This window comes from Sinorhizobium sp. 6-70 (assembly GCF_030124375.1).
In the GTDB taxonomy this organism is placed as follows: domain Bacteria; phylum Pseudomonadota; class Alphaproteobacteria; order Rhizobiales; family Rhizobiaceae; genus Sinorhizobium.
The window spans coordinates 57,100-113,694 of sequence record NZ_JASKLS010000013.1 but is presented as its reverse complement, the minus strand read 5'-3'; the positions used below and the strand labels follow the sequence as shown (position 1 = coordinate 113,694).

Genomic DNA, 56,595 nt, shown 5'->3' with positions numbered 1-56,595 from the left:
CGAAGAGCACCGCGACATTTTCCGAGCGCAGCCGTTCCACCACGCGGATCAAATTGTCGACCTCGCGTCGGGTGAGCGACGTGGTGGGCTCGTCCATGATCACAAGCTTGGCGCGGGTAGCGATGGCGCGCGCGATCGCCACGAGCTGGCGCGCCGCAAGCGGAAGGTCGGAAACGGTCGTGTTGAGGAATGTGCGATCCGTCGGCAAACCGACGGTGACGAGCGCCCTCTCGGCAGTCTGCCTGAGACGTGACCGGTCAAAGAGTCGTGCCAGGCGGCCATTGGCACCGACGAGTTGTTCGTTCAGAGCGACATTTTCGGCGACGGTCAGGTTCGGAAGAAGTGAGAGATCCTGGTATACGGTCTCGATCCCTGCGGCGAGCGACTGGATCGGGGTGAGGGCAGTGAAGGTCCGGCCGTCCAGCACGATCTCCCCGGCGCTCGGCTCAAGCGCCCCGGACATGATCTTGATGACCGTGCTCTTGCCGCAGCCGTTTTCGCCCAAAAGGTGATAGGCCTCGCCAAGCTGCAGGGTGAGGTCGATGCCGCGCAGGGCGTGCACTCCGCCAAACCATTTCTGGATGTTCCGGAGTTCTAGAAACCGGCCTAAGCCTTGCTCGCTCGTTGCTCTTGCCAACACGTCGCGATCCTTCGTGAATTGCCGACGCCGCAGTCAGTGCGGCGGTTAACGGCCGGGGACCTTTGCAGGTCCCCGGACGGCTTGGGAGCGATCAGAAAAGATGCTCTTTGTAGGTGGCCTTGTCGGCGAGAACCATGCCGTTGCCGACGATCAGCAGGCCCTCGCCCGCGCCCTTCTTCACCGTGACCTTGTTGTAGCCCTCGACGCCGAGATCCAGGCCGTTGGTGACCTCTTTCTTCGCGAGCAGGAGCTTGGCAACCGCGTTCATTGCCATGCCGGCCTTTTGCGGATCCCAGAAGCCGATGGCGGTGATCGCGCCGGACTCGAGCAGATCGGCGGAGGGGTTCGGCAGACCGGTACCGACGAGGCAAACCTTGCCCGTCAGGCCGGCTTCGTCGATTGCGCGGCCGACGCCGAGGACGTCGTTGCCGGCGGAGGTCTGGAAGCCCTTGATATCCGGGTGCTTGCGCAGGATCTCCTTGGCCTTCTCATAGGTGCCGTTGGCGTCGTCGAAGGATTCGTTGTTGGGGTCCACGAGTTCCATGCCAGCGTACTTCTTGGCGTTCTCTTCGCCGGCGCCAACCCACTGCATGTGGGTCCGGCTGCCGAGCGAGCCGACGAAGGTCGTCCACTTGCCTTCCTTGCCCATGCACTCGGCCAAACGCTCGTTGAGCGCAGCGCCGTAATCGGCGTTGTCGAACGCCTCGACATCCGCATTGGTGTTCGTCTGGTTGTCCGCTTCATGCGTCACGACGACGATGCCGCGCTCCATCGCCCGCTTGAAGGTGCCTTCGAGGACAGCCGGATCCATCGGAACGACGGCAAGCGCATTGACGCCCTTGGCGACGAGGTCCTGGATGATCTGGAGCTGCTGGGCGGAATCGGCGGTTGCCGGGCCGCTCTGGCTCGCGTCCACGTCCGGATTGGCCTCGGCGAAGGCGTCCACACCGGTGTTCATGCGGTCGAACCACGGAATGCCGCTGATCTTGACGACGGTTGCAATGACCGGCTTTTCCTGCGCGACGAGGGCGCCTGCGGAACCGGCGAGCATAGCTGCCGCTACGGCAGTGCCGGCCAGCATCTTCTTCGATAATGCTTTCATGTTTTCCTCCACAACAAAGCTTCCCTCAGTTGTCTCGCTTCGGCGCGTGAGGGCGCGGCGCCAAAGAAACGGGCTGGCGATTGCCAGGAAACAGAAAGCCGGTCAGGTCGTAGCGGCCGACGGCCAGGAAGGTCAGCAGCAACAGCCCCCAGGCGAAATCACGCACGAAGTTGGACAAGCCGCCGAAGTTGAGCAGGCTGGACATCAGCTGAAGCGCCACGGCGCTGAGGACGACGCAGATCACGCGCCCGTAGCCGCCTTCGGGCTTCACGCCGGCCATGACTGCGATCAGGATCGCGATCAGCAGATACGAGCTGCCGTAGTCGAACTTCACGTTGACGTTGCGCGCAGCGATGATGGCGCCCGCCAATCCCGAAAGCGTGCCGCTGATTGCATAGGTGGCCATCAGCACGCCATTCTTCGGAAAGCCTGCGTAGAGCGCTGCCTTCGGGTTGGTACCCATCAACATCAGCCAGAGCCCATAGGGCGTGAACTTCAAGGCGGCGGCGATCAATCCCGCCACGACGACGAAGATCAGGAAACTGATCGGCACTTCCAGGAACATGTCGTTGCCGATGCTGGAAAGCAGCGCGGGACTGCCTACCATCACGGCCTTGCCGCCGGAGACGACGACGGCGAGCCCCATGAAGGCCATCTGCGTGCCGAGCGTGCAAAGAATCGGCGTAATGTTGAGCTTTGAGATCAGCAGACCGTTGGTCAGGCCACCGAGGAAGCCGATCGCCAAGGCGCCCGCAATGAAGGCCAGGCTGAAAGCCGTCTCGCTGTCGGTGCTCGACAGGAACGAGGAGACGATCACCGCGGAGAGCACGCCGGAGAGGTTCGCAAGCGCAATGCCCGAGAGGTCGATGCCGCCATTGCCGGCGCACATGGCGAGCATGACGCCAATGGCCAGGAGGCCGATTTCCGGCAGCTGGCTCGCCATCGACTGGAGATTGAACAGCGAAAGGAAGGAGCCGCCCGATATGGCAGCGCCAAGGACCAGCAGCAGGCAATTGATGGCAACGAGCATGACCAGCTGCCCGCCAGTCTTTTGCATGGTCTCCTCCCATGTTTAGTAAACGATAGCAAGCTTTACTAAACTGGTTATCAAAGCCGATTACCTTCTGCAAGCTGATTTTCAATGGATTTCGGTTGCGGAAGTGCGTTTTTTGCCTTACCCCTCCAAATCAGGCCGGAGATCTGTTTACTAAACGCCTTCGCCTCCGCAGCATAAAAATAGGGATCCGGACAGGCGCGCATGAAGGAAAAGAAGACTCTGACGATCCGGGATATCGCGGACGCGGCAGGCGTTTCGCCTGCTACGGTTTCCCTCGTCCTGAACGGAAAAGGAGACATTTCGGGCGTCACGCGAGCGCGCGTGCTCGAGGCGGTGGCCAACCTGAACTACGTGCCGCGCGCCACCAAGAGCACTTCCGAGCCGGGCGAAACTTTACGGTTCCTGAAGATTGCGAAACACGGCCATACGGTTAACCGCGATCACAGCGTCTTCATTTCCGACTACATCGACGGCATGTCGGCGGAGGCGACGCGCCGGAACTACACACTGGAGGTCGTCAGTTTCGAAGGCCAGCCCATCAGCTCCGTCGCGGAGTCGCTGGCCGGTGCCCCGATCAGCGGCGTCATCGCATTGGGCACGGAGCTTACCGAGGCCGATATACGCCTGATACAGGGCCTGGGCCTGCCGACGGTTTTCATCGATACGTTCTACGACGTCATCGACGCCAACTTCGTCGACATGAACAATGAGGACGCCGTCTACAAGGTGCTGTCGCGATTCCAGCGACAAGGTTTCAGACGCATCGGCTTCGTGGCGAGCCATGTCGACACCACGAACTTCAGGCTGCGGCGGGACGCCTTCTTCAAGAACATGGCGCGTCTCGGCCTGAAGCCGCGTGAGGAAGACGTCATCTCGGTGGAGTCGACCTATGACGGCGCTTACGCCGATACACGCGCGCTCCTGCAATCCGGCATAGAACTCGCCGAATGCTATTTCTGCACCAACGACATCATCGCCTACGGCTTCATACGAGCGCTCAAGGAGTTCGGCATCCGCATCCCGGATGACGTCTCCGTCATCGGCTTCGACAACCTGCCGCAAAGCGCGACGATGGAACCGTCGTTGACGACGATCGAGGTTTCAAAACGCAAGATCGGCTACCTTGCCGTGACCGTTCTGGACGACCTGATCAATGCTTCCGAGCTGCAGCCCTCGGTGAAGATTCTGGTGGGTGCAGACCTTGTCGTCCGCGCCAGCGACTCGCGCGGAGAAAAGCAGCCGACGGGACGACGGTCGGGCAAGACCACGGCCGCGAAGCTGCCGGCAGATTGAAGCGCCTACTGCATGTTTCCTTGAATCGCAGCCGATCCAAGGACAGAAACATGCAGCAATTCAAAGTGTTACAGCGTCCTTTGCGCGTCCGATTAGACGCGGCGCTGTAGCTTTTTCAGCCTGCCATGGGAGGAACTTGCGATGCCATCGCTGGCCCTGATACACACGGTGCCTGATCTCGTGGCCAGGTTTCGGCCGCTTGTCACGCGGTCCCTGCCTGCCTGGACGAGCTTCAACATCGTCGATGAAAGCCTGCTCGCCAACACCGTGCGTGACGGCGTGCTCTCGCAGCAGACGATCCAGCGGCTTGGCACTTATGTGTTCTCCGCCGCCGAGGCCGGTGCGGATGCGGTCGTCGTCACCTGTTCGACGCTTGGCGGTGCCGTCGACCTCATTCGACCGCTCTCGTCCGTCCCGCTTTTCCGCATCGATCAGGGCATGGCCGTCGAGGCTGTGGAACGCGCCCGGCGCATCGGCGTGCTGGCGACGCTACCCACGACGCTGGTCCCGACAAGCGCGCTGCTGCAGGACTGCGCAAGGGCCGCGGGAAAGGACTGCACGATCGTGCCCGTGTTGTGCGAGGGCGCGTTCGAGCGGCTCAGCGCCGGGGATCGCGAGGGGCATGACGCGCGGGTGATGGAAGGCTACCGGTCGGTGGCGGAAACCGTCGATCTCGTCGTGCTTGCCCAGGCTTCGATGGCCGCGGCGCTTGCCGACCGGGCTGATGAACCACCGGTGCCCTTCCTGACCAGTCCGGAACTTGGGATGGCCCATGTCGCCAGGCAGCTGGCATCCATCTGAGACCGCCCGCGCCTTCAGCTTGAATTCATTGATGGGAGTGAACAATGGAATACAGGACACTCGGCCGCTCCGGCCTCAGAGTCTCGGCCATCACGATGGGGACCTTCTCCTTCGGCGGCGTGGGCGCGTTCGCGAAAGTGGCGAACCAGGACGTAAAAGACGCCCGACGACTCATCGACGTCTGCCTTGACGGAGGTGTAAACCTCTTCGACACCGCCAACATGTATTCGCTCGGCCGCTCGGAGGAAATCCTCGGCGAGGCGCTCGCGGGCAAGCGTGACGGCGTGCTGATTTCCTCGAAGGCGCGCATGCGGATCGGCGACGGTCCGAACGATGAAGGCGTCTCGCGCTACCACCTCATCCGTGAATGCGAGAGGAGCCTCAAGCGCCTCAACACCGATCATATCGACATCTACTTCATGCACGAGTGGGACGGCCTTACCCCCGCGGAGGAGATGCTCTCCGCCCTCGACACTCTGATGCGGCAGGGCAAGATCCGCTACATCGGCTGCTCCAACTATTCGGGCTGGCACATCATGAAGGCGCTCGGTGTCGCCGAAACGAAAAACCTGCCCCGCTTTGTCACGCAGCAGATCCACTACACGCTCGAGGCGCGCGAAGCGGAATACGAGCTGTTGCCCATCTCCGTCGATCAAGGCCTCGGGGTCATGGTCTGGAGCCCGCTCGCCGCCGGATTGCTTTCGGGCGCCTTCGGCCGTGACAAGGCTCCGGCCGACTCCCGCCAGGCCGCAGGCTGGACGGAGCCGCCGATCCGCGATCAGGAGCGGCTTTGGAACATCATCGATGTCCTTAAGGAAATCGCCGCGGAGCGAGGCGTCAGCGTCGCACAGGTCAATCTCGCCTGGACACTGACCCGGTCGGGCATCGCAACGCTGGTTGTCGGCGGACTGAGCGAACAGCAATTCAGGGACAATATCGCCGCGGTCGATCTCAAGCTTTCGGGAGAGGAACTGGAGCGCCTGAACCAGGTGAGCCGCCCGCCCTACGTCTACCCCTATTGGCACCAGCACAATTTCGCGAAGGACCGCTTCTGCCCCGCCGACTGGGCTCTGCATGCGAGCTACGAGGATCTCGGGCTGGTCTGATACCTTGCCCGAGAGCTTTTGGATTTCGATTTACGATTGCGAGCGAACCTGCCGTCCGGGCAGGCTCGCTTGATGGCCGGCTCCTTGTCGACCATCAGGCTTGCGGCGCCCCTGGCGCGTCAGCGACCGTCAAGCTCGAACACGTGATGGTGGATGTGCCCGTCGAACATCTCGAGCAGGCCCTTCGTCAGTTCGCGGCTCTCGTAGCGCACGGGTGATTCAAGGGCCTGCGCCAGGGCCTCGCGATCGTCATAGGCAGTCGAAAGAATCATCGCGAAAGGCGTCGCTCCTTCGTCGCGCTCCACGGCATGGAGAACCCAGACTTCCCGGACGCCCGGAAAGGCCCGCCAAAGCGGCATCAGCTTCTCCGCGACATAGGCGCGGAATGCTTCTTCCCGACCAAGATGGATCGCGCCCTCGAACAGGGCCTGTCGAATGATCATGCTCTATTCTCCGGCTTCAGTTGGCGACGTTCGGCGATTTTTGGCCGGCGAAATGGGCGGCGAGATTGGCGAGCACGAGTCTGCCCATGGCCAGCCGCGTTTCGACCGTCGCACTGCCCTGATGCGGCATGAGCACGGTATTCGGCGTCGAATGGAATTCGCTGCGGATCTTGGGCTCGTTGACGAAGACGTCGAGCCCCGCACCGGCGATCGTTCCGGATCTGAGCGCTTCGATCAAGGCGTCCTCGTCCACGACGCTGCCGCGCGCGACATTGACCACGATGCCCTTCGGACCGAGTGCTTCAAGCACGGCGGTGTCGACAATGTTCTGCGTTGCGGCACTCGCCGCCACGCAGACGGCGAGGACGTCGCTGTCTCGGGCGAGATCGGCCGGGCTTTCATGGGCCACCCACGTGACGTCCGTCAGCCTGGACCGGTTCCAGTAGCGCACCGACATGCCGAATGCCTCTGCGCGGAGCGCCAATGCACGCCCGATCTGACCGAGGCCGAGCACGCCGATGCGCTTGCCCTTCGGGCTATGGCCGAGCGGCAACTGTTCGCCCGCCGCCCAACGGCCCTCGCGCACCAGCCTGTCGCCCTCGCCCAGCCGGCGCAGGACCGCAAGCATGAGCGCGATACCGAGATCCGCGACATCGTCCGTGAGCACGCCCGGCGTCGTCGTCACATCGATATTGCGGCCGCGCGCATGGGCAAGATCCACCTTGTCGGTGCCGACCCCGTTGATCGCGATAATCCCCAGTGAAGGAAGCTTCTCGATCCAGTCGTTGGACAGGCCCGTACCGCCGCCGGTCGCAACCGCACGGATCGACGGGAGTGCCGCCTCGAGCGCCGGCCGATCAGCGGCTTCGTAGAGCCTGTGAACCGTATAGTCCCGGTGAAGCTCCTCCATGACGAGCGGCATCATTGGCTCTACGAGCAATAGATCTGGTTTCACGGTCTAAACTCCAATTGCTGAGATGTCGCCCAAAAGCGTGCAGCGGTTCTGGGACGGACGACAGGCATGAAAACAAGGATTTGAAGCGCGCCGAATTCGCGTGACGGCGGCGCGCTTCAGTTGGGCCATCAGGAAATCTGGCCGAGGAAGAATCGCGTGCGCTCGTGCTGGGGAGCGTCGAAGAAAGTATCGGGGGTCGCGACTTCGAGGATCTCGCCGCGGTCCATGAAGACGACACGGTCGGCGACGCTTCGCGCGAAGCCCATCTCGTGCGTTACGCACAGCATGGTCATGCCTTCGTTCGCGAGATCGACCATGGTGTCCAGCACTTCCTTGACCATTTCCGGATCGAGCGCGGAGGTCGGCTCGTCGAAAAGCATGATCTTCGGATTCATGCACAGCGCACGCGCGATCGCGACGCGCTGCTGCTGCCCGCCCGAAAGCTGCGCCGGATATTTCGCCGCCTGCTCGGGAATCCGTACACGCCGAAGAAACTTCATGGCGGTCTCCTCGGCTTCGACCTTCGTGATGCCGCGCACTTTCATCGGAGCGAGCGTGCAGTTCTCGAGCACCGTCATATGGGGGAACAGGTTGAACTGCTGGAAGACCATGCCGGTCTCCTGGCGGATCAGATCGACATTCTTTCCGCCGGCGGTCAGGTCATGACCATCTACGACGATCGTGCCGGAATGAATGGTCTCGAGCTGATTGATGCAGCGGATCATCGTCGACTTGCCGGATCCAGAAGGTCCGCAAATGACGATCCGTTCGCCGCGGCCAACGGTCAGGTTGACGTTTTTCAGGGCATGGAAGGACCCATACCACTTGTTGACGTCCTCCATGCGCACGGCCGGATCAGAAGCCCCGCGCAGACCGGGGGCGGAGGCGATTTCGCTTGCCATGTTCATCGCGAGGGGCTCCCGTTTTCTCATTTCGCTTTCGTCACGAAGTCCGGCAGCGGAGAACCAAGCCATTTCTCATGAATGGCATTGAGCTGTCCGTCGGCCTTGACCTTGTCGAGGAAGGTGTTGACGAAGCCCAGCATCTCGCTCGATCCCTTGCGGACGGCGATACCCTGGACCTGCTGGTTCAAGACGAGCTTCTGATTGAACCGCCCGGGAGCGGCCGCCTCGATCTGCTGGGCGACGACGTTGGAGACGCCGATCAGTTCGACCTGGCCGGAAAGCAACGCCTGCACCGCACTGGCGTCGTCATCGAAACGTTGGATGTTGGCGTCCGGCGGCGCGATCTTGGTGACCGCCGTGTCCTGCGTGCTGGCGCGAGCGACCCCGATCGTCTTGCCGGCCAGATCCTCCGGTTTTGCGATCGCCAGATCCTGGGCGCCGAACACGCCGATCGAGATGCCGGCGTAAGGCTGCGAGAAATCGACGTTCTTGGCGCGCTCTTCGGTGATGCCCAGCGAAGCGACGAGCAGGTCCACCTGGTTGCTCTGCAGGTACGGGATGCGGTTCGGGCCCGTCACGGGCACGATCGTCACCTCGACGCCGAGCTCCTTGGCAAGCAATTTAGCGACATCCGCGTCATAGCCGTCCGGGTTGTTGCTCGCGTCCATGATTCCGAACGGCGGAAAATCGACCAGCATTCCAACCTTGACGGTCCCGGCCGATTTGATCGCATCCACGGTCTGCGCTGCGGCGGGCGACACGAAACCGGCAAGAAGTGCAGCGCCAACAACTGACATTGCCATGCGTCTCGATATATTCATTCTTCCTTCCCTTTCACTTGCCGGCCCTCCCGCCGGTGGGGCCCGTCAACGTGCCGTTGCGCGGGAAAAACGGGTTTCCATTCGGCGTGCGACCAGCGACAGCGGCCAGCACAGGAGGAAATAGATAGCGGCCACCGTGCCGAATACGAGGAACGGGCTGAACGTCGCATTGTTGATGATCTGCCCTTGTCGGGTCAGCTCGGTGAAACCGATGATCGACGCGAGCGACGTGCCCTTGATCAATTGGACCAGGAAGCCGACCGTCGGCGCGACAGCGATGCGGATCGCCTGGGGCAGGATCACGTGGCGCATGGAATGATAATAGCGCAGGCCAAGCGCCGTCGCAGCCTCGCGCTGCCCCTTGGGCACGGCCTCGATGCAGCCGCGCCAGATTTCGCCGAGAAAGGCGCTGGCGTGGAGCGCAAGCGCAACAGCTGCAGCAATCCACGGGTTGATCGCAAAGCCGACGATATTCATGCCAAAGTAGACCAGGAAAAGCTGCATCAGCAGCGGCGTTCCCTGGAAGAGGCGGATGAAGCCGGTGGCGAAGCGACGGAAAGCCCGCACTTCCGACACGCGCATCAACGCCATCAACAGTCCGCCGACGCTGCCGCCGGCAAAGGCGATTGCCGAAAGCGCGATCGTCCATTGCGCCGCCACGACGATGATGAGGAACTCGTTCCAGCCGAAGACTCTGATCATGGTCGTGCTCCTAGCGGCTGAGCGGATATTTGAAGGCCATTTTCTCGATCGCGTAAAACAGCGCGGAGAAGCCGACCGACAAGGCGAGATAGATCAGGGTGACCGTGATATAGACCTCGAAGCTCGCAAAGGTCGCGGATTGGAGGTCGTTTCCGGCGGCGGTCAGGTCATCGGCGGAGATCACGGACACGACGCTGGTATTCAGCATCAGGTAGATGAACTGGCTGGTGAGCGCAGGATAAACGGTGCGCAGCGCCGGCTTCATGATGATGTAGCGAAAGATCTGCGCCCTCTTCAGGCCGAGGGCCCAACCCGCCTCCACCTGGCCCTTGTGGATCGACTCGATGCCGGCGCGAATGATCTCGGTGCCATAGGCACCGAAGTTGACAACAAGCGCCAGGAGCGCCGCGCTGTTCGGCGACAGCCTCAGGCCAAGCGATGGCATGCCGAAGTAGATGAAGAAGATCTGCACGAGGAAGGGCGTGTTGCGGATGATCTCGATGTAGCCATCGATCACCGCACGGAGGATCTTCGGCCCGGACGTCTTTCCCCAAGCGCAAAAGATGGAGACGACGAGACCAATCAGCATGGCGGCACAGGACAGGCGAACGGTCAGCCAGGCGCCAATCGCCAACTGGTCGAACGCCGCCAGCACGGGCGCAAAATTGAAATCGTACATGCAGGGACTCCTCCCAAAATGCCGAGACCGGACGTCGCGCCCCTCCCGCGATCCTGGTTACTTAGATCGATCTAAAATGTTTCCCGGCAAGCGTCAACCGCAAATGAGCGTCAATTTTCACATGGGTCGGCCGCAGGACTGGCGAATGTGCAAGGTGGTGTCGTTCACCACGCGGCGCGGCGGCAAGTCCGGATTGGCGATACGTTCGAGGAGAAGCCGCGCCGCCATTTCGCCGATCGTCACCGGCCCGGTCGAGACCGACGTGAGTTTTGGCCGGATGGCTTCTTCATCCGCCACATCGTCGAAGCCGATCAGGGAGAGATCGCGACCGATCGTCAGCCCGCAGTCGTGAAGCCCTGCGGAGAGCCCGAGAGCCACAAGATGATTGAAGCAGATCACCGCAGTTGGCCGCGTCGCCCGATCGAACAGAAGATGCGTTGCACTGGCGATCTCTCCGAGCTGCGTTGGAAAGTGGATCAGGATGCCGGGGTCGAGCGCCTTCGACAGCATGGCGTCGCGGAATCCATCGACGCGCTCCTGATAGGCCGATTGGACCGAGCCATGGGCGGCAAAGGCGATCTTCGCATGGCCGAGCGAAGCGAGATAGTCCACCGCTTGGCGCATTCCGGCGGCATAGTCGGCACCGACATAGTCAATGTCGAAGGAGATATGGCGCAAAACCTGCACGACCGGCATGCCCCAATCCGCGATCTCTTCAGACAAAGCGGGCTCCGTGCGTGCGGCAGGGCAGAGGATGACCCCATCCACACCGTGTTCGCGCATCCGCTGCAGCAGCGTAGCCTGCCGTTCGACCCGATCCCCGCTATTGGCGAGGATGACTACCTTGCCGGTCTCTCCGATCACCTCTTCGATGCCTGAGAGGAGCTCGGCAAAGAAAGGGTTGGTGAGATTTGGGACGATGGCGCCGATGATCTGGCTGCGTTCGACGCGCAGGCGAGCCGCGCCGATATTGTAGACATAGCCGAGATCTCGCATCGCCTGCTCGACGCGGCTGCGCGTCTCGCTGCCGACCAGCGGGCTCTTGCGAAGAACAAGCGATGCCGTCGCGCGGGAGACGTTCGCATGTCGCGCGACATCCAGAAGCGTAACGCGAGTCTTTTTTCGTTCGTCAAAGGACATTGAATACCAATGGGATAAGAATGGCGGTAGGGAGAACTATAGTCAACAACGAGAGTCGGGCAAACGCTCCCGCATCTCTGGCGCCGCTCCCAAAGGCTCCGCTCCGCTAATGCAGGCTACCAACACCCAGCAGCCGTTCGACGGTCGCGTGGTCCTGCGAAAGCTGCACCGGCGTTCCAGTCCAGGCGATCCGTCCCCGCTCGAGCACGATGACATGGTCGGCGAAATCCAGCGCACTCTGTATCCGTTGTTCGACGAGCAATATCGTCATGTCGCCGGTTTTCGCCAGTTCGGCAAAGACCTTCATGAGCTCTTCGCAAATAACCGGTGCCAAGCCCTCGAGCGGCTCATCCAGCAGCAGCACCGAGGGCCGTCCGAGGATCGAGCGGGCGGTCGACAGCATCTGCTGCTCTCCGCCGGAAAGTTGCGAGCCGAGGTTCCGGCGCCGCTCATGGAGACGCGGGAACATGTCATAGGCTTCCTTGAGTGCGCTCTTCGGCCGGCCCTTGAGCCCGACGAAGAGGTTTTCCTCGACGGTGAGGGTCGGAAAGACGCAGCGCGCCTGCGGCACGAAGCCGAGACCGCTCAAGGCCCGCGATGCGCTCGGCAGTGCGGTGACATCGGTCTCGCCGATGCGGATGCGCCCCTCGTAGCGGCGCGTCTGGCCGGCGAGCGTCGCAAGCAGCGTCGACTTCCCCATGCCGTTGCGCCCGAGCACCGCGAGACGCGCGCCGGCCGGCACCGAAAAGGAAATGCCTTCAAGCACCCGCGTCGGCCCGTAGCCTGCGGACAGGTTTTCGACCTCAAGCGACGTGGCTGGCATTGGCATAGCTCCCGAGATAGGCCTCGCGTACTCGCGGATCCTTTGTCACATCCGACGGCGAACCGTCGAAGATGATCGTGCCGGCAGCCAGGACGATCACCCGCTTTGCGAAGCGGAAGACAAGGTCCATGTCATGCTCGATCATCAGCACGGCAAGGTCGGGCGGAAGATCGGCCAGCGCCTGTTCGATACGGCCCGTGTCGCTTTGCGGCACGCCAGCGGCCGGTTCGTCGAGGAGCAGCACCCGGGGCTTCAGCGCCAATGCCACGGCGATCTCCAGAAGCCGCTGCTGGCCATAGGCGATTTCCCGGACACGCCGGTGCATCAGGTCGCGCAGCCCGAGCTTGCCAATGAGATCGCCGACCTCCGCCATCACCTGGGGCATTGCGAGGTAGTTCCCGAACAAGCGCCCTGCCCGACCGTCGCGCTGCAGCACAGCAAGAGCCACATGTTCGGCCGGCGTCATGTCCTGGAAGAGACGCGTCACCTGGAACGATCGCACGAGGCCGCGCCGAACGCGTCCGATGGCATCGAGGCGGGTGATATCTTCGCCGTCGATCCGCACCTCGCCGGAATCGGGCGTGAGATTGCCGGTGACGAGATTGACGAAGGTCGTCTTTCCGGCGCCGTTCGGGCCGATCAATGCCACGCGGTCGCCCGGCGCCATGGCAAGGCTGACATCGTTGGTTACGGCGAGGCCACCGAAGGATCGCTTCAGATTTCGAACCTCGAAGATCGCACTCATCGGCGCGCCTCCCGCCATCTGGTCACGGCGCCGGCGATGGTGCCGTAGAGGCCTTTGGGCGCAAACAATACCACTGCGATCAGCAGGCCACCAACCATCGTCAGCCAATGGAAGGGATTGGCGGCCGAAACGATATCCTCGAAGAACATGAACACGATCGTCCCGGTAAGCGCGCCGAAGAGCGAGCCCGTGCCGCCGAGCACCAGCATGACCAGGCTTTCCGCGGAGAGCGTGAAGGAGAGGCTGTCGAGACCGACGACTTGGGTCGAGATGGCGTTGAGCGCACCACCGGCCCCGGCCACCGCTCCGGAAATCATGTACATCTTGACCAAGGTGGCCTTCGGCGAGGCACCCATCGCACGAATGCGGATCGGATCCTCCTTGATGCCGCGGCAGAGCATGCCGAAGGGCGAGCGCACGACTAGGCGCAAGAGCGCGAACACGACCGCAAGAAGGATGACGCCGAACACGTAAGCCGTGCGGCCCCAAAGGTCGAACGCGAAGAGCCCGAGCAACGGATCGGGCGCGATGCCCGCAAGTCCGTCGCTGCCGCCCGTCCAGGACGAGGCCTTGTTGGCGAACTCGTGAAAGAGATGGATGAGTGCGATCGACAGAACGAGCTGGGGAAGGCCGTGGGCTCTCAGGATGACCACGCCGCAGAGAAGCCCCGCAACGACACCGCCGAAAATGCCGCAGACGAGCATGAGCAGCGGATCCGTGATGCCGAAGTGCACCGCGGCAATTCCGGACGCATAGGCACCGGTTCCGAACAGAGCCGCATGACCGAGCGTCGCCACCCCGCAATAGCCGGTCACGAGGTCGAGAGACAGCACCAGGAGCGCGATCGCCGTCATGCGCGTGAGCAGCGCCAGGTTATTTGGAAACAAAAGGTAGCCGACGACGGCCAGTCCGAGGATCACGAAAAGGCCGGCGAGATCGCGGCCGAACTTTCGCCGATTGCCATGCGCGTTCGCCAGTGCGTCGTTCATCGTCGCCATGGTCACTATCTCGTTCTCCCGGCAAGTCCGCGCGGGAAAACACAGACGATTGCGATGACGGCGAGATAGAAGAAAAACTCGCCGAATTCCGGCACCAGATAACGGCCGGCCGTATCGATCCCGCCGAGCAACAGGCAGGCAACCAGGGTGCCCGGTATCGAGCCCGCCCCACCGACAGAGACGACGACCAGGAAGGTCACCATGTAGCGCAGGGCGTAATAGGGTTCGACCGGGAGCAGTTCGGCGCCCACCACGCCACCCAAGGCAGCGAGACCGACGGCAACGGCAAAGCTCACCGCATAGACGATTTCGGTGCGCACCCCGAGGGCTGCCGCCATCGCGGCGTTGTCGACAGCCGCCCTGAGCTTCACCCCGAAGGCGGTCTTCTCGATCGCGTACCAGAGAGCGGCGGCAACGGCGAGACCGCAAAGGATAGCAAACAGGCGGTGGGTGGCGATCGAACGGAAGCCAAGATCGACGGACCCCTGGAGCCCCGTCGGCAGGGGGATCGTCTTCAGCGTCGGGCCGAAGACATAGTTGGCGATGCCGATGACGCAGAAGGTGATACCGATCGTCATCAGGACCTGCGTCAGTTCCGGCGCCCCGTAGATGCGGCGATAAAGCAGCCGCTCGATCGGGATGGCGATGACGATCGTTCCGAAGACCGCGATCATCAGCGCGATCCCATAGCCGAGCCCCATGTCGCGCGCCGCATAGGAGGCGATGTAGCCGCCGATCATGGCGAAGGCGCCATGGGCGAGATTGACCACCCGCATGAGCCCCATGGTGACGGAAAGACCGATCGAAATCACGAACAGCACCATGCCGTAAGCGAGCGCGTCGACCGCTATGCTGAAGACGGTTTGCATATGCCCATCCTGCTTGCCGATGATGCGGGGCAGCATGGCGACCCCGCATCGAAATAGCCGGCCGTTGCTATTTCAAAGCCGCAAGGCCAGGGTCGCCCTGCTTTTCGAAAGTCTGGATCTCCTTGTTGTAATAGGAGCCGTCCGCGGTTTTGGCGACCTCGCGCAGATAGATGTTCTGGATGATGTGGCGGGATTCCGGGTCGATCGAGACCGGCCCGCGTGGGCTCGTCCAGGAAAGTCCCTTGACCGCGTCGACTGCCTTTTGCGCGTCCTGCTCGCCGCCGGTCGCCTCGATCATCTTGTAGATGACATGCATGCCGTCGTAAGCGCCGACGGCTGGGAAGGAAAGCTCGGCGGGATTGCCGATCGCCTTGCCGGCCGCCTCGACGAAGGTCTTGTTTTCGGGAGAGTCGTGCGAGACGGCGTAGTGGAACGTCGTCTGAAGGCCGAGCGCGGCTTCACCCAGCGCCGGGAGGTCGGACTCCTGCGTCAGGTCGCCAGGCGCAAAGAGCTTGATGCCCGCATCCTTGAGCCCGTTTTCGTTATAGGCCTTGACGAAACCGAGCGTCGTCGGGCCGGACGGCAGGAAGGCGAAGACACCCTGGGCGCCCGAATCTTTGACGCGCTGCATGATCGGCGAGAAATCATTGGTGGCGAGCGGTATGCGGACCGCCTCGACGATCTCGCCGCCCGCCGCTTCGTACGCTTTCTTGAAGGCGTTCTCGGCGTCGACGCCCGGGCCGTAGTCGCTCACGACCGAAATGATCTTCGAGACGCCGGCATCCTTCGCGACCTTGGCGATCGGCGTGGAGGTCTGCCAGAGCGTGAACGAGGTGCGCACGACCAGCGGGCTCTTGGTGACGATCGCCGAGGTTGCGGCATTCATGACCACCAGCGGCACATTGCCCTGCTCGAGCAGCGGCGTCACCGCCATCGCGTCGGGGGTGAAATAGAAGCCGGCGAGATACTGCACGCCCTCCTTGACGACGAGTTCCTGCGCCAATGCCTTCGACTGGGCCGGATCCGCCTGCGGCACGTCCCGGTAGATGACCTCGACGTCGTCGTCGCCGACCTTGCTGCCGTTCAGCGCCATATAGGCGTCGATGCCCGCCTTGAAATTCTTGCCCTGCAGCGCGAACGGGCCTGAAAATGGCCCGATTACGCCGATCTTGATCGTGTCGGCCTCGGCTGCCCCGCTCATTGCCAATGCCGCCAGCGCGGCGAGAATGGTCCGTTTCATTTTTCCTCCCTGCGATACCCGGCTCACTCCCGTCCGGCATCGCCTATTTATTAGCGTTCAACCTCATCGTCGTCAGTCTGTCATGTCCGACCGCGATAAATAATGAAATGTCAGCGCTCGTTCCATAACTGATGGGTTATGTTATCACGACGAAGCTTGCGTCTAGGTTCTCCTGCCAAAGTAACGCGGCGGCACGCAAAACGCCGGCTCCAGCACGATCTCGTCGCCGCAGCTCCGCTGGGGGCGGCCGAGGTGGCCATGTCGAAGTCGCGGTCAAAACGGCAGGCCCACATAGTTTTCCGCAAGCGCCGTGGCGGCCGCTTGTGAATGGGTGAGATAGTCGAGCTCGGCCTCCTGGATCTTCTGGTCGAAGTCGCTGGTGTCCGGGAACCGATGCATCATCGTCGTCATCCACCAGGAAAAACGTACCGCTTTCCAGACGCGCGAAAGTGCTCGGACCGAATAGGCGTCGAGGCCGGCGTTCGAGCGATCCTCGTAATGCTCGATGAGCCCCTCGTAGAGATAGTGCACATCGCTTGCGGCAAGGTTCAGCCCCTTGGCCCCGGTCGGCGGCACGATATGGGCCGCATCGCCGACGAGAAACAACCGGTGAAAGCGCATCGGCTCAGTGACGAAGGATCGAAGTGGCGCGATCGATTTTTCGAAGGACGGCCCGGTCACCACCCGTTCGGCATGGTGAGCCGGCAGGCGGCGGCGCAGCTCGTCCCAGAAGCGCTGGTCGTCCCATTCGTCGAGCTTTTCGTCGCGCGAGCACTGGATGTAGTAGCGGCTGCGGCTCATTGATCGCATCGAACAGAGCGCAAAACCGCGTGGGTGGTTGGCGTAGACCAGTTCGGGGCTCACCGGCGGCACGTCGGCGAGGATGCCCAACCATCCGAAGGGATAAACCTTTTCGAAGGTGCGGATGGCCTTTTCCGGCACCGACTTGCGACTGACACCGTGCGACCCGTCGCAGCCCGCGATGAAATCGCAGGCGATGCGGTGCGTGGTGCCGCCCTTCTCGTAGGTGACATAGGGCGCATCGCTGTCGAAATCATGCGGCGTAACGTTCACCGCCCCATAGACCGTCGATCCGCCGGTTGCCTCCCGACGATCCATGAGATCGCGGGTGAGTTCCGTCTGGCCGTAGATCATTACGCGCTTGCCGTCGGTCAAACCGAAGAGATCGATGCGATGATCGCGACCGTCGAAGGCGAGCGAGAAGCCGTCATGCGGCAATCCTTCGGTATGCATGCGGCTGCCGGACTGCGCCTCGTCCATCAGCCGCACGGTGCCCTCCTCCAGCACACCGGCCCGCACCCGGCCAAGGATATGATCCTTGCTGGCACGATCGAGGATGACATTGTCGATCCCCGCATGGCCCAGCAATTGCCCGAGCAGGAGACCTGATGGTCCCGAACCGATAATGACGACCTGGGTTCGCATGGACCTCCTCCCATCGAGCACGCCGTGCGCGAGATCGAACTTTTTGACCGCCGGCGGACCGGCTGCCCCACGTTGCGCCCGCAAAAAAATTGTCTTTTGTCAGGAAGTTTGCGCGCCGCCAGGGCTTGTCTCAATGGACATTTCAGCCAAGAAATTGCACTTATCGAACATCGACGTTGGGTGAAAGAGATGAAGCGCGCGGTCCCGACATATGAGCTTTACGGCGAGGAGTCCGGAGAACGGCCCGATTTCTGGCTGCATTGCGAGACGATCCCCTCGCGCAGCAGCCTGCACCATTGGGAAATCGGCCTTCATCGCCATGAGAGCTTTTTTCAGATCCTGTACATCGCCGGGGGTTCGGGCGACGCCGTATTCGGCGAAACGTCTCAGGCGATCTCTCCCCCGGCCGTAATCACCATCCCGCCCACCGTCAGCCATGGCTTCCGCTTTTCCCGCGACATCGACGGTTTCGTTTTCACGATCCTCGCGTCGCACCTGCCGGCTGCTCCGGGCGGCCGCAGCAGACTGGGGAGATGGATGTCAAAACCTTGCCTGACGCCGCTCGGCGAAAGCGAGGACGGCCGCTACGTCGCCGAGACCTTGCAGCGGCTGGCGGAGGAATGGGCAGCACAGCGCAATCACCGCACCGGCCTGCTCGACGCTTATCTCTCGACGGTGCTGGCGCTGACGGCGCGACTCGCGGAGGCGCCGCGTGTCGACGCGGCTGCCGCGGAAAGCGAAAACGAGCGTCGGATGGAGCGGTTCGACGCTCTGCTCCGACAGCACGTTCTTGTGCACCGACCGGCGGCGTTCTACGCCCGCGAACTCGGTCTGTCGCAGACGCATTTGAACCGCGTGGTCCGGGCGATGACGGGACAGAGCGTGCACGAGGTCATCGCCGAAAGGCTCTTGAACGCGGCGCGGCGCGAACTCGTCTTCACGCGTGCAAGCGTCCAGGAGATCAGCTTCCGCCTCGGCTTTTCAGACGCGGCGTATTTCTCACGCTTCTTCGTCCGTCACCTCGGGACTACGCCGCGCGCCTGGCGGATGGCGGAGCGGCAAAAGCTCGGCGTGTGACGCTCAATGTGTTCTCTCACCAGCACGGTTGGAGCTGGCGACTGAGAGCAATTCCAGGAAAAGTGTGCAACGGTTTTCCGCGAGGAATTGCGTAGCTTCTAAGACGCCGGCAATTCCTCGATCGAGTCCACCCGATCCGGATAGAACGCCATATGGTCCTTGATTTCACGCACCGCCGCATGCGGGTTTTCATAGGTCCAGATGGCGTTCTTCGAGCGCTCGCCACCTGGTGTGACGCTGTAGTAGGAAGCGTCGCCCTTGTAGGGGCAATGCGTCGAATGATCGGTGCGCGCAACGAGCGACATGTCGACGTCCTTGCGGGGAATATACTGCACCGGCGGATAGGACGCCTCGCGCAAGATCAGCGCATCGCGCGTATCGGCAACGACGCGGCCGTCGAGCTTGACGACGACGCGCGCTGGGTTGTGGTCGATGGTGATCGGATGATCGGGCCCGGGAATTTTGATCGGCTTGTCTGACATGAGCGATCGCCTTTTGAAATTGACCCTTCTTACATAGGGTCATGCCCACCGCTTCCCAAGGGCGGCAACTGTCTACGCGGGTTGCAGCCGGCCAACCGCCGAAAAAACAGGGTTGACGAAGCGGCGATATCGGTGACTATTTGCACTCATTCACCAGGGGGGTCCCGGCAAGGGGCTGAGATACTGCTAAAGCGCGCAGTGACCCGTTGAACCTGATCCAGTTCATACTGGCGTAGGGACGGTGCAGACGAAGGCCAGGATTCCGTGTTCCCGTGATCCATCGGCATAGCGTCTTTTCATCCTTCCGGCTTCAGAACTGGGTCTCCAACGCGAAGACTTTGGAGCCTCAAGATGAATGTTATCAAGCCTCTCGCAGCGCCATCGGTCACGCAGGGTCCTCTTCCGGCCTCGCAGAAAATCTATCACCCCGGCGAGATCCATCCCGATATCCGCGTGCCAATGCGCGAGATCGCGCTGCATCCGACCTCCGGCGAGCGGCCGGTGACGGTCTACGACTCCTCCGGCCCCTACACGCTCGACAACGTGGATATCCGCATCGACCGGGGTCTGCCGCAGCTTCGCCGCGATTGGATTCTTGGGCGCGGCGACGTCGAGAGTTACGAGGGCCGCAGCGTCAGGGCAGAGGATAACGGCTTTGCCACCGGCGAGAGGCTGACGCCGGAATTCCCCGTTCGCCGTGAGCCGCTGCGCGCCAAACCGGGCCAGGCCGTCACCCAGCTTGCCTATGCCCGTGCCGGCATCATCACGCCCGAGATGGAGTTCATCGCCATCCGCGAGAACCTCGGCCGCAAGGCGGCGAAGGAGGCGCTCACGCGCGACGGCGAAAGCTTCGGCGCATCGGTTCCCGATTTCGTCACCCCGGAATTCGTCCGCCAGGAGGTGGCGGCGGGCCGCGCCATCATCCCAGCCAACATCAACCATCCGGAATCCGAGCCGATGATCATCGGCCGCAACTTCCTGGTGAAGATCAACGCCAATATCGGCAATTCCGCCGTCACCTCCTCGATGGCCGAGGAAGTCGAGAAGATGGTCTGGGCGACGCGTTGGGGTGCGGACACGGTCATGGACCTTTCGACCGGCCGCAACATCCACAACATCCGCGAATGGATCATCCGCAATTCGCCGGTGCCGATCGGCACGGTTCCGCTCTATCAGGCGCTCGAGAAGGTGAACGGCATTGCCGAGGATCTCACCTGGGAGGTCTATCGCGACACGCTGATCGAGCAGGCCGAGCAGGGGGTCGACTATTTCACCATCCATGCCGGCGTGCGGCTGCACTACATTCCGCTGACCGTCAATCGCGTCACCGGCATCGTCTCGCGCGGCGGCTCGATCATGGCCAAGTGGTGCCTGCATCACCACAAGGAGAGCTTCCTCTACGAGCATTTCGAGGAGATCTGCGACATCTGCCGCGCCTATGACGTCTCGTTTTCGCTGGGCGACGGCCTGCGCCCCGGCTCGATCGCCGACGCCAACGACGCCGCGCAGTTCGCCGAACTCGAAACGCTCGGGGAACTCACGAAGATCGCCTGGGCGAAGGACTGCCAGGTGATGATCGAAGGCCCCGGCCACGTGCCGATGCACAAGATCAAGGAGAATATGGACAAGCAGCTTGAAGTCTGCGGCGAGGCGCCCTTCTACACGCTCGGCCCGCTGACGACCGACATCGCGCCCGGCTACGACCACATCACCTCGGGTATCGGCGCGGCGATGATCGGCTGGTTCGGCACCGCCATGCTCTGCTACGTGACGCCGAAGGAGCATCTGGGACTGCCCGACCGCGACGACGTCAAGACGGGCGTCATCACCTACAAGATCGCCGCCCACGCCGCCGACCTCGCCAAGGGCCACCCGGCCGCCCGCATCCGCGACGACGCGCTGTCGCGCGCCCGCTTTGAATTCCGGTGGGAGGACCAGTTCAACCTGTCGCTCGATCCGGAGACGGCGCGCAGCTTCCACGACGAGACGCTGCCGAAGGAGGCGCACAAGGTTGCGCATTTCTGCTCCATGTGCGGCCCGAAATTCTGTTCGATGCGGATCTCCCACGACATCCGTGCCGAGGCACAGAAGGAGGGGCTGGCGGCCATGGCAGCCAAGTACCGCGATGGCGGCGATCTTTATATGCCGGTCGGCGAAGAAACCCAGCCAGGAGAGTAGGAATGACGGTATTGATCAAGGGCGCCGGCGTCGCCGGCCTTGCCGCCGCCTTCGAGCTCAGCCGCCGCGGGATCGCGGTGGAGGTGCTGGACGCGGCGGAAACCGTGGGAACCGGCGCGTCCAGCTATGCCGGTGGCATGATCGCGCCCCATTGCGAACGCGAAGCGGCCGACGAAGCAGTGCTGACGCTCGGGCTTTCCGCCGCAGACTGGTGGGAGGAGGCTGCCCCCGGCGAAGTGTTTCGCAGGGGCACATTGGTGATCGCCGCGGGACGGGACAGCGGTGAGCTCGACCGCTTCGCCGCCCGCACCCGCGGATACGAATGGGTCGGCGGCAATGCGATCGCTGAACTCGAACCGGACCTCGCGGGCCGGTTCGACCGCGCGCTGTTCTTTCCCGAAGAGGCCCATCTCGATCCGCGAAAGGCAATGGACGGCCTTTACGCGACGCTCGTGGAGCGAGGCGTGCGCTTCCATCTCGGGAGCACCGACCTGCCGTCCGATACGTCCTTCTCGGCAGTGGTCGAATGCACAGGCGCGGCGGCGATTGCCACCACGACCGGCCTACGTGGTGTCCGGGGTGAGATGCTCTTTCTGGAAACTTCTGAGATCAGCCTCTCAAGGCCTGTCCGCCTGCTTCATCCACGCCACCCGCTCTATATCGTGCCGCGAGACAACCATCGTTTCATGGTCGGCGCGACCATGATCGAAACCGATGATGATGGACCGATCACCGCCCGCTCGGTGATGGAGTTCCTGAACACCGCTTACGCAGTTCACCCCGCGTTCGGCGAGGCTCGCGTCGTGGAGATGGGCGTTGGTGTCCGGCCCGCCTTTGCAGACAACCTGCCGCGTGTCCTCGACCGCGACGATGGCTTCGCGATCGCCGGCATGTACCGCCACGGCTTCCTGCTTGCGCCCGCCATGGCGCGGCAACTCGCAGAAAAGCTCTGCGGAGCGGAGCATCCGCCGTTCTCCCCCAATCCTCCTTTCCGACAGGGAGCAACCCAATGACCTACATCGTCAACGGCGAGACCTTGGAGAGCAGCGCAAGGACGCTGTCGGAGCTGCTGCTGGCGCTCGAATACGAAGGAGAGTGGCTCGCAACCGCTGTCAACGGCGAACTCGTGCACCGGACCGACAGGGCAAACCATCGGCTCAATGATCGCGACCGGATCGAAATTCTTTCGCCGATGAAGGGAGGCTGAAGATGCTGACACTATACGGACGGGAACTCGGTTCGCGCATGCTGCTCGGCACGGCGCGCTACCCCTCCCCCGCAATCCTCGCCGATGCCGTCCGGCAGGCGGGCACCGAGGTTGTCACGGTGTCGCTCCGTCGTGAAACGGCAGGCGGCCGCTCGGGCGGCGCCTTCTTCGAGCTCATCCGCGAGCTTGGCGTACGCGTGCTGCCGAATACGGCCGGCTGTCATTCCGCATCGGAAGCCGTGCTGACGGCGAAGATGGCGCGCGAGGTCTTCGGCACGAACTGGATCAAGCTCGAGGTCATCGGCAATCACGATACGCTTCAGCCGGACGTCTTCGGGCTTGTCGAGGCGGCACGCATCCTGGCCGGCGAGGGTTTCGAGGTCTTTCCCTATACGACCGACGATCTCGTCGTTGCCGAACGGCTGGTCGAGGCGGGCTGCAAGGTGTTGATGCCCTGGTGCGCGCCGATCGGCAGCGCCATGGGGCCGCAGAACATCGCGGCGCTTCGAACCATGCGCGCGCATTTTCCCGAGGTGCCGCTGATCGTCGACGCCGGCATCGGCCGTCCGTCGCACGCGACGATCGTCATGGAGCTCGGCTACGACGCGGTGCTGCTCAATACCGCCGTTGCCGGCGCCGGCAACCCGGCGCTGATGGCTGCAGCCTTCGCCAAGGCAATTGACGCCGGCCGCGCCGCGTTCGAGGCCGGAATGCTCGAACCGCGCGACATGGCCGTGCCCTCGACCCCCGTCATCGGAAAGGCGGTCTTCTCGTGAAGCTCGACCCGTTCTACCTCATCGTCGACAGTGCCGCCTGGATCGAGCGATTGGTGCCGCTCGGCGTGAAACTGGTGCAACTTCGGATCAAGGACCGAAACGACGAAGACATCCGCGGCCAAATCCGCGTCGCCAAGGCGGTCTGCGCCGCCCATCGCTGCCAATTGATCGTCAACGACTACTGGCAGATCGCGATCGAGGAAGGATGCGACTTCGTTCATCTCGGTCAGGAGGACCTTGCCGAGGCCGACGTCGCGACGATCCGCGCCGCCGGGCTGAAGCTCGGCCTAAGCACCCATGACGAGACCGAGCTCGAAACCGCGCTCGCCGCCGAGCCCGACTACGTGGCGCTCGGTCCGATCTATCCGACGATCCTCAAGAAGATGAAATGGGAGCCGCAAGGGCTTGCCCGCATCTCCGCCTGGCGCGAGCGCGTGCGGCCGCTTCCGCTGGTCGCGATCGGGGGATTGAACACCGACCGGCTCGAAGGCGTCTTCGCCCACGGCGCCGATAGTGCCGCCGTCGTCACCGACATCACGCTCAATGCCGATCCGGAAGGGCGGACGCAGGAATGGATCGAAAGGACCGCACGCTGGCGCTGAGCCCGACTACTGCATGATTCCTTAAATCGGAATCAATTGAAAATCATGCAGTGTCTCAAAGCGTTACAGCGACCTTTGCGCGTCCGATTGGACGCGCGGCGCTGTACGGCGTTCACGCCGCGCGATCGGCGCGCCGGTTGAAGGCGAGCGTCGGATCCTGGGCATATACGAGCCCGGGCTGGACGATCCATTCCCCGGTCCTGAGCGACTGGACATCGAACCGGCCTCTCTCGTCGCGCGACGCGACACCGACGAACCGATACTGAAGCCCGTTATCGTCGATGACGATCTCGCGGATCGGGCGACCGGCGAGATGTCCGATGACCCGTCCTTCGAATTGCACATTCGCCAGGATGAAATACTCAATTGGCAGGTTCCGGCTGGTCTTCCAGGTAATCCTGAAGCCGTTCTTGATCTTCATCGTCTCTTACTCATTGCAAGCAGCGGCGGCCACGCCGCCGACACTCATCTTCAGGTCGGGCCCGCTTGACGCGATAACTATGGAATTCTGAAGGCAACGGCCCGCCAAAAGCGGGTATCCCGTTCCGCGCCACCGTGGCCCGAAGTCGCATACACCTCACTCATCTCAAAGACATGAGGAACGCATAAGTTCCGGCAGGCCGGCACGTTGCTTTCGCTTCGGTAACGCGACCGTTAGTCTGGAACTTCGGTCTGCACCCTCGTCGGTCGCGGCCACGGCAAAGCTTCTCCTCGCAACGTCATTCCTGTGCTTGTCACAGGAAGCCAGCCAGCCCAAGTCCTTGGGCTGAGGAAACTCTTCCGCGTCGCTGCCGAATTTAAGATCTTGCAGCCGGCTCCGCCGACGCGGAATTGCCGGAGAAAGCAAAGACGTCGATCGGTGCGTCGAGCCCCCTTACCGGATGGGAGCCGAGATTTTCCAACTCGCCTTGGCATCTGGCCATTTCGACGAAGGCCCTGGAGAGCAGAATGGGCCGTTTGATCACCTTTGTCAGGCTTTCGAGGCGGGATGCGATGTTCACCGCCGGCCCGATCACCGTGAAATCGAGGCGTTTGCTTGAGCCGATATTGCCGTACATCACGTCGCCCACATGGACGCCGATGCCGTAGCCCAGCGGTTCATGGCCCTTTTGCACGTTCTCCTCGTTCAGCCTGGCAAGCGCCGCCTGCGCTTCGCCGATGGCGCTGAGAAGATTGCTGCAGGCCATCGGATCGCTCAGCGGGAAAATCGCCAGCAGGCCATCGCCCATGAACTTGAGTATCTCGCCGCCATGCCGCTCGATCGGCTCGCACATCGCGTCGAAATAACCGTTCAAGAGTTCGATCACGTCGTCGCGCGGCCAAAGGTCGGACAGTTTCGTGAAGTCGCGAAGATCGCAGATCAGGATCGCGGCGCCGACCGTCACCCCGCTGCCGCGCGTCGTCGCGCCGGCGAGGATCTGTTCGCTCGCATGCGGTCCGACATAGGTCTCCAGCAGCGTGCGGGCGAAGCGGTTCTTCAGCCTGATCTCGCTGACAAGCGCCAGCGCCGGCAGAAGATCGGCGAAGACCGCCATGTGCTCCTCGCTGAAGCCGCCCGGCCTGTCGCTCGCGAAAGTAACGGCATGCCGCTTGCCGAGCGTGTGCTCGAGCGGCCAGATGAAATAGTCGGTGAGGCCGCTGGCGCGCAGTTCATCGTAAAGCGGATACTGCGGGCTGTCCGCCGCGGGATCATCAAGGTGCGCCCGCACCTCCGGCGCGCCGTTGTTGAACTCGTGCAGCGGGCTGTTCAGATACTGCTCCGTATCCTCGATGCCGTATTCATAAGTCTGCAGTTCCGCCTCCGACAGGCCTTTCCGCCAGAGGATGCGCGCGCCGATCCATTGCGGATGGTGAATCCTGAAGTGAAGCGAGGCCCGAGCGACCGGCACGCCAGCCGCCACCAGCCGCTCGCACATCTCCACCAGAATATTGTCGATGAAACGCTCGCCGCGGGTCTCGTTGATCAACCAGTCGAGGACTTTCCGGCTTCGCGCCGGCCGGGTTCCGTCGTCCTGGCGCGCGTCGGCGAGGCTCGGATTCAATAGCGACTGCATTGCGACACTCCGTCATCACCGCCAGCGCCGTTGCATCTTCTCGGATCCACGCAGGTGCTGCGGCGCTTCGAATCGCTGCATGTTCCCACTGCAATCGACACCGATTTGAGCAGACATGCAGGATATACATTGGGTTAATGTGGCGCACCGCGGCACGATTTTTAAGGGGCCGGTTGTGGAAAAGCCCCGGAACGATCGTTCCGGGGCTTTCTTACCGCCTGACCGGGAGAAATGTCAGGCGGCCTGAACCTTTTTCGAAACACGCGACCATTCCGGGATCCAGTCGCGGTGTGCGGCGAGCAGGTCGTCGACGAGCGACCAGATCTGGTCGAGGTCGAGTTCGGCGGCCGTATGCGGATCCATCATCGCTGCGTGATAGAGGTGCTCGCGATTCTCGGTCACGAGCGCCTGGACCGTCAGCTCCTGGACGTTGATGTTGGTACGGATCAGCGCGGTCAACTGCGGCGGCAGCGCGCCGATATAGGTCGGCTGGATGCCGGAAGCATCGACCAGGCACGGCACTTCCGCGGCGCAGTTTTCCGGCAACGAGGTGATGCAGCCGTTGTTCCTGACGTTGCCGTAAATGACCGAGGGTTCGCCGGTCCAGACCGAGTTCATGATCGACGAGGCATATTCGGGGCTCTCCTTGAGCTCGATCGTCTCGGCCTCCTTGTAGGCTGCCGCCTGGCCCTTCCAGCGTTCGATCTGCTCGATGCAGCGCTTCGGATATTCGTCGAGCGGAATGCCGAACTTTTCGATGAGATCCGGACGCCCCTCCTTGATGAAATAGGGCGTGTACTCGGCGAAATGCTCGGAGCTCTCGGTGACGAAATAGCCGAGCCGCGTCAGCATCTCGTAGCGCACCTTGTTCGGGCAGCGCGCGTTCCAGTGGCTGGGCTTCGGGAAGCGTCCTTCGCGGTAGCCGCGGAGCAGGTCCGGATAGAGGTCGCGATAGCTACCGTCCGCCTGCCGGTGCTCGAACTTCAGGTAGAAGGCCATGTGGTTGATACCGGCGGCGCGGTAGCGGATTTCCTCGACCGGGATGTCGAGATCACGGGCAAGCTCGAAGGCGGTGCCCTGCACCGAATGGCAGAGGCCGACCTGCCGGATCGTCGGGTATTTCTCCGCGATCGCCCAGGTGTTGATCGCCATCGGGTTGACATATTGCAGGAGGATCGCCTCGGGGCAGACCGCGAGCATGTCCTCGCAGATCTTCCAGAGATGCGGCACGGTGCGTAAGCCCCGCATGATGCCGCCGACGCCGAGCGTGTCGGCGATCGTCTGGCGCAGACCGTATTTCTTCGGCACCTCGAAGTCGGTGACGGTGCAGGGCTCGTAGCCGCCGATCTGGAAGGCGACGACGACGAAGTCGGCCCCTTCGAGCGCCTTCAACTGGTTCGAATGGGTCTCGACCTTCGCCTTGACGCCGAGCGTGCGCACGAGCTTGCCGGCGACGATCTCGCTTTCTGCGAGACGCTCCGGGTTCACGTCCATCAGCGCGATGGTGGCGGCCGAGAGCGCCGGACGCTGCAGCACATCGCCGATGATGTTCTTCATGAAGACGGTGGAGCCGGCGCCGATGAAGGTGATCTTGGGTTGCCTAGTCATGGGATACCTCTGTTTGAAGGTCATGCGGCTACATCGAAGGCGGCCCTGACGAGCCGTTCGGTGTAGGCGGTCTTGGGATTGGAAAGGATTTCGCTCACCGGCCCCTCTTCGACGATCTTGCCGTTTTGCATCACGACCACACGATGGCAGAGCGCGCGCACGACTTTGAGGTCGTGGGAGATGAAAAGATAGCTCAGGCCCCGCTCGTCCTGGAGCTTGCGCAACAGGTCGATGATCTGGGCCTGTACCGAGAGATCGAGCGCCGAGGTCGGCTCGTCGAGCAGGATGAACTCTGGCTCCAGCGCGATAGCGCGGGCAATCGCGATGCGCTGGCGCTGGCCGCCGGAAAACTCGTGCGGGAAGCGCGACAGGATGTTGGCCGGCATGCCGGCGCTGACAAGCGCGTCCTCAACACGCGCCAACCGGTCCTGGCGATTGTGACCGATCCCATTGACGATCAGGCCTTCCTCGATGATCTGGCCGACGGACATTCGCGGATTGAGCGAGGCGAACGGGTCCTGGAAGACGATCTGGATCCGCGAGCGCAACGGCCGCATCGCCTTGCGGTCCTTGCCGTGGATCGGCTGACCATCGAAGTAGATCTCCCCGCTATCGGTGTTGATAAGCCGGATCAGAGCCTGGCCGAAGGTGGTCTTGCCCGAGCCGGATTCGCCGACGAGACCGAGCGTTTCGTGCCGCCGCAGGTGAAGGTTCAGGCTGTCGACGGCGACGAGCTCCTTCAGCTCCGGCTTGAAGAAGCCGCCCTTCTTCAGCATGAAGGAAACCCTGACGTCCCGGCCATCGAGCACGATCGGTGCATTGTCCGGCAGCGGATTGGCCGCGCCCGAAGGCTCGGAGGCGAGCAACCGGCGCGTATACGCGTGAAGCGGATTGGCGAAGAGTGCGGCGGTGGTGTTGTGTTCCTTCACCTCGCCGTATTGCATGACGTAGACGTAATCCGAGAACTGCCGGACGACCGTCAGGTCGTGGGTGATCAGGATCACGGCCATGCCGAGTTCCTTTTGCAGCTTGCGGATCAGGTTCAAAATCTGCGCCTGCACGGTGACGTCGAGCGCCGTCGTCGGCTCATCCGCAATCAAGACGTCCGGGTCGTTGGCGAGCGCCATGGCGATCATCACCCGCTGGCGCTGGCCGCCGGAAAGCTGATGCGGATATTGGTTGAGCCGCGCTTCCGGGTCGGGGATCTGCACGTGACGCAGCAGCTCCAGCGCCCGTTCGCTCGCCGCGCGGCGGCTGACGCGACGGTGGGCGCGGATCGCCTCGATGATCTGGCTGCCGATCGTATAGACCGGGTTCAGCGAGCTCATCGGCTCCTGGAAGATCATCGAGATCCGGTCGCCCCTGAGCGCCCGGCGCTGCCGCGCGGAAAATTTCAGCACGTCCTTGCCGTCATAGTCGATGCGCGAATGCGAGGCGATCGTGGCGCGCTTGGACAAGAGCCCCATGATGCTGCGCGCCGTCACCGACTTGCCGGAGCCGGACTCGCCGACGATCGCGACGGTCTCGCCGCGATAGAGCTGGAAAGAAACGTCCTTCACCGCTTCGACCGTTCCGTGCTCGACCTTGAAGGTGACCGCGACTTTGCGCACGTCGATGATCGGTCTCGCGCCCTTCGTCGCAAGGTCGCGCCTTTCTTCCGGGGCCGGGGCAATGGTTTCCGTCGTCGCCATCGGCGTGCTCCTCAGTAGGGGTCAATTGCGTCGCGCAGGCCGTCACCCAGCGCATTGAAAGCGAAGACGGTGACGAGCACGAAGGCGACGGGCGAGAGAATCCAGGGATAAGACCCGATCGCCGAGTAATTTGCCGTATCCTGCAACATCAGCCCCCAGGAAATGAGCGGCGGTTTCACCGCAAAGCCGAGGAAGCCGAGGAAGGATTCGAGCAGCACCACCTGCGGGATCGACAGCGTCACGGCGACGATGACGTGGCTCATCACGTTCGGGAAGATGTGCTGGAAGATGATGCGCCGGTCCGTCGCCCCGATCGCGATCGCCGCCCGCACATAGTCGATCCGGGCGAGCGCCAGCGTCTTGCCGCGGACCTCGCGCGACATCTGCGCCCAGCCGAGCGCCGACATCACGATGATGACGAAGGCGAGGAACACGCTGGTCGGCGCCGTCACCGGGATCAGCGAGGCGAGCGCCAGATAGAGCGGCAATTGCGGAAAGGCGAGCACGAGCTCGACGAAACGCTGTACCCAGGCATCGAAGCGGCCGCCGAAATAGCCGGACACCATGCCGACGGTCGTGCCGACCACGGTGACGATGAAGACGACGATGAGCGCGATCATCAGCGAGATGCGCGAGCCGTGAAGAATGCGCGAGAGCACGTCGCGGCCGAACTTGTCGGTGCCGAGGAAATGGACTGCCGTCCCGTCAACCGCGCCGAAGAGATGGCGCTCCGCCGGGATAAGACCCAGCAGCCGGTACGGCGCGCCCTTGACGAAAAAGCCGAGGACCTGCGGATTGTCGTAATCCGGGCCGATCACCGGCTGGAAGGTGATCGGGTCGAGCTCTTCCGTCTCGCGCACCGGATAGCTGCGCGGCGGGAAGACGAAGTTGCCGTCCTTGTCGTGGATGCTGATCGCCTGCGGCGGCGCGAAGCCGACGCCGGTCGCCTTCGGATCCACCGGCGACAGGAAATCGGCGAAGAGCGCCATCAGGATCAGCAGGCTGACGAGGATCAGGCCGAGCAGACCGGTCCAGGATCGCTTGAGGCGGCGCCAGACGAGCGCGGAATAGCTTTCGTTGTGGTGCTTTTCCTGCGGCTGCACGGAGAGCGGGATGGTGCTGTGTGTTTCGACACTCATGCGTGGGCCCCTCCTCCCATCCGCACCCGGGGATCGAGGGCGGCAAGCAGCAGGTCGGCGATGATGTTGCCGACGATCAGCGTTGCGGAGAGAACCAGCATGAAGGTGGCGGTGACATAGACGTCGCCGACCCACATCGAGCCGACGATGGCCGGGCCGACCGTCGGCAGCGCGAAGATAATCGCCGTCTCGATCTCGCCGGTCAGCATGTAGGGAAGCACGACACCCTGATACATGATCAGCGGGTGAAGGGCATTGGGAACAGCATGCCGCATGACGACGGCACCTTCGCTCAAACCCTTGGCGCGCGCCGTCTCGACATATTGCGCGTTCAGCGTGTCGAGCAGATTGCCGCGCATGACGCGCATATTGTAGGCGAGGCCGCCGAAGGTGGCGATCGCGACGACCGGCCAGACATGCTTCACCAGATCGACGAACTTGTCCCAAGACCACGGCGCCCCGCCAAAGCGGGCAGAATGGAAGCTGTTGATCTCGCTGACATTCAAATGGAAGACGAGGACGTAGACGATGATCAGCGCCATCAGGAAGCGCGGCACCGTCATGCCGAGGAACGAGATGGTCGAAAGCAGGCTGTCGACCCAGGAATATTGCCGCGTCGCGGCAAGGATGCCGAAGGATATGCCGAAAAGCGACGCCAGAAGGTGGCACACGAGCGCCAGCGCCAGGGTGCGCGGCAGGCGTTCGCCGACGACGTCGGCAACCGGCTTGTTGTAATAGAGGCTGTGGCCGAAATCGCCGCGCGTGAGGATCCCTGTGATCCAGTTGACGTACTGGATCGGCAGCGGCTGATCGAGGCCGTGTTCCTTGCGATAGGCCTGCGCCTGCGCGTCGGCTTCCTCGAAGGAGGCTCCGCCCTGATTGATGAGCTGCGAGCGGATGTAGTCGCTGTAGTCACCGGGCGGCGCCTGGATGATGGCAAAGGTCGCCACGCTCAGGACAAGCAATACCGGAATGGCAGAGGCGATGCGGACAAGCAGAAATCTGAACATGCCGTTTCCTTCTGTCGTTCTTTGAAATCACGCAGTTCCCTCCGACTCCCGTGGGGCGGGAGCCGGAGGCATGGTTCGGCGGCTTCAGTTACTGGGTCCACTTTCGCCGGGCTTGCCGGGAAGCTGTTCCGGATAAAGCTCGTAGTCGCCCTGCTTGTCGGCTGCGACGAAGACCCGCTCGCGGATGATCGTATCTTCGGCCCAGTTGAACATGAAGATCGGCGCGCCGGTCGGAATGTTCGAGAAGCGCTTGTTGATGATCAGCGCGCCCGGATATTCCGTCAGGCCGACGGTATCGACATTGGTCGTCGCGGTCTTCTGGTACTGCTTCATCAACGCCGCCCGCTCGTCATTGTCGTTGCTGGCTATGAACTTGTTGACGAGATCGACGAGCTCCTGCTCATAGGGCATCAGGTCGACGGTGCCGCTTTCAGGGGCACGGTGGTGCCAGCTCGTGCGCGGACCGGTCGGGGCAAGCTGCGTCGTATTCTGCACCACCGACGTCAGCTCCTGGTCGTTGCGGCGGATCAGCCAGTCGAATTTGCCCGCATATTGTGTCGCGTCGCGCTTGGTGCCGTCGACGGCGTTGATAACGACCTTGAGGCCGAGCTGCTCCATCTGGCCGATCAGGCCTTCGGCGAGATTGCGGTCGGTGCCGTAGTCGGAATTGACGAGCAGCACGATCTGCACATCCGCGCCGCCCGCGGTTCCTTCCGGGAAGTTGACGAAGCCGTTGCCGTCCGTGTCCTTGAGCCCGACCTTCTCGAGCAGCGCCTTGGCGCCATCGAGGTCAAACGCATAGTACATGGTCGACTGCCGGTCGTAGAAGCTCGTACCAGAGGAGAGCCCGCCCGGATAGATCGCCGTGAACGGACCCTTGACCAGCGCTTCGCCGAGCTTCTTGCGGTCGATCGCCATGGTCACGGCCTTGCGGAAGTCGAGGTTGCGATTGAGCTCGCGCACCGCCTGGGCCCGCGTATCCGGCTCGCCCCAGCCATTGGCCGAGAAGTTCAGGCGCAGATTGTAGCCTATGACGCGGGGACCGAAGGCAAGCCGTGCCGGCGCTGCCTTATCGGCCGCGCGTTTCAGCGACTCGACGAAATTCTCCGGTTGCTCGAGGTTCGAGAAATCGCCCGAACCGGCGATCGCCTGCACGTCGCGATCGGCCCAGGTCGAAAGCTTGTAGTGCAGTTCGTTGAGGTAAGGCAGCTGGTTGCCGGCCTCGTCGACTTTCCAGTAGTAGGGGTTGCGGCGCAGCACGATGATGTCGTCCGCCCGGTAGGCGACCGGCACCCAGGCGCCCATCACCGGAATGTTCAGGTATTCCGCCGGAAAGCCGTTCTTGTACTGGTCATAGGTCGTGCCGGCATATTTCGGGTGCTTGGTCTTGAGGATATGCGAAGGGCCGGGGCAGAAGGTGCCGTAGGCCATCGCGTAGAGATGCTGGCGCGGAAAGGCTTCCTTGAAGGTCCATTCGACCGTGTATTTGTCGATCTGCTTCAGCGTCGTTCCAACCCCGAACGTCTCGGGGGTCGCGCCGTTCAGCGGGGAAACGTTCGGATCGACGACGTTGTCCTCCCAGTAGAACATCACATCCTCGGCATCGAAGGGATCGCCATCCGACCATTTCGCGCCCTCGACGAGATGCATGGTCAGCTTGTGGCCGTCCTCGGACCATTCCCAGCTTTTCGCAAGGTTCGGCAGCGGCTCCACATCGGCAGCTTCCACCTGGAACAGCGGCGCGGTGCGCGTCAGGCATTCCGACATGCCGATGTCGATGCCGCCCCAGCCTTGAGTCTGGCCGGCGCTGTAGTTCCAGCCTTCGGGCCGCCCGCCGATGACGTGGCGGAGTACGTCGCCATAAACGCCCACGCCATCCGGCATGTTGCCGGTCTTGAAGACCATCGGCTCCTTCGGCAGCCGCTCCGCCACCGGCGGCAGCTTGCCGGTCTTGACGAATTTCTCCGTCACCCAGTCCGGCTCCTTGTATTCGGGCAGGGCCTTGAACTCCAGAAGCGCGTCGCGCGGGACATAGGTGATCTTGCCCTGCGCCGGAAACGGCGGTTGCTCGGGCACGACGGTCGGCTCCGACGCAAAGGCCTCGACGGCGAAGGCGGAAATACCGACCAGCAGGGCGGCCGTTGTCTTCAATCGGTGCGTTCTCATTGGCTTAAGGTTCTCCCTCCTCAATTCGCCACGCCGGGGCGGGTGGCGCTCCTTCTTGGCCACGAGCACCCGCGTCTCCTCACGCAGATGTCCTCGGGTCTCCATTCAATGCGGATGCGGCGAACCACCCGTTTTGGGATTGCCCCTCATCCGGCCTGCCGGCCACCTTCTCCCCGCAGGCGGGGCGAAGGAGACGCGCGGCGCCCGCTTAAGTCCCCTCTCCCCGCCTGCGCGGAGAGGGCTAGGCGTGAGGGGCAATCGCGGGCCAGACGGGTTGTCGCCATCATTCAAGTTCGCCCGCCGACCTAACCAGCGGCGCGCAGCTTCGCGGCTTCCTTTTCCGCGCGGATTTCCTCGATCGAGCGCACCTCGCGGCGCGCCGCGCCCCTCCAGTCGCGGGTCTTGACCGTGGCGCGGGCGAGCCGCTCCTTCGCGGCATCGATCGCGTGGGCATATTGCGGCAGCCATTCGGCCTGGGCGACGACCATCTCGTCGACCATCTGCCACACCTCTTCGGGCGTGCAGATGGCGCCGACCAGCGGGTCGTGCAGCACCGCGAGCTTCAGAAGCTCTATATCGCCGGATATCGCCGCGTGAACCGACATGCGCTGGACGTTGATCGACGAGATGCAGGTGGCGGCGCACGCTTCCGGCAGCGTGATGCCCGAAACCATGTTGATGCCGAAGCGATCGACGAAGCCGGGCGATTCGATGATCGCATCCGCCGGCAGGTTGGTGATGACGCCATTGTTCTTGACGTTGAAGTGACCGCGATAGACCCGGCCGGTCTCAAGCGCCTCGAGAATATGGCTCGCATGTTCGTTCGAACGCCTCGCCGGATCGATCGGCTTGCCGGCGGAAGCCAAGAGCTGCGGATATTCCGTTTCGAACCAGTTGCGGGTTTCGGTCGAGTAGCGCAGATAACCGCCGGTCTCGCCATGGATCCAGTCCGACAGGTCGATCCATTTGGCGATCTCGTCCGGACGCTTGCGGTACCAGGGCAGGTATTCGGAAAGATGGCCGTTGCTTTCCGTCGAATAGACGCCGAAGCGCTTCAGGACGTCGATCCTGAGCTTTTCCTGCTTGGAGAAGACCGGATGAGCCTCGAAGGCGGCGACAAGCTCGTCCTTGCCGACCTTGCGACCATTGAGGCGCACATCGATGAACCAGGTCTGGTGGTTGATGCCGGAGCAGATATAGTCGAGCTCGCCTTCCCTGGCGCCGAGGATTTCTGCGATCTGCTCGCCGCCGTGCTGGACGCCGTGGCAAAGCCCGACGGTATCGACCTTGCCGTATTCGATCGCCGCCCAGGTGTTCATCGCCATCGGGTTGGCATAGTTCAGGAATTTGGCGCCGGCTTCCGCGACCTCGCGGATATCCTTGCAGAAATCGAGGATCACCGGAATGTTGCGCTGGCCGTAGAGAATACCGCCGGCGCAGATCGTATCGCCGACGCACTGGTCGACGCCATATTTCAGCGGAATGCGGATGTCGTCGGCATAGGCGCCGAGCCCGCCCACCCGAACGCAGCTGATGATGTAGCGCGCACCTTCGAGCGCCTTACGCCGTTCGGTGGTGGCCGTCACCCGCGTCGGCAGGCTGTTCGCCTCGACGATCCGGTCGAGGATCGTCTTGATCATGCCGAGGTTGTGTTCGCTCAGATCGGTGAGCGCGAATTCGACGTCCTGGAGCTCCGGCACAGAAAGTATGTCGGTGAAAAGCTTCTTGGTGAAGCCTATGCTGCCGGCACCGATAATGGCGATCTTGAAGCGGCTCATGGTCGTCTCGTTCCTCCTCGTCCTACGGCGTGCGCGCTATAAGGGTAAAATCAATTCACCGAGTTGACCCTGGTCGCAAAGTGCGACCTTTCCTCTCTCAGGTGCTTTTCCACTAAAGAAAGCAGCCGTCTTGCGCGATCTGCGGCCATTATGTGTATAATCAACCGCTCGACTAGAGAGGTATTGTGCTTTCATGGGTAATTCTGTGCTGCAGGATTTGATCGACCATGGCCCGGTGATGCGGACCGTTTCATTGCCGCGGGGAAGGCAGAGCCTGCATACCATGCCGACCAGCACCGGCTATGAGATAAGGACCGACGCGACCTATGATTGGGACGGGCGCAAGCGCGGGCAGACGCCGTTCACCGTGCTGCAGCACACGATCGGTGGCGCCGGCAACCTGCGCTACGAAAACCGCACCTATCGGCTGCGCGAGAGCGATACGCTGCTCCTGCTCGTGCCGCACAATCACCGCTATTGGCTGGAGGACGGCGGCCGCTGGGAGTTCTTCTGGATATCGATGAACGGCGAGGAGGCGTTGCGCATCCACCGCGCCATCCTGGCGGTCACGGGCCCTGTGCTGAAGCTGCAGCCGGAAACGATCGAGCATCTCGCCGATTGCAGTCTGCGGCTCATCAGCGGCGGCGAGACGCCCGGGCGCGCCTCGGCAATCGCCTACGAGGCGGCGATGGCTCTCTATGACGACGTCTTCGGCTCGCACCCGGTCTTCAGCCAGGAATACCGGACGATGCAGCACGTCATCGATCACATCATAGCGAACCTCGAAAAGCCGCTGCCGGTCGAGGAACTCGCAATGGTATCGGGCCTCAGCCGGGCGCATTTCTCGCGCGTCTTCGCGGCGAGCGAGGGCATGCCGCCGGCCGAATTCGTCCTGCAGAAGCGGCTGCAGCGGGCGGTGAAACTTCTGACCAAGGCGGCCAGCCTGCCGGTCAAGGAAGTCGCCATCATGTCAGGCTTCGACGACCCGAATTATTTCGCCAAGGTCTTCCGCCGCGTCTTCGGCGCAAGCCCGACCGAGTTCCGCACCACCGGCATGTATGCGAGCGTGCCTGCGAGAACTCAGAAAGTAAGCGAGTCCGTGACCACGCTAGCTGCTGCTTGCGATTGAAAAAGTGGCGATAAAAATTTACTAAATAAATGAGCAGAGCAAAAGCAGCGCGCAGCTGACAGGCGGGACGTAAGAGAATGGTCACAATCAAGGAAATCGCATCGGCCGTTGGCGTTTCGTCGGCGACGGTCTCGCGCGTCCTGAACTACGATCCGACGCTGTCGATCTCCACGAAGAAACGCCAGGCGATCATCGAGACCGCCGAAGCGCTCAACTATGCCACTCCGCGCAACCGCATCCGCGCCGCGGCCCAAGGCATCGGTGCCGGTTTGAAGATTGCGCTCGTCCATTTCCTCGATCCTGCCCAGGAACTCGCCGATCCCTACTATGTCGGCGTGCGGCTCGGCATCGAAAGCCGCTGCCAGGCGCTGAAAAGCGAGGTCGTGAAGGTCTTCCTGACCGGAAACGCTCCGGAAGCGGCGATCCTGGAAGGCGCCTCGGGCGTCGTTGCCGTCGGCCATTACTATGGCGACGAGCTCAATTGGCTTCGCCGCCATAGCCGCCATCTCGTCTTTGCCGATTATGCGCCTGCTGGAGATGTTGACGACGCCGTGCTGAGCGACGTTTCGCTCGCCATGACCCGGCTCCTGGAAGCCGTCCACGGCATGGGCTATCGCCGGATCGGCTTCATCGGCTGGATCGACGCCTTCTACGGCCCCGACAACATCCATTCGGAACGTCGCTGTCGCACCTATATCGATTGGATGACCAAGGCCGGGCTCTATGATCCGGAATTTTGCATGGTCGAACGTATGACGCCCGACAGCGGCTACACACTCGCCAAGGCGATGCTGTCGAGGCCCAATCCGCCACAGATCCTCATCACCTGCAACGACAACATGGCACTCGGGGCCTATCGGGCGATCCATGAAATGGGTCTTGAAATTCCTGACGACGTTGCCGTGGTCAGTTTCAACGACATTCCCGTCGCACAGTTCCTAGGGCCTCCGCTTTCCACCGTAAAAATTCCGGCGGAACTGATCGGGGAAACCGCGGTTGACCTGCTGCTCGAGCGCCTTTCCGGCCGCGAGATCGCCAAGAAGGTGGTTCTCGGTACCGAAATCATCTGGCGCGGAAGCACCCCTCGCGCTGCCGACGCCGCGGAAATTGTCGAAGCCAGGCGGGCGGCCGGAAGCTAAGAAGAGCGCCCCCGCAGGCGTGGAGAGCGGCTGAGCAGCCGCTCCGAGTCCTCTCCGCCCCGCTTGGGGAAGGTGGCCGCCAGGCCGGATGAGGGGGCAATTCAAAAGCCTCGAAAAATCTGAAGTAAAAATTTACTGAAAATATTGCCTCGTTTCCGATTTTGAGAAATACTCCCCGCCAGAGACAGGGAGGACTGTCTCGGGGACCGATTTCTGGGAGGAAACAATGGATAATTTGGCGCGTGCTTTGCCGCGCATCGCCGGCCTTGCGCTGGCGAGCGTGAGCTTCCTGGCGGTGACCGCTGCCCAGGCGAAGGAAATCACCATCTGGTGCTGGGATCCGAACTTCAACGTCGCGATCATGAAGGAGGCAGGCGCCCGCTATACGAAGACGCACCCGGATGTCACCTTCAACGTCGTCGATTTCGCCAAGACCGATGTCGAGCAGAAGCTCCAGACCGGTCTTGCGTCCGGCACCGCCGATGCGTTGCCCGATATCGTTCTCATCGAGGATTACGGCGCGCAGAAATATCTGCAGTCCTTCCCCGGCGCTTTTGCGCCTCTCTCCGGCACTGTCGACTATTCCGGCTTCGCTCCCTACAAGGTCCAGGTGATGACGGTTGGCGACCAGGTCTATGGCATGCCGTTCGATTCCGGCGTCACCGGGCTCTATTACCGCAAGGACTACCTTGAACAGGCCGGCTTCAAGCCGGAGGACATGCAGAACCTCACCTGGGATCGCTTCATCGAGATCGGCCAGCAGGTCGAGGAAAAGACCGGCAAGAAGATGATGGGGCTCGACCCCAACGATGCGGGCCTCGTCCGCATCATCATGCAGTCGGCGGGACAGTGGTATTTCGACAAGGATGGCAAGGCCAATGTCACCGGCAATCCTGCCCTGAAGGCAGCCCTTGAAACTGTCGGCAAGATCATGTCGGCCAATGTCTACAAGCCGGCAGCCGGCTGGTCCGACTGGGTTGGGACCTTCACCTCCGGCGATGTGGCCGCGGTCGTTACCGGCGTCTGGATCACCGGCACCGTCAAGGCGCAGCCGGATCAGGCCGGCAAATGGGGCGTCGCGCCCATTCCGAAGCTTGCAATCGACGGCGCAACGCATGCCTCGAACCTCGGCGGTTCGAGCTGGTATGTGCTTGAAAGCTCGGCGGAGAAGGCCGAGGCGATCGATTTCCTCAACGAGATCTACGGCAAGGACATCGATTTCTACCAGACGATCCTGCAGGATCGCGGTGCCGTCGGCTCGCTGCTCGCCGCACGCGGCGGGGCAGCTTACGAGGCGGCCGATCCCTTCTTCGGTGGCGAGAAGGTCTGGCAGAGCTTCTCCGACTGGCTGGCAAAGGTGCCGTCTGTGAACTACGGCATCTTCACCAACGAGGCGGATACCGCCGTCACCGCCCAGCTCCCGGCGCTGACGCAAGGCACGCCGGTCGACGATGTCCTCAAGGCGATCGACGCCGAGGTCAGCGCGCAGATCCAGTGACCGGATGCGGAAGGTGGGCGGGCAACCGCCCACCTTCGGCCGCGGCTCGATGCGCGGCTGACAGGTTTCCGTTCCTTCCCGTGAGGATGATGATGGTTCACGCGCGCCGCGGCAGCATCGGCCGCTACTACGACGTCAATGGCTGGCTCTTCGTCGCCCCGGTGCTCGGGCTGATCGGCCTTTTCATGATCTATCCGATCTTCTGGTCGCTCTGGATGTCCTTCCAGTCCGGCCGCGGCATGATGATGAAGTTCGTCGGCTTCGGGAACATCGTCCGCCTCTGGAACGATCCGGTTTTCATCAAGGCGCTCACCAACACGATGACCTATTTCGTCGTGCAGGTGCCGATCATGATCCTGCTGGCGCTGATCCTTGCCTCGATCCTCAACAATCCGCGGCTCTTCGGGCGGGGCCTTTTCCGAACCGCGATCTTCCTGCCCTGCGTTACCTCGCTGGTCGCCTATTCGGTGCTCTTCAAGGGCATGTTCGCCACCGACGGCGTCGTCAATTCGACGCTTCAGGCGATCGGCATCGTTTCCTCCCCCATTCCATGGCTGACCCATCCCTTCTGGGCGAAAGCGCTTGTCATCATCGCCATCACATGGCGCTGGACGGGCTACAACATGATCTTCTATCTCGCGGCGCTCCAGAACATCGACAGGTCGATCTACGAGGTGGCGCGCATAGACGGCGTCCCCGCCTGGGCACGCTTTACCCACATCACCATCCCGCTCCTGAAACCGGTTATCCTCTTCACCACGGTCATCTCGACGATCGGCACGGTGCAGCTTTTCGACGAGGTCTACAATCTCACGGAGGGCCGGGGCGGGCCGTCCAACGCGACGCTGACGCTGTCGCTCTATATCTACAACCTCACCTTCCGCTTCATGCCGAATTTCGGCTATGCGGCGACTGTCTCCTACGTCATCGTCGTGCTCGTCGCGCTTCTCGCCTTCTTCCAGTTCTTCGCGGCCCGGGAGCGCGACAAATGACGAACGGCATCGGACGCGCGGCCGGCGCGCTTCTCACCTACAGCTTCCTGGGATTGATGGCTTTCCTCTCCGTCTTCCCCTTCTTCTGGATGGTGCTCGGCGCCACCAATTCGTCGATCGATATCATCAAGGGCAGGGTGCTGCCGGGTGCAGCCCTCGCAACCAATGTCGGCACCTTCTTCGCCCAGGTGAATGCGCCGCTCGTCTTTTGGAATTCCGCAAAGATCGCGATCCTTTCGACAGTGCTGACGCTCACCGTCTCGTCGCTCGCCGGCTACGGTTTCGAGATATTCCGCTCGCGCCACCGCGAGCGTCTCTATCGCGCCATGCTCTTGACGTTGATGATCCCGTTCGCGGCGCTGATGATCCCGCTTTTCATCATGATGGGCCAGGCGGGCCTCATCAACACGCACATCGCCGTCGTGCTGCCGACGATCGGCTCGGCCTTCGTCGTCTTCTATTTCCGCCAGTGCACGAAGGCGTTCCCGTCCGAACTGCGCGACGCCGCGAAGGTCGACGGGCTGAAAGAATGGCAGATCTTTCTCTTCATCTACGTGCCGGTGATGCGCTCCACCTATGCGGCGGCCTTCATCATTGTCTTCATGACGGCCTGGAACAATTATCTCTGGCCGCTGATCGTGCTGCAGTCGAACGAGACGAAGACGATCACGCTGGTGATTTCCTCGCTCGCCTCTGCCTATTACCCCGATTACGGCGTCGTCATGGTCGGAACCGTGCTCGCAACGCTTCCGACCCTTGCCGTCTTCTTCTTCATGCAACGTCAGTTCGTCCAGGGCATGCTGGGCTCAGTCAAATAGGAATGATGATGCGCTCTGTTACTTCGTTCAACGATTCATGGATCTTCTCAGACGGCTTCGCAGCTGCCGAAGCCGGCAAACCATTGGCCGGAAAGACCGTCAGCCTGCCGCACAACGCGGTCGAACTGCCGTTCAACTATTTCGACGAGACGTCCTATCAGCGCGCCTTCACCTATCAGAAAGCGCTACCCTGGCGCGCCGAGTTCGCGGAGCGCGAAGTCTCGCTCGTCTTCGATGCCGCCATGGCGGATGCCGTCGTCTATCTGAACGGCGAGGCGATCATCGCCCACAGGGACGGCTATACGCCATTCGAGGCGCGGCTGACCGGCAAGCTCCGGCAGGGCGACAACCTGATCACTGTCAAGATCGACGGCAGCGAGAATCCGGAGATCCCGCCCTTCGGCGGCCGGATCGACTATCTCACCTATGCCGGCATCTATCGCGACGTCTGGCTGAAGATCACCGACGCTGTCTCGATCGCCAACATCAAGGTCGAGACGCGCGACGCCTTGAGCGACGCCAAGTCCGTCACCGTCCGCTGCGATCTCGCGAACCCGCAGGGTCTCTCCTTCTCCGGAACGGTGACGGCGCTTCTGAGAGACGCGGAAGGCGAACTCCTGGCGGAGGCGGTCGGCGAGACCCGCGGAGAAAGCGTCACGCTCGAAATGAGCGGCCTCACAGGTCTGTCGCTCTGGGATGTCGACAATCCAGTGCTTTACCAGGTCGAGGTGCAGCTGAGGACCGATCACGGCCGCGACCTCCTCTCCTCCCGTTTCGGCTTCCGCACGGCGGAGTTCACCACCGAAGGCTTCCGGCTGAATGGCCGCCCGCTCAGGATCCGCGGCCTCAACCGACACCAGTCCTTCCCCTATGTCGGCTATGCCATGGGCCGCAGCGCGCAGGAGCGCGACGCAGAAATCCTCAAGCACACGCTTCATTGCAATCTCGTGCGCACCTCGCATTACCCGCAGTCGAAATGGTTCCTCGACCATTGCGACCGGATCGGCCTGCTCGTCTTCGAGGAGATTCCGGGCTGGCAGCACATCGGCGGCGAAGAATGGAAAGAGGAGGCGATCCGGAACGTTCGCCGCATGATCGAGCGCGACTGGAACCACCCGTCGATCGTCATCTGGGGCGTCAGGATCAACGAGTCGCAGGATTCGCACGACTTCTATGTCGAGACCAACCGGCTGGCGCGCGAACTCGACCCGACGCGGCAGACCGGCGGCGTGCGCTACATCACCGACAGCGAATTTCTGGAAGACGTTTACACGATGAACGACTTCATCCTCGGCAACGAGGAGCTGCCGGGGTCGAACCGGCCGCGCACGGCGCTCCGCCCGCAAGAGGAATGCACCGGGCTCTCGCGTAAGGTGCCCTATCTCATCACCGAGTTCGGCGGCCACATGTATCCGACGAAGATCTACGATCAGGAGCAGCGCCAGGCCGAGCATGTGCGCCGGCATCTCGAAGTGCTGAATGCCGCCCACGCGAGCCCAAGTATTTCCGGCGCGATCGGCTGGTGCATGTTCGACTACAACACCCACAAGGATTTCGGCTCGGGCGACCGCATCTGCTACCACGGCGTCATGGACATGTTCCGCGAGCCGAAGTTCGCGGCCTATGTCTATGCGAGCCAGTGCGATCCGTCGGAAGAAGTGGTGATGAAGCCCGTGACCTTCTGGGCGCGCGGCGAGCGCAACATCGGCGGCGTGCTGCCCTTGATCGTGCTCACCAATTGCGACGAGGTCGAGCTGAAGTACGGGTCGTTGACGAAGCGGGTAGGCCGGGACCGTGAAAACTTCCCGCATCTGCCGCACCCCCCCGTCGTCATCGACCACCGCCACTTCACCAAGGACGAGCTCGGCGTCTGGGGCATGAAGTGGGAAAGCGCGGAATTCACCGGCTTCATCGCCGGCAAACCCGTGGCCAGCCTGCGCATGGTCGCCGATCCCGTCCCGACCACCTTGCAGGTCGAGGCTGACAGCAAGACGCTTCATGCCGAAGGCCGCGACAGCGTGCGGGTCATCGTCCGCGCGCTGGATCAGGTCGGCAACATCCTGCCTTTCCTGAACGACGCCGCCGACATCGCGGTAGAAGGTCCGGCGCGGCTGATGGGGCCGGACCGGATTGTCTTCCAGGGAGGCTCGACCGGGTTCTGGCTGGAATCGACGGGGAAAGCGGGCGACGCTGTCGTCACCGTCACTTCTTCGCGGCTCGGTTCGGCGAAGCTTGAACTCTCCGTCGCGGGGGCAGCGAGCGCATGAGCGAGCTGCAACTCAGCGACATCCGCAAATCCTATGGCAGCCTGGAGGTCATCAAGGGCGTCGATCTCGACATAAAATCCGGCGAGTTCGTCGTCTTCGTCGGCCCGTCCGGCTGCGGCAAGTCGACCCTTTTGCGAATGATCGCCGGTCTCGAGGAGATCACCTCCGGCGATCTGACGATCGACGGCGAGCGGATGAACGATGTCGATCCGTCGAAGCGCGGCATCGCCATGGTTTTCCAGTCCTATGCGCTCTACCCGCATATGACCGTGCGCGAGAACATGGGCTTTGCGCTGCGCTTCGCCGGCGTCGCCAAGGCGGAGATCGAACGCCGCGTCGGCGAGGCGGCCAAAATCCTCGAACTGGACCCGTTGCTCGACCGGAAGCCGAAACAGCTTTCCGGCGGGCAGCGCCAGCGCGTGGCGATCGGCCGCGCGATCGTCAGGCACCCGAAGATCTTTCTCTTCGACGAACCGCTTTCCAATCTCGACGCGGAGTTGCGCGTGCACATGCGCATCGAGATCGCGCGGCTCCACAAGACGCTCGCGACCACGATCGTCTACGTCACCCACGACCAGGTCGAGGCGATGACGCTGGCCGACAAGATCGTGGTCATGCGCGGCGGCGTGGTCGAGCAGGTCGGCTCGCCGCTCGAACTTTACGACGACCCCGCCAATCTGTTCGTCGCCGGCTTCATCGGCTCGCCGAAGATGAACTTCCTCAAGGGTGCGATCGAGCCCGGCGACGGCGAGCAGCTTTGTGTGCGCCTGCCGGATTACGCAGACGCGAAGATCCCGGTGCAGGTGGCGGCGGCGGTGCCGGGAACCCCGGTAACCGTCGGCATCCGGCCGGAGCACTTCAACGAGACCGGGCCGGCGGCCCTCGATCTGACGATCGACATGCTCGAACATCTCGGCGGCGAGACCTTCGCCTATGCCCGCCACGGCAAGGGCGATCTCGTCGTCATCGAAACGAAAAAGGGCCGCGGCCTAAAATCGGGCGACCGCATCGCCGCCCGCTTCGACCCTGCTTGCGCGCTGGTGTTCGACGTCAATGGCAGGCGCCTGCGGTAGCCCGATCTTCTGCCCGCCACCGTTCGTTCAAAGCATCAGCTACTGCATGTTTCCTTAAATCGCAGCCGATTTAAGGTCAAAAAACATGCAGCAATTCAAAGTGCTACAGCGTCCTTTGCGCGCCCTATCAGACGCGCGGCGCTGTAAGACCGCCGATGCAAACATATTTTGTGTCGAGATAATCTTCGATGCCCTGGTGCCCGCCTTCGCGACCGAGGCCGGACTCCTTGACGCCACCGAAGGGAGCTTCCGGTGTGGTGATGAGCCCCTCATTGACGCCCACCATGCCGTATTTCAGGCCCTCTGAAACCCGGAACGCCCGAGCGAGGTTGCTGGTGTAGAAATAGCAGGCGAGCCCATATTCGGTGTCGTTGGCGAGCGCGACGGCCTCTTCCTCCTTTTCGAAGCGGAAGACGGGGGCGACGGGGCCGAAGATCTCCTCCTTCATGAAGCGCATGTCCGTCGTCGCTTCCGAGATCACAGTCGGCCGGAAAAATGTGCCGCCGAGCTCGTGTCGCGTGCCGCCGGTGACGATCTTTCCGCCCTTCGAGGTGGCATCCGCGATCAATTCCTCGACCTTTTCCACCGCGTTCCCGTCGATCAGCGGGCCCTGCTGGACGCCTTCCTCGAGCCCCGATCCGACCTTCAGCTTGTCGCAAGCCTCAGCGAGCTTCTCGACGAAGCGGTCGTAGACGCCGCTCTGCACGAAGAAACGGTTGGTGCATACGCAGGTCTGCCCGGAGTTGCGATATTTCGCGACCATCGCACCCTCGACGGCACGGTCCAGGTCGGCATCGTCGAAAACGAGGAAGGGGGCGTTGCCGCCAAGTTCCATCGAAACCTTCTTCACGGTCGACGCCGCCTTTGTGAGGAGAAGCTTGCCGACCTCGGTCGAGCCGGTGAAGGTGATCTTCTTCACCGCCGGGTTCTCGCAGAGCTCGTCGCCGATCTCCGACGCCGAGCCCGTGACGATATTGACCACGCCGGGCGGGATACCGGCCTCCTCGCAGAGAACGCCCCAGGCAAGACCCGAATAGGGCGTCTGGGAGGCGGGCTTGACCACGGCGGTGCAGCCGGCGGCGATTGCCGGGCCGATCTTGCGCGCCAGCATGGACGACGGGAAGTTCCACGGGGTGATCGCCGCAATCACGCCCACCGGTTCCTTCGTCACGAGGATACGGCGGTCGGCCCAGGGGCTCGGCACGGTGTCGCCGTAGGTGCGTCGCGCCTCTTCGGCAAACCAGAGAACGTAGGCGGCCGAAGCGCCGATCTCGCCCCGGGCTTCGGCGAGTGATTTCCCCTGCTCGAGGGTCAGCAGATAGGCCAGCGCCTCCTGGTTATCGATGAGCGCGTCATGCAGCTTGCGCAGCAGCTTCGAGCGCTCCAGTGCCGTCGTCTTGGAAAAAGTCTGAAAAGCCTTGTCCGCCGCTTCTATCGCGCGCCTGGTCTCGATCCTGCCGGCCTTCGGCACGACGCCGATCTTCTGCCCTGTCGCAGGATTGGTCACGTCGATGGTCGCGCCGGCATCGGCCTGAACCCACTTGCCATCGATCAGGTTGGCCTCGCGCATGAAATGGCTGCTCTTTTGAAGCATCGCGGTCTCCTCAAATGTATGTTGATTAACGCTCCGTGGACCTTGCTATTGCTGCATGCCCCAACGGCGCACCGTCTTCTCCTCGATCTTGCGGAAGACCAGGTTTTCAATGGCCAGACCGATGATGATCACCGTCAGCAGCCCCGCGAAGACGTCGGGAATGTCGAGCAGGTTCTTGCGCTCGTAGATGAACCAGCCGAGCCCTCCTCGGCCAGAGCTGACGCCGAAGACGAGTTCGGCCGCGATCAGCGTCCGCCACGCAAAGGCCCACCCGATCTTGAGCCCGGTCAGGATACTCGGCAGCGCGGCCGGAATCAGGATCATGCAGACGAGCCGCGGACCGGAGAGGCTGCAGTTCTGCCCCACCATGCGCAGCGTGTTCGATACCGCGCGAAACCCGGAATGCGTGTTGAGCGCCACAGTCCAGAGAACCGAATGGACGAGGACGAAGATGAGGCTGCCCGATCCCAGGCCAAACCAGGTCATCGCGAGCGGCAGCAAGGCAATTGCCGGCAACGGATTGAAGATCGACGTCATCGTCTCGAGAAAGTCGGAGCCGATCCGCGTACCGATCGCAAGAAAGGTCAGGACGCCGGCAAGCATGATGCCGATTGCATAGCCTGCGAGCAGCATCTGGATCGAGGCCCAGGCGCGAATGACCAGGATGCCGCTGGCGGCGCCTTCGACAAGAGCTTCAACGGTCTCGGCAAATGTCGGGAACAGCAGGGCGTTGTTCAGCCACCGCGCATAGACTTCCCAGATGACGGCAAGCACGATCAGCATGACCAGCTTTCGCAGCCAATTCAGATTGTAGATCTTGTCAAAGGCTGTAAGCGGCTTCTCGACGACGCCGTGCGCCTCTCCCTCCATTCTGGAGACGGCGATATGCGGAGCTGGGGTCATATCAGACATGCTCGACCTCCTCGATCTCTTCGGCGAAGAGCATGTTATGGATCTCTTTTTCGAGCGCGGCAGCGGCGGACGGCGCCATGCCGTAGGGAATATCGTCGATACGGGCTTTCACGCGACCGGGGTGAGGTGAAAGCAGCAGGATCCGGTTGCCGACCTTGATCGCCTCGGCAATCGAGTGCGTTACGAACAGAACCGTGAACTTCGTACCCTCCCACAGGGCCAACAGTTCATCTTGCATCTTGCGCCGGGTAAGCGCGTCGAGCGCGGCGAAGGGTTCGTCCATCAGCAGAATGTCGGGTTCCATCGCCATGCCGCGGGCGATTGCCACGCGCTGCTTCATGCCGCCCGAGAGCGTATGCGGATAGCTGTCGGCGAACCGTGCGAGCCCGACCTTGGCGATGGCGTCGGCGGCTTTCTCCCGCGCCGCCGCCCCGCGCAGCTTGCGCGAGGCCTCCAACGCGAAGACGACATTCTCCTTGACCGTCTTCCACGGAAGCAGCTGATCGAACTCCTGAAAGACCATCATCCGGTCTGGCCCCGGTGCGGCGATCTGCCGTCCGTTCAGGCTGATCTTGCCTTCGGTGGGCTTGAGATAGCCGCCCACGGCCTTGAGAAGGGTCGACTTGCCGCATCCCGAAGGACCAAGCAGGATGAAGCGGTCGGACCGGGACACGTCGAAATCGACCCGATAGGTCGCGGTAACGACGTGTTCCTGGGTCCTGTATTGGAGCGTGACGCCCTTGACGTTGAGGAGAGGTGCAGTCATCCCAACACCTCCTCAGCTTCCCGGAAGCGAATGGATATCCTCGAAGAAGTAGTCTTTCCAGGATTCCGCATCGGCTTCGAGTGTTCCGATCGAATGCATGAACTCCGCCAGCCGGAACGTTCCCTTCGGCACCGTTGTGAACTCGATTTCGGGGTTGTTGAGGAGCGCCAAGGTCTCTTCAAGCGAATCCTTCGCGCCCGTGACGTCGAGATAGATTTGCGCCGCCTTGGGTTTGTCGCTGCGGATCAGATCGGTCGCCTCGGTGATCGCCGCGAGGAAGGCCTTGTAGATACCCGGGTTCTGCTGTTGGAATTGCCGGGTGGTCCAGACCATCGAAAAGGTATGCGGCTCGCCGACCACGTCGTAAGAGCTCAGCACCTTGTGGATGTTCGGCAGCTTCAGCTCCTGATACTGGAAGGGCGGCAGGCTGACATTGGCGGTGACGGGGCTCTGATCCGACCGCAGGGCTGTCGTCGCGTCTACCGCGTTCATTCCGACAGTCAGCTCGTCGAGGCGGTCATAGGCGTCCATGCCGAATTTCTGCGCGGCAGCCATCTGGACGATGATCGCCTGGATGGAGACCTTGATTGCCGAGACCGCGATGCGGTCCTTCTCGGTGAAATCCTCGATCGAGCGGACGCCGGAATTCTTGGTGTTGAGATACATCGGCATGATCGCCTGATTGCAGACGCCGCGTACCTCCATCGGCGTTCCTTTCGTGCGCGACCACAGGGTGAGCATGGGCGGCGGTCCGCCCGTGGCGAACGACAGATTGCCGGAAATCAGGGCATCGTTCATCACCGAGCCGGAGCCAAGCGTGACCCATTCCGTGGCGACGCTGGCGAGCCCGGCCGCATCAAGATGCTTCCGGAACAGCGACTGGTGTTCCATCACCATCACCGGCAGGTGCGGGATGGCAAAACCACGGGCAACGGAAACGGAACCCGTTTCGGCTCGCGCCGGGCGAACCAGACCTGCGCCGCACAAGGCTGCAGCACCTGCCAGAAAATCACGTCGATGCATGTTCTCTCTCCCTCCCAGTGACCGCCGGCTGGCAGAGTCCCTCCCTCGCAGCCTGGCGGCAGAATTTAGCATCGGTAGTCTTGTATAAGTTATAAGTTAGAGGAGTCAACAGGGATTAACGGTAAAATGGCACCTGCAAGACCTCACTGCCGCCGAAACGGCGAGAGGCCGGTCGGAAGGGGAGAGAAGTTGTCAGGAAGGAAGACTTCAGGGCGATGAAGCAGTGGCGAACGCGCGGTCAGCCCACGGCCAGCAGGATATGCCCTGCGATCGTCTCTCCAGGCGCCAGAATGCGGAGGCCGTGATCCACCGTGAAATCCATCCGGTTGACGGCATCCGGCATGTGGCTGACCGGTTCGAAGGCGAAAAAGGATTGCCCCGCGGGCGTATAGACGATCGCCATCGAAAACAGCTCGTCCGCCGCAAAGCGCAAAGTGGGCAATCCGCCGCCAAGTTCTATCCTGGCGCGCCGCCTCCAGCCGGTGAAGCAATTGTTCAGCGTCGCGCATTCGACCCGACGTCCTCCATCGAAGGCACGGTCGGAAGTCACTGCAACGTGCTCCGTTGACAGATGGTCCGGTCCGGTCATCCACATGCCGGATGCGCTGAAGGCGAGGACCGTATCGGGCCGCAGAGGGAAAAACGGATGCCACCCGAGCCCGGCTGGCATCGGCCGCGTATCCACGTTTTCGAGCGAAAGCGCCACGCGCAGGCCTCGCGGTTCGAGCGTGAAGCTCTGCGTAGCGCGGAAGGCAAACGGCCAGCCGTCCGAGCCTCCCGGCCCGCAGCCGAAGGGACTGTGCTCGAGGACAAGCCTGCACGACGAAGTCGAGGCGTCGGCCACGGACCATGGAAGCTGCCAGCCATTGCCGTGCAGGGCGTGCTCCTCGCCGGCATTGCGGGCGAGCTCGTGCTCGCCCCCGAAAGAAAAGCGCCCGTGCGCGATGCGATTGGAGTAAGGCACGAGCGGGAAGGCGCTCGTTTGACGCACAATGCCTTTCTCCAGTGCCTCAGGCGGGGTCCGACGCATCAGGTCGGCCCCGGATTTCGTGAAGCCCGCGACCGAACCGCCGATATGCGGCGCGAGAGTGAGAACGAGGTCCCCCGCCGAGAGCCTTACAAGCGCGTCACCATTCCGCATAGGTGCCGTCGGGATGGGTCCAGTCGGCATCGGGCAGGCGCCAGTCCTGCTGCTTCGCGACAATTCCTTCCTCGTCCAGCACGATGCCGAGGCCGGGCGCATCGTTCAGAGCAAAGACGCCGTCGGCCGTGGTCAGCGGCTTGGTGTCCTTCAGATAGTCGAGCAGGTCGGCTTTGGGCAGTCCAGCAAACCCCGCGTGATAGTGCAGCCCGAGGCTCTGTTCCTGGATGACGATGTTCGGGCAGCAGAAGCCCACTTGCAGCGACGCCGCAAGCGATATCGGCCCGTTCGGGCAGTGCGGCGCGACCGCCACGTCGTAGACCTCGGCCATGCGGGCAATCTTCTCCAGCTCGAACAGTCCGGTGATCGAGACGTCCGGCTGGATGATGTCGATCGCACCGGTATCGAGCACCCGCTTGAACTCCCAGCGCGAATTGAGCCGCTCGCCGGTCGCGACGGGAATGGAGCGCGCGGCGCTTGCCAACATCTTCAGCGTTTCCTCGTTCTCCGGGGTCGTCGCCTCCTCGACCCACATCGGGTGGAACTGTTCCAGCTCGGCCAGCAGCGGCTTCAGGGCGGCGCGATGGACGCGCCCGTGGAGGTCGAGGGCGATATCGAGCTTGTTGCCGAAGGCATCGCGCAAAGCGCCCATGCGCGCGGCGGCGGCGTCGATCACGTTCCGCTGGCCGATGTGCCCCAACGCCGGCGTGGCGTTCATCTTGACTGCGGTGAAGCCCTCTTCCATCCGCTTGCGCGCATGCTCGACGATATCATTCGGACTGTCTCCGCCGATCCAGGCATAGGCACGCACGTGATTGCGCACGGCGCCGCCGAGGAACTCGTAGACGGGCATGTCGGCGCGTTGGCCCTTGATGTCCCACAATGCCTGTTCGATGCCGGCCGCCGCCGTTGCGAGGATCGGCCCGTGGCGGAAAAAGGCGCCACGGCGGAGGCGCTGCGCTATGTCCTCGATCCGCGAAACATCGACGCCCTTAAGATTGGCGGCCATGTCCTCGATCGCCGCAACGACGGCACGGGCGCGCTTCGGAATGATGGATTCGCCCCAACCGGTGAGACCATCATCCGTCGTCACCCGGACGAAGATCCACCGCGGGGGAACGCGGAAGGTTTCAATGCTGGCTATGCGAGACATAACTATGCTCCTGATTTCATGAGAGGACCGGCAAGGTCCGCAACTGCATCACCCGACGCGCCTGGGCTTTCGCAGGCCGGGCGCGGGTGTCGTTTGGCGACAGTACCGATCGCGGAAGAAGTGCGAGGCACGGCGCTACCGCAGCGCCGCGCCGCTTTCCGGATCGAAAAGGTAGAGGTGCTTTGCGTCAGCACGGAACGTAACGGCATCGCCGGCCCTGACCTGCTGTTCGCGTGGTACGCGCGCGGTCAGTTCACCGCCCTCCACGAAGAAGTGCACATACTGCTCCGAGCCGAGCATCTCGACGGCGTCGACCCTGCCGGGAAGCAGGATGTCTGCCGTCTCGTCTCCTGCCTGCGCGAGCGTAAGCCGTTCGGGGCGGATGCCGATCGTCACCTTCGCGTTTCCGTTCCGCGGCAGGAGCCCGCGCTGTGCATCGGTCAGGCGAACCCGCGGTGCGACAGCCGCCGCCTCGCCGTTACCGTTCATCTGCGCCGCGGGGCAGTCGAAGAAGCCCATCGCGGGCGTCCCGATGAAAGAAGCGACGAACTTGTTGTCCGGGCTGTCATAGAGTTCGTCGGGGGTGCCGACCTGATGGATGCGACCTTCCGCCATGACGACGATGCGGTCACCCATCGTCAGGGCCTCGACCTGGTCGTGCGTGACATAAACTGCCGTCGCCGATACCGCTCGATGCACCTTCATGATTTCCGTACGCATCTGGACGCGCAGATGGGCGTCGAGGTTGGAGAGCGGCTCGTCGAGCAGGAAGACCTTTGGATCGCGGACGATGGCGCGCCCGAGCGCGACGCGCTGACGCTGCCCGCCCGAAAGCTGCCGCGGCCGGCGTTCAAGGTAGGGTGCGATATTGAGCATCTCGGCCGACTTGCGCACGCGCCTGTCAATCTCGTCGGTCGGCATTTTGCGACGCTTCAGGCCGAACGCCATGTTGTCGTAGACCGACATGTGCGGGTAGAGGCCATAGTTCTGGAACACCATCGCTATGTCCCGGTCGCCGACGTCAACATCATTGACGCGGCGCTCGCCGAAAAAGAGGTCCCCCGCGGTGATATGCTCCAGCCCCGCTATAATGCGCAGCAGCGTAGTCTTGCCCGATCCCGAAGGGCCGACGAGGACGATGAATTCGCCTTCGTTGATTTCCAGATTGCAGTCGCGAAGAACGGACACGGCGCCGTAGTGCTTCTCGACATTGCGCAGCACGATTTTGGTCATTCCGGAATTCCTGATTCAGTTCTGTCACCGAAGGACTGTTCAAATGGGTCAGCCTTGCGGCTGATGCTGCGGCCGCCGTCAACGGGTAGCGCGGCGCCAGTGATGAAGGATGCGTCAGAGGAAGCGAGGAAGGTGACGGCCGCAGCCACTTCCGCAGCCTCGCCCTGACGCTCGAGCAGTGCCGCCGTCATCGGCATCTGCCGTTTGGCATCCGCACCATCGGCGAGTGCCTGCTTGAAAGCCTCGGTCGCGATCACGCCTGGCAGGACCGCGTTGACCCGAATGCCGGCCGGGGCCAGCTCAACCGCCAGTGCGCGTGTCAGTGCCGCGACGGCGCCCTTGCTCGCCACATAGGCCGCATAGGTCGGCACCGGCAAGCCGGCCTGGATCGAGCCGATATTGACGATCGCGCCAGCAGCGCCTTGCGCCTGCATCGCCCTGGCTGCCGCCCGGCAAAGTGCGGCAGTCGCCATGACGTTCACGGCGAAGATCTGCTCGAACTCCTCCTCGGAGGCGTCGAGGAAAGTCCGCCGCTCGCCGTGAAAGGCCGCATTGTTGACGAGGATGTCGAACCGCCCCCAGCGCTCGACTGCGGCGGGAACCAGCCGGTCCCGCTCGCCTTTCTTCGCGAGGTCGGCGACCACGGTATCGACCTCGGCCCCATTCGCACGAAGGACATCGGCAGCCGCGGCCAACCGCGTTCCGTCGAGATCCGTCATCAGGATGCGGGCACCCTCGGCCGCAAGACGCCGGCAGACGGCAAGACCGATGCCGCCCGCCGCGCCCGTGACAAGCGCGACCAGGCCGCTGAGCCGCTCGTGGTTGAGCTTGTTTCGATTGATATCAGGCACCTGCGACCGCTCCCGATGTAAGGCCGCGCACCATCGATCGCTGCACGGCGAAGAAGGCGATCATCAGCGGCAGGGTGGTGATCGTCGCCGCGGCCATCATGCCGCCCCAGTCCGTCTTGAACTGGCCCGTGAACGTGAGCACGAGGGCTGCCGGCAGCGTCTGCTTCTCAATCGTGGTGATGAAGGTCAGCGGATAGATGAGGTTGTTCCACGCTTCCATGAACACGAAGGTCCCGGTCGTCAGGATACCCGGCATGATCAGCGGCACGACCACCTTCAGCAGGATCTGCCAGCGGGGATAGCCGTCGACGCGGGCGGCCTCTTCGACCTCGATCGGCACGGCATCGACGAAGCTTTTCAGCATCCAGACCGCGAAAGGCAGGCCGAAGGTGGTGAAACCGACGACGAGGCCCGTGCCGCTGTCGAGCAGCTTGGCGTTGAGGAGCAGCAGATAGAGCGGCGCAAGCACGACCACCATCGGCAGCATTCGGAAGGAGAGTATGGCGTAGCCCACCGTCCCCGCCAGCCTGAAGCGCGCCCGCGAGAGGGCGTAGGCGGCCGGCGTGGCGATGACGACGCAGACGATCGCCGTCAGCAGGCAGCTCATGACGGTGTTGACGAAGAACGACACGAAGGGAAGCGACGTGCCCATGAGGCCGCTGTAGTTGGCGATCGTCGGCGCTTCCGGCCACAGGGTCGGGTCGAGGCGCGCCGCCTCCAGCTCTGTCTTGAAGGAGGTCGAGAGCATCCAGTAGATCGGTGCAAGGCTCCACAGGAGCGCGAAACCGATCGCGACCCAGCGGGCGATATTACCGGGTGACAGCCATCCGGCCCTGGAAGATTGAAGGTTGGGTTTCATCGGCTTTCCATCCGCAGCACGCGCATATAGATCCAGGCAAGCACCATCAGCATCGTCAGCCAGATCACGCCGACCGCCGAGGCATAACCGAACTCGAAGCGTTCGAAGGCGAGACGGTAGACGTAGACGACGAGCGTGCTGGTCGAATATCCGGGTCCGCCCTGAGTCATCGCCCAGATCTTGGCAAAATCGTTGAAGTTGGAGATCACCATCAGAAGACTGCTGATCAACAGCGGGTTGCGCAGGAACGGCAGCTTGATGTGCCAGATCATGCCCCAGGTACCGGCGCGGTCGACACGCGCCGATTCGATGACCTCGTTGGGGATCGCAGACAACGCGGCGCTGAGCAGCAGGAAGAAGAACGGCGCCATTGCCCAGACATTGGCCACCATGACGGCCGGCAGGGCGAGCGTTGACGAATTGAGCCAAGGTACCGGCGCATCGATGATACCGGTCGACAACAGCACCGCGTTGATGACGCCGCCGTTCTGCAGGTACATGTAGCGGAACAGGAATGCCACCACGACGAATGGCACGGCCCAGGGTGTCAGCAGCAGGGCACGTATTGCGCGGAACCGCGCGCCGCCCAGGTTTTCCATCAACAGGGCAAGTGCAAGCCCCAACAGCGCCGAAACGCCGACGCTGCCGAACGTATAGATCGCGGTGTTGGCAAGCGAACCCCAAAAGATGGGATCGCCGGCCAGCTTGGTATAGTTTGCCGCGCCGACGTAAGCGGCCGGCCTGAAGTCGAGCAGGTTGTAGTTCTGCACCGACAGCGCGATCGTGTAGACGATCGGATAGCCGACGACGACGGCCATGACGACCAGCGTCGGCAGCACCATCCGGTCGAGCCAGGGCTCGTGGCGCGCACGAGACCTGACACGAACTTCGGTCGTTGTTGTTTCAGCCGCCATTATTGCGGCAGCCCCAGCTGGATCGACGCGGCGATGTCGTCGATCGGCTGTGATCCTGTGACAGCCTCCTGGACGCCGGCCATGATCGCGGTGGCGGCGGCCGCGAAATCCGGGCCGTAAGGCTGCGGCGCGAGTGTCGGGATGATCTCGTCCGAGAAAGCCTTGAACACAGGCGTGCCGAGCGCGGCGTCAAGCTCCGCCTTACCCGTTGCCTTGATCGAGGGCAGCGAGGAATTGACGCTCATCGTATAGTTGGCGATCGCGTCGGGCGAGGTCGCGAGATACTCGATGAACTTCCAGGCCGCTTCCTTTTGTTTGCCGGAGGCGAACATGACGAGCTGGTGGCCGCCTTCGAAGGTCGTCGGCTTGCCGGCACCCGCCGGAAGTGTCGTCACGCCCCAGGTCTTGTAGAAATCATCGTCCGACATTTTGCTGGCACCCTGCATGACACCCTTGAGGAGTACCTGGTCCCAGATGAAGGCGACGTGTCCCTGAGCCGCGAGCGGCCTGAACTCGCCGATGCGCCGGCCCGGATCGATGTAGCCGGCTTGTGCGATCTTGCGCATCCAGCTGAGATACGCCTTCATCTCGGCGGACTCGGCTCCGGTTGCGCCCTCACCGACCGGCACTGCTCCAAAGCTCTTCATCCACGGCCAGTTCGAGCTCAGCGCGAAGGCGCGATTGGTCGTGTCGATCGCCAGCGGGATGACGTCCGGCTGGCTCGATTTGATGGCCGCGAGTGCGGCGGTCAGCTCGTCGATCGTGCGGGGCGGCTTGTTCGGATCGAGGCCCGCCTTCTGCATGATCTCCTTGTTGTACCAGAAGCCGGCCGGCGACTGGTTCCACGGAAATGCGAAAAGTCCGCCGTCATCGCGAAGACCGGCATCTGCGCCTTGCTTGAGGTTGGCTGCGAGGTTCTCTTTCACATAGCCGTCGAGCGGCTCCAACGCGCCGGTAAAGGCAAGCAGCACCGTATCGTTGCCGGCGATCTGCGCGACGTCCGGCGGATTGCCCGAACGCGCCCGCAGCACCAGCTGGCGCGCGATTTCGGAAAACGAGATCGCCTCGCTCACGACATCGATCTCGGGATTGGCAGCCTCGAAATCTGCTATCACCTTCTCGATGCCCGGCCGGGTGGTGCCCTCTGCCGCGGCCCAGTTGGCGAAGGTCAGCGTGATCTTGTCCTGGGCCGAGGCGGCGCCTCCCATGCCTGCGACCAGTGCTGCAATAGATATGGTGGCGAGCCGCAGCCCACGTCTGTCGAATCGTATCATCAAAACCCTCCCTTTCATCCGCGAACTCTCACCTCCCGTGAGCTCGCGTTCTTATATAAGACATAAGATATAATTTCTGGCAATGCGTGATGAACTCCGCTAGAGAGAAATCTGACGCGCCAGGCGAGCGCGATCTCGATTCAAACGGAGAGGAGTGTGGAACGTGGAGATGCCGCTCAATGCATTCAAAAGGAATCTCAAGCGCACACCGCCGATGATCGGCGTGTGGTCCATGAGCGGAAGCGCCATGGCGGCCGAGGCGCTGGGCTTTGCGGGCTACGACTTCGTCGTCCTTGACATGGAACACGCCCCCAACGACGCGCCGCGCGTCTTCGGCCTGCTCCAGGCGGCGGCCGGATCGCCAGCGAGCCCGGTCGTGCGGCTTCAGTGGAACGACACTGTCACGGTGAAACAGCTCCTCGATTT

At 62.6% G+C, this 56,595-nt stretch carries 53 protein-coding genes and 1 riboswitch (2 of these 54 cut by a window edge); of the genes, 17 read left to right on the top strand and 36 right to left on the bottom strand.

The features are described from left to right. The 3 genes from QN222_RS22980 to QN222_RS22970 form a co-directional block, all read right to left on the bottom strand. A protein-coding gene (locus QN222_RS22980; protein WP_283963456.1) for a sugar ABC transporter ATP-binding protein crosses the window boundary here: on the bottom strand, window positions 1-640 show its beginning. It extends 914 nt beyond the left edge of the window; the window shows 640 of its 1,554 coding nt (coding positions 1-640); its start codon is at window positions 638-640; its stop codon lies off the left edge, out of view. Window positions 641-731: 91 nt separating this feature from the next. Next, on the bottom strand, window positions 732-1,742 hold the full coding sequence (locus QN222_RS22975; RefSeq protein WP_283963455.1) for a substrate-binding domain-containing protein: 1,011 nt from the start codon (window positions 1,740-1,742) through the stop codon (window positions 732-734). 25 nt (window positions 1,743-1,767) lie between these two features. Further along, entirely contained in the window at window positions 1,768-2,799 is a 1,032-nt protein-coding gene (locus QN222_RS22970; protein ID WP_283963454.1) for an ABC transporter permease, read from the bottom strand. A gap of 201 nt (window positions 2,800-3,000) precedes the next feature. Between QN222_RS22970 and QN222_RS22965 the strand changes: the two genes are divergently transcribed. The 3 genes from QN222_RS22965 to QN222_RS22955 all read left to right on the top strand — a co-directional run bounded on the left by QN222_RS22965 (window position 3,001) and on the right by QN222_RS22955 (window position 5,999). Beyond that, on the top strand, window positions 3,001-4,092 hold the full coding sequence (locus QN222_RS22965) for a LacI family DNA-binding transcriptional regulator (RefSeq protein WP_283963453.1): 1,092 nt from the start codon (window positions 3,001-3,003) through the stop codon (window positions 4,090-4,092). A 141-nt stretch (window positions 4,093-4,233) separates the two neighbouring features. Beyond that, window positions 4,234-4,893 (top strand): aspartate/glutamate racemase family protein, encoded by a 660-nt coding sequence (locus QN222_RS22960; RefSeq protein ID WP_283963452.1) that lies wholly within the window; start codon window positions 4,234-4,236, stop codon window positions 4,891-4,893. 44 nt (window positions 4,894-4,937) lie between these two features. Then, window positions 4,938-5,999: an aldo/keto reductase gene (locus tag QN222_RS22955; RefSeq protein ID WP_283963451.1), complete on the top strand. Its 1,062-nt coding sequence runs from the start codon at window positions 4,938-4,940 to the stop codon at window positions 5,997-5,999. Window positions 6,000-6,118: 119 nt separating this feature from the next. Here QN222_RS22955 and QN222_RS22950 read toward each other — a convergent pair whose 3' ends face one another. The 13 genes from QN222_RS22950 to pobA form a co-directional block, all read right to left on the bottom strand. Further along, a complete protein-coding gene (locus QN222_RS22950) occupies window positions 6,119-6,442 on the bottom strand; it encodes a hypothetical protein (RefSeq protein ID WP_283963450.1) in 324 nt (107 codons plus the stop codon). 16 nt (window positions 6,443-6,458) lie between these two features. Beyond that, entirely contained in the window at window positions 6,459-7,397 is a 939-nt protein-coding gene (locus QN222_RS22945) for a 2-hydroxyacid dehydrogenase (RefSeq protein WP_283963449.1), read from the bottom strand. A 128-nt stretch (window positions 7,398-7,525) separates the two neighbouring features. Continuing rightward, the gene (locus tag QN222_RS22940; protein WP_283963448.1) at window positions 7,526-8,305 is read right to left on the bottom strand and encodes an amino acid ABC transporter ATP-binding protein; all 780 of its coding nucleotides are present in this window, start codon (window positions 8,303-8,305) and stop codon (window positions 7,526-7,528) included. 20 nt (window positions 8,306-8,325) lie between these two features. Further along, a complete protein-coding gene (locus tag QN222_RS22935; RefSeq protein ID WP_283963447.1) occupies window positions 8,326-9,123 on the bottom strand; it encodes a transporter substrate-binding domain-containing protein in 798 nt (265 codons plus the stop codon). A 45-nt stretch (window positions 9,124-9,168) separates the two neighbouring features. Further along, window positions 9,169-9,825, bottom strand: a complete 657-nt coding sequence (locus QN222_RS22930; RefSeq protein WP_283963446.1) for an amino acid ABC transporter permease — start codon at window positions 9,823-9,825, stop codon at window positions 9,169-9,171. 10 nt (window positions 9,826-9,835) lie between these two features. Further along, entirely contained in the window at window positions 9,836-10,504 is a 669-nt protein-coding gene (locus QN222_RS22925) for an amino acid ABC transporter permease (protein ID WP_283963445.1), read from the bottom strand. Window positions 10,505-10,621: 117 nt separating this feature from the next. Next, on the bottom strand, window positions 10,622-11,644 hold the full coding sequence (locus QN222_RS22920) for a LacI family DNA-binding transcriptional regulator (RefSeq protein ID WP_283963444.1): 1,023 nt from the start codon (window positions 11,642-11,644) through the stop codon (window positions 10,622-10,624). A 106-nt stretch (window positions 11,645-11,750) separates the two neighbouring features. Then, window positions 11,751-12,467: an ABC transporter ATP-binding protein gene (locus QN222_RS22915; protein WP_283963443.1), complete on the bottom strand. Its 717-nt coding sequence runs from the start codon at window positions 12,465-12,467 to the stop codon at window positions 11,751-11,753. Next, complete coding sequence (locus QN222_RS22910; protein ID WP_283963442.1) at window positions 12,448-13,212, bottom strand: ABC transporter ATP-binding protein; 765 nt, start codon at window positions 13,210-13,212, stop codon at window positions 12,448-12,450. Before QN222_RS22910 ends, QN222_RS22915 begins: the two co-directional genes overlap by 20 nt. Beyond that, window positions 13,209-14,210: a branched-chain amino acid ABC transporter permease gene (locus QN222_RS22905; RefSeq protein ID WP_283963441.1), complete on the bottom strand. Its 1,002-nt coding sequence runs from the start codon at window positions 14,208-14,210 to the stop codon at window positions 13,209-13,211. Before QN222_RS22905 ends, QN222_RS22910 begins: the two co-directional genes overlap by 4 nt. 5 nt (window positions 14,211-14,215) lie before the next feature. Continuing rightward, the gene (locus QN222_RS22900) at window positions 14,216-15,079 is read right to left on the bottom strand and encodes a branched-chain amino acid ABC transporter permease (protein ID WP_283963463.1); all 864 of its coding nucleotides are present in this window, start codon (window positions 15,077-15,079) and stop codon (window positions 14,216-14,218) included. Window positions 15,080-15,146: 67 nt separating this feature from the next. Next, window positions 15,147-16,319 carry an ABC transporter substrate-binding protein gene (locus QN222_RS22895; RefSeq protein ID WP_283963440.1) on the bottom strand — a complete coding sequence of 391 codons (1,173 nt, stop codon included), beginning with the start codon at window positions 16,317-16,319 and terminating at the stop codon, window positions 15,147-15,149. 273 nt (window positions 16,320-16,592) lie between these two features. Next, window positions 16,593-17,765, bottom strand: a complete 1,173-nt coding sequence (gene pobA, locus QN222_RS22890) for a 4-hydroxybenzoate 3-monooxygenase (RefSeq protein WP_283963439.1) — start codon at window positions 17,763-17,765, stop codon at window positions 16,593-16,595. A 189-nt stretch (window positions 17,766-17,954) separates the two neighbouring features. Here pobA and QN222_RS22885 point away from each other — a divergent pair, with 189 nt between their 5' ends. Then, window positions 17,955-18,842 carry a helix-turn-helix domain-containing protein gene (locus QN222_RS22885; protein ID WP_283963438.1) on the top strand — a complete coding sequence of 296 codons (888 nt, stop codon included), beginning with the start codon at window positions 17,955-17,957 and terminating at the stop codon, window positions 18,840-18,842. Window positions 18,843-18,940: 98 nt separating this feature from the next. Here QN222_RS22885 and QN222_RS22880 read toward each other — a convergent pair whose 3' ends face one another. Continuing rightward, complete coding sequence (locus QN222_RS22880; RefSeq protein WP_283963437.1) at window positions 18,941-19,324, bottom strand: DUF427 domain-containing protein; 384 nt, start codon at window positions 19,322-19,324, stop codon at window positions 18,941-18,943. 145 nt (window positions 19,325-19,469) lie between these two features. Continuing rightward, a riboswitch (TPP riboswitch) is annotated at window positions 19,470-19,581 on the top strand. Window positions 19,582-19,675: 94 nt separating this feature from the next. On the opposite strand from QN222_RS22880, the gene thiC reads away from it, so the two are divergent. Genes thiC through QN222_RS22855 form a run of 5 tightly spaced genes read left to right on the top strand, consistent with a single transcriptional unit; the run spans window position 19,676 to window position 24,087 of the window. Beyond that, window positions 19,676-21,502: a phosphomethylpyrimidine synthase ThiC gene (thiC, locus tag QN222_RS22875; protein WP_283963436.1), complete on the top strand. Its 1,827-nt coding sequence runs from the start codon at window positions 19,676-19,678 to the stop codon at window positions 21,500-21,502. 2 nt (window positions 21,503-21,504) lie between these two features. Continuing rightward, on the top strand, window positions 21,505-22,515 hold the full coding sequence (gene thiO / locus QN222_RS22870; RefSeq protein ID WP_283963435.1) for a glycine oxidase ThiO: 1,011 nt from the start codon (window positions 21,505-21,507) through the stop codon (window positions 22,513-22,515). Next, window positions 22,512-22,709, top strand: a complete 198-nt coding sequence (thiS, locus tag QN222_RS22865; protein WP_283963434.1) for a sulfur carrier protein ThiS — start codon at window positions 22,512-22,514, stop codon at window positions 22,707-22,709. The genes thiO and thiS overlap by 4 nt, the downstream gene beginning before the upstream one ends. A gap of 2 nt (window positions 22,710-22,711) precedes the next feature. Further along, window positions 22,712-23,485: a thiazole synthase gene (locus tag QN222_RS22860; RefSeq protein WP_283963433.1), complete on the top strand. Its 774-nt coding sequence runs from the start codon at window positions 22,712-22,714 to the stop codon at window positions 23,483-23,485. Then, window positions 23,482-24,087 carry a thiamine phosphate synthase gene (locus QN222_RS22855; RefSeq protein WP_283963432.1) on the top strand — a complete coding sequence of 202 codons (606 nt, stop codon included), beginning with the start codon at window positions 23,482-23,484 and terminating at the stop codon, window positions 24,085-24,087. Before QN222_RS22860 ends, QN222_RS22855 begins: the two co-directional genes overlap by 4 nt. A 112-nt stretch (window positions 24,088-24,199) precedes the next feature. Here QN222_RS22855 and QN222_RS22850 read toward each other — a convergent pair whose 3' ends face one another. The 8 genes from QN222_RS22850 to QN222_RS22815 form a co-directional block, all read right to left on the bottom strand. Further along, a complete protein-coding gene (locus QN222_RS22850) occupies window positions 24,200-24,508 on the bottom strand; it encodes a hypothetical protein (protein WP_283963431.1) in 309 nt (102 codons plus the stop codon). 376 nt (window positions 24,509-24,884) lie between these two features. Next, entirely contained in the window at window positions 24,885-26,141 is a 1,257-nt protein-coding gene (locus tag QN222_RS22845; RefSeq protein WP_283963430.1) for an adenylate/guanylate cyclase domain-containing protein, read from the bottom strand. A gap of 234 nt (window positions 26,142-26,375) precedes the next feature. Next, window positions 26,376-27,749, bottom strand: coding sequence for an alpha-glucosidase/alpha-galactosidase (locus QN222_RS22840; protein WP_283963429.1), 1,374 nt, complete (start codon window positions 27,747-27,749; stop codon window positions 26,376-26,378). Window positions 27,750-27,769: 20 nt separating this feature from the next. Then, window positions 27,770-29,440, bottom strand: coding sequence for an ABC transporter ATP-binding protein (locus tag QN222_RS22835; protein WP_283963428.1), 1,671 nt, complete (start codon window positions 29,438-29,440; stop codon window positions 27,770-27,772). Window positions 29,441-29,451: 11 nt separating this feature from the next. Beyond that, window positions 29,452-30,579, bottom strand: a complete 1,128-nt coding sequence (locus QN222_RS22830; protein ID WP_283963427.1) for an ABC transporter permease — start codon at window positions 30,577-30,579, stop codon at window positions 29,452-29,454. Beyond that, complete coding sequence (locus QN222_RS22825; protein WP_284005603.1) at window positions 30,576-31,589, bottom strand: ABC transporter permease; 1,014 nt, start codon at window positions 31,587-31,589, stop codon at window positions 30,576-30,578. The genes QN222_RS22830 and QN222_RS22825 overlap by 4 nt, the downstream gene beginning before the upstream one ends. An 84-nt stretch (window positions 31,590-31,673) precedes the next feature. After that, a complete protein-coding gene (locus QN222_RS22820) occupies window positions 31,674-33,755 on the bottom strand; it encodes an ABC transporter substrate-binding protein (RefSeq protein ID WP_283964592.1) in 2,082 nt (693 codons plus the stop codon). A 305-nt stretch (window positions 33,756-34,060) separates the two neighbouring features. Further along, complete coding sequence (locus QN222_RS22815) at window positions 34,061-35,533, bottom strand: alpha-glucosidase/alpha-galactosidase (protein WP_283964591.1); 1,473 nt, start codon at window positions 35,531-35,533, stop codon at window positions 34,061-34,063. A gap of 193 nt (window positions 35,534-35,726) precedes the next feature. On the opposite strand from QN222_RS22815, the gene QN222_RS22810 reads away from it, so the two are divergent. The 7 genes from QN222_RS22810 (at window position 35,727) to QN222_RS22780 (ending at window position 44,449) form a co-directional block, all read left to right on the top strand. Beyond that, window positions 35,727-36,662, top strand: a complete 936-nt coding sequence (locus tag QN222_RS22810) for an AraC family transcriptional regulator (RefSeq protein WP_283964590.1) — start codon at window positions 35,727-35,729, stop codon at window positions 36,660-36,662. Between the two features lie 77 nt (window positions 36,663-36,739). Next, complete coding sequence (locus QN222_RS22805) at window positions 36,740-37,801, top strand: LacI family DNA-binding transcriptional regulator (RefSeq protein WP_283964589.1); 1,062 nt, start codon at window positions 36,740-36,742, stop codon at window positions 37,799-37,801. A 226-nt stretch (window positions 37,802-38,027) separates the two neighbouring features. Beyond that, on the top strand, window positions 38,028-39,299 hold the full coding sequence (locus QN222_RS22800) for an extracellular solute-binding protein (RefSeq protein WP_283964588.1): 1,272 nt from the start codon (window positions 38,028-38,030) through the stop codon (window positions 39,297-39,299). Between the two features lie 92 nt (window positions 39,300-39,391). Further along, a complete protein-coding gene (locus QN222_RS22795) occupies window positions 39,392-40,291 on the top strand; it encodes a sugar ABC transporter permease (RefSeq protein ID WP_283964587.1) in 900 nt (299 codons plus the stop codon). Then, window positions 40,288-41,109 (top strand): carbohydrate ABC transporter permease, encoded by an 822-nt coding sequence (locus QN222_RS22790; protein WP_283964586.1) that lies wholly within the window; start codon window positions 40,288-40,290, stop codon window positions 41,107-41,109. Before QN222_RS22795 ends, QN222_RS22790 begins: the two co-directional genes overlap by 4 nt. 8 nt (window positions 41,110-41,117) lie before the next feature. Then, window positions 41,118-43,376 (top strand): glycoside hydrolase family 2 protein, encoded by a 2,259-nt coding sequence (locus QN222_RS22785; RefSeq protein WP_283964585.1) that lies wholly within the window; start codon window positions 41,118-41,120, stop codon window positions 43,374-43,376. After that, window positions 43,373-44,449: a sn-glycerol-3-phosphate ABC transporter ATP-binding protein UgpC gene (locus QN222_RS22780; protein ID WP_283964584.1), complete on the top strand. Its 1,077-nt coding sequence runs from the start codon at window positions 43,373-43,375 to the stop codon at window positions 44,447-44,449. Before QN222_RS22785 ends, QN222_RS22780 begins: the two co-directional genes overlap by 4 nt. A gap of 127 nt (window positions 44,450-44,576) precedes the next feature. Here the strand turns inward: QN222_RS22780 and QN222_RS22775 are convergent, their stop codons facing one another. The 11 genes from QN222_RS22775 to QN222_RS22725 form a co-directional block, all read right to left on the bottom strand. Continuing rightward, a complete protein-coding gene (locus QN222_RS22775) occupies window positions 44,577-46,043 on the bottom strand; it encodes an NAD-dependent succinate-semialdehyde dehydrogenase (RefSeq protein WP_283964583.1) in 1,467 nt (488 codons plus the stop codon). A 45-nt stretch (window positions 46,044-46,088) separates the two neighbouring features. Further along, a complete protein-coding gene (locus QN222_RS22770) occupies window positions 46,089-46,946 on the bottom strand; it encodes an ABC transporter permease (RefSeq protein ID WP_283964594.1) in 858 nt (285 codons plus the stop codon). A 1-nt stretch (window position 46,947) separates the two neighbouring features. Beyond that, window positions 46,948-47,721, bottom strand: a complete 774-nt coding sequence (locus QN222_RS22765) for an ABC transporter ATP-binding protein (RefSeq protein WP_283964582.1) — start codon at window positions 47,719-47,721, stop codon at window positions 46,948-46,950. Between the two features lie 12 nt (window positions 47,722-47,733). Further along, entirely contained in the window at window positions 47,734-48,744 is a 1,011-nt protein-coding gene (locus QN222_RS22760) for an ABC transporter substrate-binding protein (protein WP_283964581.1), read from the bottom strand. Between the two features lie 238 nt (window positions 48,745-48,982). Further along, window positions 48,983-49,885: an aldose 1-epimerase gene (locus tag QN222_RS22755; protein WP_283964580.1), complete on the bottom strand. Its 903-nt coding sequence runs from the start codon at window positions 49,883-49,885 to the stop codon at window positions 48,983-48,985. After that, a complete protein-coding gene (gene dgoD, locus QN222_RS22750; RefSeq protein WP_283964579.1) occupies window positions 49,872-51,038 on the bottom strand; it encodes a galactonate dehydratase in 1,167 nt (388 codons plus the stop codon). Before dgoD ends, QN222_RS22755 begins: the two co-directional genes overlap by 14 nt. Window positions 51,039-51,173: 135 nt before the next feature. Continuing rightward, a complete protein-coding gene (locus QN222_RS22745; protein ID WP_283964578.1) occupies window positions 51,174-52,271 on the bottom strand; it encodes a sn-glycerol-3-phosphate ABC transporter ATP-binding protein UgpC in 1,098 nt (365 codons plus the stop codon). Next, window positions 52,268-53,122, bottom strand: a complete 855-nt coding sequence (locus QN222_RS22740; RefSeq protein ID WP_283964577.1) for a glucose 1-dehydrogenase — start codon at window positions 53,120-53,122, stop codon at window positions 52,268-52,270. Before QN222_RS22740 ends, QN222_RS22745 begins: the two co-directional genes overlap by 4 nt. Next, window positions 53,115-53,981 carry a carbohydrate ABC transporter permease gene (locus QN222_RS22735; RefSeq protein ID WP_283964576.1) on the bottom strand — a complete coding sequence of 289 codons (867 nt, stop codon included), beginning with the start codon at window positions 53,979-53,981 and terminating at the stop codon, window positions 53,115-53,117. The genes QN222_RS22740 and QN222_RS22735 overlap by 8 nt, the downstream gene beginning before the upstream one ends. Then, a complete protein-coding gene (locus QN222_RS22730; protein WP_284005602.1) occupies window positions 53,978-54,895 on the bottom strand; it encodes a sugar ABC transporter permease in 918 nt (305 codons plus the stop codon). The genes QN222_RS22735 and QN222_RS22730 overlap by 4 nt, the downstream gene beginning before the upstream one ends. Next, complete coding sequence (locus QN222_RS22725) at window positions 54,895-56,169, bottom strand: extracellular solute-binding protein (RefSeq protein ID WP_283964891.1); 1,275 nt, start codon at window positions 56,167-56,169, stop codon at window positions 54,895-54,897. Before QN222_RS22725 ends, QN222_RS22730 begins: the two co-directional genes overlap by 1 nt. Window positions 56,170-56,338: 169 nt before the next feature. On the opposite strand from QN222_RS22725, the gene QN222_RS22720 reads away from it, so the two are divergent. Beyond that, window positions 56,339-56,595 carry the 5' end (the start) of an HpcH/HpaI aldolase/citrate lyase family protein gene (locus QN222_RS22720; protein ID WP_283964890.1) on the top strand. Its footprint extends 508 nt past the window's final position, so only the first 257 of its 765 coding nucleotides appear in the window; its start codon is at window positions 56,339-56,341; its stop codon lies off the right edge, out of view.

Excerpts from the sequence above, each read along its gene's own strand:
- QN222_RS22975 (WP_283963455.1), bottom strand. The coding sequence starts at position 1,742 with ATGAAAGCATTATCGAAGAAGATGCTGGCCGGCACTGCCGTAGCGGCA.
- QN222_RS22970 (WP_283963454.1), bottom strand. The coding sequence starts at position 2,799 with ATGCAAAAGACTGGCGGGCAGCTGGTCATGCTCGTTGCCATCAATTGC.
- QN222_RS22965 (WP_283963453.1), top strand. The coding sequence starts at position 3,001 with ATGAAGGAAAAGAAGACTCTGACGATCCGGGATATCGCGGACGCGGCA.
- QN222_RS22960 (WP_283963452.1), top strand. The coding sequence starts at position 4,234 with ATGCCATCGCTGGCCCTGATACACACGGTGCCTGATCTCGTGGCCAGG.
- QN222_RS22955 (WP_283963451.1), top strand. The coding sequence starts at position 4,938 with ATGGAATACAGGACACTCGGCCGCTCCGGCCTCAGAGTCTCGGCCATC.
- QN222_RS22950 (WP_283963450.1), bottom strand. The coding sequence starts at position 6,442 with ATGATCATTCGACAGGCCCTGTTCGAGGGCGCGATCCATCTTGGTCGG.
- QN222_RS22940 (WP_283963448.1), bottom strand. The coding sequence starts at position 8,305 with ATGAACATGGCAAGCGAAATCGCCTCCGCCCCCGGTCTGCGCGGGGCT.
- QN222_RS22935 (WP_283963447.1), bottom strand. The coding sequence starts at position 9,123 with ATGAATATATCGAGACGCATGGCAATGTCAGTTGTTGGCGCTGCACTT.
- QN222_RS22930 (WP_283963446.1), bottom strand. The coding sequence starts at position 9,825 with ATGATCAGAGTCTTCGGCTGGAACGAGTTCCTCATCATCGTCGTGGCG.
- QN222_RS22925 (WP_283963445.1), bottom strand. The coding sequence starts at position 10,504 with ATGTACGATTTCAATTTTGCGCCCGTGCTGGCGGCGTTCGACCAGTTG.
- QN222_RS22920 (WP_283963444.1), bottom strand. The coding sequence starts at position 11,644 with ATGTCCTTTGACGAACGAAAAAAGACTCGCGTTACGCTTCTGGATGTC.
- QN222_RS22915 (WP_283963443.1), bottom strand. The coding sequence starts at position 12,467 with ATGCCAGCCACGTCGCTTGAGGTCGAAAACCTGTCCGCAGGCTACGGG.
- QN222_RS22910 (WP_283963442.1), bottom strand. The coding sequence starts at position 13,212 with ATGAGTGCGATCTTCGAGGTTCGAAATCTGAAGCGATCCTTCGGTGGC.
- QN222_RS22905 (WP_283963441.1), bottom strand. The coding sequence starts at position 14,210 with ATGGCGACGATGAACGACGCACTGGCGAACGCGCATGGCAATCGGCGA.
- QN222_RS22900 (WP_283963463.1), bottom strand. The coding sequence starts at position 15,079 with ATGCAAACCGTCTTCAGCATAGCGGTCGACGCGCTCGCTTACGGCATG.
- QN222_RS22895 (WP_283963440.1), bottom strand. The coding sequence starts at position 16,319 with ATGAAACGGACCATTCTCGCCGCGCTGGCGGCATTGGCAATGAGCGGG.
- pobA (WP_283963439.1), bottom strand. The coding sequence starts at position 17,765 with ATGCGAACCCAGGTCGTCATTATCGGTTCGGGACCATCAGGTCTCCTG.
- QN222_RS22885 (WP_283963438.1), top strand. The coding sequence starts at position 17,955 with ATGAAGCGCGCGGTCCCGACATATGAGCTTTACGGCGAGGAGTCCGGA.
- QN222_RS22880 (WP_283963437.1), bottom strand. The coding sequence starts at position 19,324 with ATGTCAGACAAGCCGATCAAAATTCCCGGGCCCGATCATCCGATCACC.
- thiC (WP_283963436.1), top strand. The coding sequence starts at position 19,676 with ATGAATGTTATCAAGCCTCTCGCAGCGCCATCGGTCACGCAGGGTCCT.
- thiO (WP_283963435.1), top strand. The coding sequence starts at position 21,505 with ATGACGGTATTGATCAAGGGCGCCGGCGTCGCCGGCCTTGCCGCCGCC.
- thiS (WP_283963434.1), top strand. The coding sequence starts at position 22,512 with ATGACCTACATCGTCAACGGCGAGACCTTGGAGAGCAGCGCAAGGACG.
- QN222_RS22860 (WP_283963433.1), top strand. The coding sequence starts at position 22,712 with ATGCTGACACTATACGGACGGGAACTCGGTTCGCGCATGCTGCTCGGC.
- QN222_RS22850 (WP_283963431.1), bottom strand. The coding sequence starts at position 24,508 with ATGAAGATCAAGAACGGCTTCAGGATTACCTGGAAGACCAGCCGGAAC.
- QN222_RS22845 (WP_283963430.1), bottom strand. The coding sequence starts at position 26,141 with ATGCAGTCGCTATTGAATCCGAGCCTCGCCGACGCGCGCCAGGACGAC.
- QN222_RS22840 (WP_283963429.1), bottom strand. The coding sequence starts at position 27,749 with ATGACTAGGCAACCCAAGATCACCTTCATCGGCGCCGGCTCCACCGTC.
- QN222_RS22835 (WP_283963428.1), bottom strand. The coding sequence starts at position 29,440 with ATGGCGACGACGGAAACCATTGCCCCGGCCCCGGAAGAAAGGCGCGAC.
- QN222_RS22830 (WP_283963427.1), bottom strand. The coding sequence starts at position 30,579 with ATGAGTGTCGAAACACACAGCACCATCCCGCTCTCCGTGCAGCCGCAG.
- QN222_RS22825 (WP_284005603.1), bottom strand. The coding sequence starts at position 31,589 with ATGTTCAGATTTCTGCTTGTCCGCATCGCCTCTGCCATTCCGGTATTG.
- QN222_RS22820 (WP_283964592.1), bottom strand. The coding sequence starts at position 33,755 with ATGAGAACGCACCGATTGAAGACAACGGCCGCCCTGCTGGTCGGTATT.
- QN222_RS22815 (WP_283964591.1), bottom strand. The coding sequence starts at position 35,533 with ATGAGCCGCTTCAAGATCGCCATTATCGGTGCCGGCAGCATAGGCTTC.
- QN222_RS22810 (WP_283964590.1), top strand. The coding sequence starts at position 35,727 with ATGGGTAATTCTGTGCTGCAGGATTTGATCGACCATGGCCCGGTGATG.
- QN222_RS22805 (WP_283964589.1), top strand. The coding sequence starts at position 36,740 with ATGGTCACAATCAAGGAAATCGCATCGGCCGTTGGCGTTTCGTCGGCG.
- QN222_RS22800 (WP_283964588.1), top strand. The coding sequence starts at position 38,028 with ATGGATAATTTGGCGCGTGCTTTGCCGCGCATCGCCGGCCTTGCGCTG.
- QN222_RS22795 (WP_283964587.1), top strand. The coding sequence starts at position 39,392 with ATGGTTCACGCGCGCCGCGGCAGCATCGGCCGCTACTACGACGTCAAT.
- QN222_RS22790 (WP_283964586.1), top strand. The coding sequence starts at position 40,288 with ATGACGAACGGCATCGGACGCGCGGCCGGCGCGCTTCTCACCTACAGC.
- QN222_RS22785 (WP_283964585.1), top strand. The coding sequence starts at position 41,118 with ATGCGCTCTGTTACTTCGTTCAACGATTCATGGATCTTCTCAGACGGC.
- QN222_RS22780 (WP_283964584.1), top strand. The coding sequence starts at position 43,373 with ATGAGCGAGCTGCAACTCAGCGACATCCGCAAATCCTATGGCAGCCTG.
- QN222_RS22775 (WP_283964583.1), bottom strand. The coding sequence starts at position 46,043 with ATGCTTCAAAAGAGCAGCCATTTCATGCGCGAGGCCAACCTGATCGAT.
- QN222_RS22770 (WP_283964594.1), bottom strand. The coding sequence starts at position 46,946 with ATGACCCCAGCTCCGCATATCGCCGTCTCCAGAATGGAGGGAGAGGCG.
- QN222_RS22765 (WP_283964582.1), bottom strand. The coding sequence starts at position 47,721 with ATGACTGCACCTCTCCTCAACGTCAAGGGCGTCACGCTCCAATACAGG.
- QN222_RS22760 (WP_283964581.1), bottom strand. The coding sequence starts at position 48,744 with ATGCATCGACGTGATTTTCTGGCAGGTGCTGCAGCCTTGTGCGGCGCA.
- QN222_RS22755 (WP_283964580.1), bottom strand. The coding sequence starts at position 49,885 with ATGCGGAATGGTGACGCGCTTGTAAGGCTCTCGGCGGGGGACCTCGTT.
- dgoD (WP_283964579.1), bottom strand. The coding sequence starts at position 51,038 with ATGTCTCGCATAGCCAGCATTGAAACCTTCCGCGTTCCCCCGCGGTGG.
- QN222_RS22745 (WP_283964578.1), bottom strand. The coding sequence starts at position 52,271 with ATGACCAAAATCGTGCTGCGCAATGTCGAGAAGCACTACGGCGCCGTG.
- QN222_RS22735 (WP_283964576.1), bottom strand. The coding sequence starts at position 53,981 with ATGAAACCCAACCTTCAATCTTCCAGGGCCGGATGGCTGTCACCCGGT.
- QN222_RS22730 (WP_284005602.1), bottom strand. The coding sequence starts at position 54,895 with ATGGCGGCTGAAACAACAACGACCGAAGTTCGTGTCAGGTCTCGTGCG.
- QN222_RS22725 (WP_283964891.1), bottom strand. The coding sequence starts at position 56,169 with ATGATACGATTCGACAGACGTGGGCTGCGGCTCGCCACCATATCTATT.